Annotated in this window: 53 protein-coding genes and 1 tRNA gene (2 of these 54 running past the window's edge); 30 read left to right on the forward strand and 24 right to left on the reverse strand. The window is 72.4% G+C overall.

Going from position 1 to position 55,719, the window contains the following annotated elements; all coding sequences use genetic code 11:
- A protein-coding gene (locus tag BMX97_RS05105; RefSeq protein WP_091746182.1) for a formate/nitrite transporter family protein crosses the window boundary here: on the reverse strand, positions 1-630 show its 5' portion. 240 nt of this gene lie to the left of the window's left edge; 630 of the gene's 870 nt are visible here — the first part of the coding sequence; it begins with the start codon at positions 628-630; its stop codon lies beyond the left edge, outside the window.
- A 181-nt stretch (positions 631-811) separates the two neighbouring features.
- On the opposite strand from BMX97_RS05105, the gene BMX97_RS05110 reads away from it, so the two are divergent.
- Complete coding sequence (locus BMX97_RS05110; RefSeq protein WP_177202127.1) at positions 812-2,086, forward strand: alpha-hydroxy acid oxidase; 1,275 nt, start codon at positions 812-814, stop codon at positions 2,084-2,086.
- A gap of 345 nt (positions 2,087-2,431) precedes the next feature.
- On the opposite strand, the gene BMX97_RS05115 is transcribed toward BMX97_RS05110, so the two are convergent.
- Positions 2,432-3,328, reverse strand: coding sequence for a GGDEF domain-containing protein (locus BMX97_RS05115; RefSeq protein WP_091746186.1), 897 nt, complete (start codon positions 3,326-3,328; stop codon positions 2,432-2,434).
- A 334-nt stretch (positions 3,329-3,662) separates the two neighbouring features.
- Here BMX97_RS05115 and BMX97_RS05120 point away from each other — a divergent pair, with 334 nt between their 5' ends.
- The 3 genes from BMX97_RS05120 (at position 3,663) to BMX97_RS05130 (ending at position 5,525) form a co-directional block, all read left to right on the forward strand.
- The gene (locus BMX97_RS05120) at positions 3,663-4,310 is read left to right on the forward strand and encodes a Maf-like protein (RefSeq protein ID WP_091746188.1); all 648 of its coding nucleotides are present in this window, start codon (positions 3,663-3,665) and stop codon (positions 4,308-4,310) included.
- Positions 4,311-4,345: 35 nt separating this feature from the next.
- Positions 4,346-4,540, forward strand: a complete 195-nt coding sequence (gene yacG / locus BMX97_RS05125; RefSeq protein WP_060846749.1) for a DNA gyrase inhibitor YacG — start codon at positions 4,346-4,348, stop codon at positions 4,538-4,540.
- A 100-nt stretch (positions 4,541-4,640) separates the two neighbouring features.
- Complete coding sequence (locus BMX97_RS05130) at positions 4,641-5,525, forward strand: SDR family oxidoreductase (RefSeq protein WP_091746190.1); 885 nt, start codon at positions 4,641-4,643, stop codon at positions 5,523-5,525.
- A 27-nt stretch (positions 5,526-5,552) separates the two neighbouring features.
- Here BMX97_RS05130 and BMX97_RS05135 read toward each other — a convergent pair whose 3' ends face one another.
- Positions 5,553-6,551 (reverse strand): PDR/VanB family oxidoreductase, encoded by a 999-nt coding sequence (locus tag BMX97_RS05135; protein ID WP_091746192.1) that lies wholly within the window; start codon positions 6,549-6,551, stop codon positions 5,553-5,555.
- A gap of 6 nt (positions 6,552-6,557) precedes the next feature.
- Positions 6,558-7,658 carry an aromatic ring-hydroxylating dioxygenase subunit alpha gene (locus tag BMX97_RS05140; RefSeq protein ID WP_091746194.1) on the reverse strand — a complete coding sequence of 367 codons (1,101 nt, stop codon included), beginning with the start codon at positions 7,656-7,658 and terminating at the stop codon, positions 6,558-6,560.
- Positions 7,659-7,955: 297 nt separating this feature from the next.
- Here BMX97_RS05140 and BMX97_RS05145 point away from each other — a divergent pair, with 297 nt between their 5' ends.
- The gene (locus BMX97_RS05145) at positions 7,956-8,861 is read left to right on the forward strand and encodes a helix-turn-helix domain-containing protein (RefSeq protein WP_091746196.1); all 906 of its coding nucleotides are present in this window, start codon (positions 7,956-7,958) and stop codon (positions 8,859-8,861) included.
- Positions 8,862-8,921: 60 nt separating this feature from the next.
- Here BMX97_RS05145 and BMX97_RS05150 read toward each other — a convergent pair.
- Positions 8,922-8,997: transfer RNA gene (locus BMX97_RS05150), tRNA-Asn, on the reverse strand.
- A gap of 81 nt (positions 8,998-9,078) precedes the next feature.
- On the reverse strand, positions 9,079-9,513 hold the full coding sequence (locus BMX97_RS05155) for a hypothetical protein (protein ID WP_091746199.1): 435 nt from the start codon (positions 9,511-9,513) through the stop codon (positions 9,079-9,081).
- A 347-nt stretch (positions 9,514-9,860) separates the two neighbouring features.
- Here BMX97_RS05155 and BMX97_RS05160 point away from each other — a divergent pair, with 347 nt between their 5' ends.
- Together BMX97_RS05160 and BMX97_RS05165 are read left to right on the forward strand one after the other, a co-directional pair.
- A complete protein-coding gene (locus tag BMX97_RS05160; RefSeq protein WP_091746202.1) occupies positions 9,861-10,214 on the forward strand; it encodes a hypothetical protein in 354 nt (117 codons plus the stop codon).
- 3 nt (positions 10,215-10,217) lie between these two features.
- Positions 10,218-12,779, forward strand: a complete 2,562-nt coding sequence (locus tag BMX97_RS05165) for a PBP1A family penicillin-binding protein (RefSeq protein ID WP_244538292.1) — start codon at positions 10,218-10,220, stop codon at positions 12,777-12,779.
- A gap of 341 nt (positions 12,780-13,120) precedes the next feature.
- Here BMX97_RS05165 and BMX97_RS05170 read toward each other — a convergent pair whose 3' ends face one another.
- The 4 genes from BMX97_RS05170 to BMX97_RS05185 form a co-directional block, all read right to left on the reverse strand.
- Positions 13,121-13,402, reverse strand: a complete 282-nt coding sequence (locus BMX97_RS05170; protein WP_091746205.1) for a hypothetical protein — start codon at positions 13,400-13,402, stop codon at positions 13,121-13,123.
- A 9-nt stretch (positions 13,403-13,411) separates the two neighbouring features.
- Positions 13,412-15,331: an OmpA family protein gene (locus BMX97_RS05175; RefSeq protein ID WP_091746209.1), complete on the reverse strand. Its 1,920-nt coding sequence runs from the start codon at positions 15,329-15,331 to the stop codon at positions 13,412-13,414.
- A 175-nt stretch (positions 15,332-15,506) separates the two neighbouring features.
- Complete coding sequence (locus tag BMX97_RS05180) at positions 15,507-17,141, reverse strand: porin (RefSeq protein ID WP_091746212.1); 1,635 nt, start codon at positions 17,139-17,141, stop codon at positions 15,507-15,509.
- A gap of 364 nt (positions 17,142-17,505) precedes the next feature.
- Positions 17,506-19,338 (reverse strand): ABC-F family ATP-binding cassette domain-containing protein, encoded by a 1,833-nt coding sequence (locus tag BMX97_RS05185; RefSeq protein WP_091746215.1) that lies wholly within the window; start codon positions 19,336-19,338, stop codon positions 17,506-17,508.
- A gap of 155 nt (positions 19,339-19,493) precedes the next feature.
- On the opposite strand from BMX97_RS05185, the gene BMX97_RS05190 reads away from it, so the two are divergent.
- Positions 19,494-21,326 (forward strand): gamma-glutamyltransferase family protein, encoded by a 1,833-nt coding sequence (locus tag BMX97_RS05190; RefSeq protein WP_091746217.1) that lies wholly within the window; start codon positions 19,494-19,496, stop codon positions 21,324-21,326.
- A gap of 6 nt (positions 21,327-21,332) precedes the next feature.
- Here the strand turns inward: BMX97_RS05190 and BMX97_RS05195 are convergent, their stop codons facing one another.
- The 5 genes from BMX97_RS05195 to BMX97_RS05210 all read right to left on the reverse strand — a co-directional run bounded on the left by BMX97_RS05195 (position 21,333) and on the right by BMX97_RS05210 (position 23,957).
- Positions 21,333-21,539, reverse strand: a complete 207-nt coding sequence (locus BMX97_RS05195) for a hypothetical protein (RefSeq protein ID WP_091746220.1) — start codon at positions 21,537-21,539, stop codon at positions 21,333-21,335.
- Positions 21,540-21,628: 89 nt separating this feature from the next.
- A complete protein-coding gene (locus BMX97_RS34140; RefSeq protein WP_280142786.1) occupies positions 21,629-21,754 on the reverse strand; it encodes a hypothetical protein in 126 nt (41 codons plus the stop codon).
- Positions 21,755-21,790: 36 nt separating this feature from the next.
- Positions 21,791-22,696 carry a methyl-accepting chemotaxis protein gene (locus BMX97_RS34145; RefSeq protein ID WP_177202128.1) on the reverse strand — a complete coding sequence of 302 codons (906 nt, stop codon included), beginning with the start codon at positions 22,694-22,696 and terminating at the stop codon, positions 21,791-21,793.
- 520 nt (positions 22,697-23,216) lie between these two features.
- The gene (locus BMX97_RS05205; protein ID WP_091746223.1) at positions 23,217-23,531 is read right to left on the reverse strand and encodes a polyhydroxyalkanoic acid system family protein; all 315 of its coding nucleotides are present in this window, start codon (positions 23,529-23,531) and stop codon (positions 23,217-23,219) included.
- An 87-nt stretch (positions 23,532-23,618) separates the two neighbouring features.
- The gene (locus BMX97_RS05210) at positions 23,619-23,957 is read right to left on the reverse strand and encodes a septal ring lytic transglycosylase RlpA family protein (RefSeq protein ID WP_348273113.1); all 339 of its coding nucleotides are present in this window, start codon (positions 23,955-23,957) and stop codon (positions 23,619-23,621) included.
- A 610-nt stretch (positions 23,958-24,567) separates the two neighbouring features.
- On the opposite strand from BMX97_RS05210, the gene BMX97_RS05215 reads away from it, so the two are divergent.
- Both BMX97_RS05215 and BMX97_RS05220 read left to right on the forward strand, forming a co-directional pair.
- Positions 24,568-25,758 (forward strand): site-specific DNA-methyltransferase, encoded by a 1,191-nt coding sequence (locus tag BMX97_RS05215; RefSeq protein ID WP_091746229.1) that lies wholly within the window; start codon positions 24,568-24,570, stop codon positions 25,756-25,758.
- A gap of 190 nt (positions 25,759-25,948) precedes the next feature.
- On the forward strand, positions 25,949-26,536 hold the full coding sequence (locus BMX97_RS05220) for a hypothetical protein (RefSeq protein ID WP_091746232.1): 588 nt from the start codon (positions 25,949-25,951) through the stop codon (positions 26,534-26,536).
- A 126-nt stretch (positions 26,537-26,662) separates the two neighbouring features.
- Here BMX97_RS05220 and mutY read toward each other — a convergent pair whose 3' ends face one another.
- Entirely contained in the window at positions 26,663-27,904 is a 1,242-nt protein-coding gene (gene mutY, locus BMX97_RS05225) for an A/G-specific adenine glycosylase (protein ID WP_091746235.1), read from the reverse strand.
- Positions 27,905-28,074: 170 nt separating this feature from the next.
- Here mutY and BMX97_RS05230 point away from each other — a divergent pair, with 170 nt between their 5' ends.
- The 10 genes from BMX97_RS05230 (at position 28,075) to BMX97_RS05275 (ending at position 38,059) form a co-directional block, all read left to right on the forward strand.
- Positions 28,075-28,563 (forward strand): DUF721 domain-containing protein, encoded by a 489-nt coding sequence (locus BMX97_RS05230; protein ID WP_091746238.1) that lies wholly within the window; start codon positions 28,075-28,077, stop codon positions 28,561-28,563.
- A 193-nt stretch (positions 28,564-28,756) separates the two neighbouring features.
- Positions 28,757-29,401, forward strand: coding sequence for a DsbA family protein (locus tag BMX97_RS05235; RefSeq protein WP_091746240.1), 645 nt, complete (start codon positions 28,757-28,759; stop codon positions 29,399-29,401).
- 310 nt (positions 29,402-29,711) lie between these two features.
- The gene (locus tag BMX97_RS05240) at positions 29,712-33,161 is read left to right on the forward strand and encodes a chromosome segregation SMC family protein (protein ID WP_091746243.1); all 3,450 of its coding nucleotides are present in this window, start codon (positions 29,712-29,714) and stop codon (positions 33,159-33,161) included.
- Positions 33,162-33,319: 158 nt separating this feature from the next.
- Positions 33,320-33,697 (forward strand): AtpZ/AtpI family protein, encoded by a 378-nt coding sequence (locus BMX97_RS05245; protein ID WP_048430692.1) that lies wholly within the window; start codon positions 33,320-33,322, stop codon positions 33,695-33,697.
- Between the two features lie 91 nt (positions 33,698-33,788).
- Entirely contained in the window at positions 33,789-34,544 is a 756-nt protein-coding gene (locus BMX97_RS05250) for a F0F1 ATP synthase subunit A (RefSeq protein ID WP_048430691.1), read from the forward strand.
- A 126-nt stretch (positions 34,545-34,670) separates the two neighbouring features.
- A complete protein-coding gene (locus BMX97_RS05255) occupies positions 34,671-34,898 on the forward strand; it encodes a F0F1 ATP synthase subunit C (protein WP_048430690.1) in 228 nt (75 codons plus the stop codon).
- Between the two features lie 201 nt (positions 34,899-35,099).
- A complete protein-coding gene (locus tag BMX97_RS05260) occupies positions 35,100-35,669 on the forward strand; it encodes a F0F1 ATP synthase subunit B family protein (protein ID WP_091746245.1) in 570 nt (189 codons plus the stop codon).
- Positions 35,670-35,691: 22 nt separating this feature from the next.
- Positions 35,692-36,177 (forward strand): F0F1 ATP synthase subunit B family protein, encoded by a 486-nt coding sequence (locus tag BMX97_RS05265; RefSeq protein WP_091746998.1) that lies wholly within the window; start codon positions 35,692-35,694, stop codon positions 36,175-36,177.
- Positions 36,178-36,445: 268 nt separating this feature from the next.
- Positions 36,446-36,703, forward strand: coding sequence for a DUF6894 family protein (locus BMX97_RS05270; protein WP_091746248.1), 258 nt, complete (start codon positions 36,446-36,448; stop codon positions 36,701-36,703).
- 729 nt (positions 36,704-37,432) lie between these two features.
- Positions 37,433-38,059: a LysE family translocator gene (locus tag BMX97_RS05275; RefSeq protein ID WP_091746251.1), complete on the forward strand. Its 627-nt coding sequence runs from the start codon at positions 37,433-37,435 to the stop codon at positions 38,057-38,059.
- A gap of 52 nt (positions 38,060-38,111) precedes the next feature.
- Here the strand turns inward: BMX97_RS05275 and BMX97_RS05280 are convergent, their stop codons facing one another.
- The 5 genes from BMX97_RS05280 to BMX97_RS05300 form a co-directional block, all read right to left on the reverse strand.
- Complete coding sequence (locus BMX97_RS05280; RefSeq protein ID WP_091746252.1) at positions 38,112-39,071, reverse strand: GDP-L-fucose synthase; 960 nt, start codon at positions 39,069-39,071, stop codon at positions 38,112-38,114.
- 34 nt (positions 39,072-39,105) lie between these two features.
- The gene (gene gmd / locus BMX97_RS05285; protein ID WP_091746255.1) at positions 39,106-40,182 is read right to left on the reverse strand and encodes a GDP-mannose 4,6-dehydratase; all 1,077 of its coding nucleotides are present in this window, start codon (positions 40,180-40,182) and stop codon (positions 39,106-39,108) included.
- Positions 40,183-40,464: 282 nt separating this feature from the next.
- A complete protein-coding gene (locus tag BMX97_RS05290) occupies positions 40,465-40,980 on the reverse strand; it encodes a transcriptional regulator LdtR (protein ID WP_060849751.1) in 516 nt (171 codons plus the stop codon).
- Positions 40,981-41,153: 173 nt separating this feature from the next.
- Complete coding sequence (locus BMX97_RS05295; RefSeq protein ID WP_091746258.1) at positions 41,154-41,615, reverse strand: DUF6163 family protein; 462 nt, start codon at positions 41,613-41,615, stop codon at positions 41,154-41,156.
- Between the two features lie 3 nt (positions 41,616-41,618).
- Positions 41,619-42,671 (reverse strand): enoyl-CoA hydratase/isomerase family protein, encoded by a 1,053-nt coding sequence (locus BMX97_RS05300; RefSeq protein WP_091746261.1) that lies wholly within the window; start codon positions 42,669-42,671, stop codon positions 41,619-41,621.
- 215 nt (positions 42,672-42,886) lie between these two features.
- On the opposite strand from BMX97_RS05300, the gene hemB reads away from it, so the two are divergent.
- Genes hemB through BMX97_RS05315 form a run of 3 tightly spaced genes read left to right on the forward strand, consistent with a single transcriptional unit; the run spans position 42,887 to position 45,642 of the window.
- Complete coding sequence (gene hemB, locus BMX97_RS05305; protein ID WP_060849748.1) at positions 42,887-43,936, forward strand: porphobilinogen synthase; 1,050 nt, start codon at positions 42,887-42,889, stop codon at positions 43,934-43,936.
- Positions 43,937-43,977: 41 nt separating this feature from the next.
- Positions 43,978-44,349 carry a hypothetical protein gene (locus BMX97_RS05310; protein WP_244538294.1) on the forward strand — a complete coding sequence of 124 codons (372 nt, stop codon included), beginning with the start codon at positions 43,978-43,980 and terminating at the stop codon, positions 44,347-44,349.
- Between the two features lie 51 nt (positions 44,350-44,400).
- Positions 44,401-45,642 (forward strand): threonine ammonia-lyase, encoded by a 1,242-nt coding sequence (locus tag BMX97_RS05315; protein ID WP_091746266.1) that lies wholly within the window; start codon positions 44,401-44,403, stop codon positions 45,640-45,642.
- A gap of 19 nt (positions 45,643-45,661) precedes the next feature.
- Here the strand turns inward: BMX97_RS05315 and BMX97_RS05320 are convergent, their stop codons facing one another.
- The gene (locus tag BMX97_RS05320) at positions 45,662-46,576 is read right to left on the reverse strand and encodes a transporter (protein ID WP_348273112.1); all 915 of its coding nucleotides are present in this window, start codon (positions 46,574-46,576) and stop codon (positions 45,662-45,664) included.
- Between the two features lie 126 nt (positions 46,577-46,702).
- Entirely contained in the window at positions 46,703-46,990 is a 288-nt protein-coding gene (locus tag BMX97_RS05325; protein ID WP_091746269.1) for a hypothetical protein, read from the reverse strand.
- 375 nt (positions 46,991-47,365) lie between these two features.
- On the opposite strand from BMX97_RS05325, the gene BMX97_RS05330 reads away from it, so the two are divergent.
- The 4 genes from BMX97_RS05330 (at position 47,366) to purB (ending at position 52,404) form a co-directional block, all read left to right on the forward strand.
- Positions 47,366-47,887 carry an RDD family protein gene (locus tag BMX97_RS05330; protein WP_091746272.1) on the forward strand — a complete coding sequence of 174 codons (522 nt, stop codon included), beginning with the start codon at positions 47,366-47,368 and terminating at the stop codon, positions 47,885-47,887.
- 163 nt (positions 47,888-48,050) lie between these two features.
- On the forward strand, positions 48,051-48,803 hold the full coding sequence (locus BMX97_RS05335) for an arginyltransferase (protein WP_091746275.1): 753 nt from the start codon (positions 48,051-48,053) through the stop codon (positions 48,801-48,803).
- A gap of 157 nt (positions 48,804-48,960) precedes the next feature.
- Positions 48,961-50,853 carry an autotransporter domain-containing protein gene (locus BMX97_RS05340; protein ID WP_091746277.1) on the forward strand — a complete coding sequence of 631 codons (1,893 nt, stop codon included), beginning with the start codon at positions 48,961-48,963 and terminating at the stop codon, positions 50,851-50,853.
- Positions 50,854-51,096: 243 nt separating this feature from the next.
- Positions 51,097-52,404, forward strand: coding sequence for an adenylosuccinate lyase (gene purB, locus BMX97_RS05345; RefSeq protein WP_091746280.1), 1,308 nt, complete (start codon positions 51,097-51,099; stop codon positions 52,402-52,404).
- Positions 52,405-52,458: 54 nt separating this feature from the next.
- On the opposite strand, the gene BMX97_RS05350 is transcribed toward purB, so the two are convergent.
- Positions 52,459-53,385: a dihydrodipicolinate synthase family protein gene (locus BMX97_RS05350; protein ID WP_058619644.1), complete on the reverse strand. Its 927-nt coding sequence runs from the start codon at positions 53,383-53,385 to the stop codon at positions 52,459-52,461.
- Between the two features lie 197 nt (positions 53,386-53,582).
- Here BMX97_RS05350 and BMX97_RS05355 point away from each other — a divergent pair, with 197 nt between their 5' ends.
- The 3 genes from BMX97_RS05355 to BMX97_RS05365 form a co-directional block, all read left to right on the forward strand.
- Positions 53,583-54,434 (forward strand): D-amino-acid transaminase, encoded by an 852-nt coding sequence (locus BMX97_RS05355; protein ID WP_091746282.1) that lies wholly within the window; start codon positions 53,583-53,585, stop codon positions 54,432-54,434.
- Between the two features lie 89 nt (positions 54,435-54,523).
- On the forward strand, positions 54,524-54,886 hold the full coding sequence (locus BMX97_RS05360; RefSeq protein ID WP_060849735.1) for a hypothetical protein: 363 nt from the start codon (positions 54,524-54,526) through the stop codon (positions 54,884-54,886).
- 162 nt (positions 54,887-55,048) lie between these two features.
- Positions 55,049-55,719, forward strand: partial view of an adenylosuccinate synthase gene (locus BMX97_RS05365; RefSeq protein ID WP_060849734.1) — the 5' portion only. The gene runs 622 nt beyond the window's last position; 671 of the gene's 1,293 nt are visible here — the first part of the coding sequence; it begins with the start codon at positions 55,049-55,051; its stop codon lies beyond the right edge, outside the window.

A 55,719-nucleotide genomic window follows, 5' to 3' on the forward strand; every position in this document is an offset into this window, starting at 1 on the left:
CCGCAGCCAGGCGACGGCCGCGATCAGGAATCCGGCCGGGATGCCCCGGAGCAGGAGATCCGACGGCGCCTTGTGCAGCAGGCTCTCGCGCGACACCGCCTGCATGGCGGCGAGCAGGTCCGGGCTCACCACGCCGCCCCAGGTCTCGATCGCCGCCGCCGCGCCGGCGCCGACGAGGTTGCCGAGGAGCACGATTCCCCAGAGCCGCGCCGTGCCGGCGAGCGCCCGGCCGCTCGGCCGGGTGACGAGGGGCAGCACCGTCACGATGGTCTGCTCGGTGAAGAGCTGCATCCGGCCGAGGATCACGATCAGGAAGCCGAGGGGATAGCCGAGCTGCGCCACGAGGGTGCGGCCCCCCATCCCAGTCGGCAGCTTATGGTGCAGCGCTCCTTCCGCGATCACCGAGGCCGTGATGGCGATGCCCGCCGCGACGCTCGACCAGAACAGCGAGCCGGCGGGACGCGCCAGCTCCTCCTGCCCCTGCTTGCGCACCACCTCGTGGACGATCGTGGCGCGGGGCGCCGACCGATCCTCGATCTCGTCGCGCTCGGCCGCGGCAAGATCCGGAGAATTCCGCTCCGGCGAGTCTCGCTCCGGCGAGTCTCGCTCCGCACTGTCCCGCCCGGTCATGCCGTCGCCCCTCGCCCGCCAAGGGCTGCCTTGCCCGCGAAGGGCCGCCTTGCCCGCGAAGGGCTGGAGCCGGATCGACGCACAACCTCGTCCCGCGTTCCGCGACCGTCCGACCCGTCGGTTGCGAGCCGCGCGGCGCGGGTGCTACCGATCGTCGAAACGGGATCAGCGGGAGGCCGGCATGGAGGCAGACGAGCGCCGGACGGGGCGGGCCGTCGCGCACCGGCCCTCCACCGAGCCGACCGTGCCGCCATCCCGGCCGGTACCCGCGGCGCCCCCCGCCCCGACCCGGCTGGCCGCCCGCCTGCAGCGGGCCCACGCGATCGCGGATCTGCGCCGGCAGGCCGCCCGGCGGCTGCCGAAGGCGGTGTTCGACTTCATCGACGGCGGCGCCGAAGACGAGCGGACCCTGCGCGACAACGTTGAGGCCTTCGACGCCTGGATGCTGATGCCGCGGGTCGGGATCGACGTCGCCACCCGCGACCTGTCGCGCTCGATCCTCGGATACCGCGCGTCCCTGCCGATCATGATGGCGCCGACCGGGCTCGCCGGCTTCTTCTGGCCCGACGGCGAGGTCGCGGGCGCGCGGGCCGCCGCGCGGGCCGGCATCCCCTACTGCCTCTCGACCAACTCCGTCGGCTCGATCGAGCACGTCGCGGAGGGCGCCCCGGAGGGCGAGCGCTGGTTCCAGCTCTACTTCCTGCGCGACCGGGAGTGGATGCAGGCGCTCCTGCGCCGCGCGGCGGCCGCGCGCTACCGGGTGCTGTGCCTCACCGTCGACCTCGCGGTGCAGGGCCGGCGCGAGCGCGACCTGCGCAACGCCTTCACCATGCCGCTGAAACCGCGCCTCTCCACCGCCCTCGACCTCGCCCGGAGACCGGGCTGGCTCGCCGGGGCCGCCCGCTCGCGGCTCGGCTTCGGCAATTTCCAGATCGGCGGTGCAGCGGGCCAAGGCTTCACCAGCGTCGCCCAGCACGTCGCCTCGCTGTTCGACCCCTCCGCCAGCTGGGACGACATCGCGCGCATCCGCGACGCGTGGCGCGGCCCGATGGCGCTCAAGGGCCTGCTGCATCCGGCCGACGCCGCGCGGGCGGTGGCGCTCGGGATCGAGGCGGTGATCGTCTCCAACCACGGCGGCCGCCAGCTCGACGACGTGCCGGCGGCGATCCACGCCCTGCCGGACATCGCCGAGGCGGTGGCGGGCCGGGCCGAGATCGTCCTCGACGGCGGCGTGCGCCGGGGCACCGACGTGATCAAGGCGCTGGCGCTCGGCGCCACCGCATGCAGCCTGGGCCGCCCGTTCCTCTGGGGCCTTTCGGCCGGCGGCACCGAGGGCGTCTCCCGGGCGATCGAGATCTTTCGGGGCGAACTCGACAACGCGATGACCCTGCTCGGGACGCCGACGCTCGAGGCGATCACGCGGGACCACCTGCGGCCGCGGCGGGGCGGGTGGTGAGGCCGGCAAGACGGGCCCCGGAAAGACGCCCCCGGCAAGTCGGCCCCAGGCGACCGGGCTGCCGCTCGTTCGATTTCCGGGTTGGCGCCAAGAACGGGCCCTGCCGCCTCGGCATCGCGCAGCCTGGCGCGGGCGACGCGGCGTCGCAGGGATGGCGACGACGGGCAGCCGGCATCCCCGAGGGTCTGCCGGGCTCGACCCGGGAAGGATCCCTCGCCCCCGCAGCGGCGAGGCGCGGCCTCGTCCGGAATCCGGCCGGCTGCGCCGCAATGGGGATTCCGGTTTCGCTCGAGCGCCCCGCCGGCCGATGAGACGAGGTCCGGACGCAATCTGCCGGATCTCGTCTCAGCTCACCCGGTCGAGCCCCTCCCCGGTCGCGGACACGACCTGGTTGCGACCGCCCGCCTTGGCCGCGTAGAGCGCCCCGTCGGCGCGGGCGAGCAGGCTCTCGAGGGTGTCGCCCTCGTTCCAGGCGGCGAGGCCGAGGCTGCAGGTGACCGGGATCGGGCCGCGCCGCCCCGGCACCCGCAGGCGGGCGCAGGCCGCCCGGATCCGCTCGGCCACCACCCCGGCGCCGCCGAGACCGTGGCCGGGCATCAGGACGGCGAATTCCTCGCCGCCGATCCGGCCGGCGAGCGCCCCGGTCTCCTTGAGCACGTCGGCGACGGCGCGGATCACCCGGTCGCCGCCGTCGTGCCCGTGCCGGTCGTTGATCGCCTTGAAGCGGTCGATGTCGATCATCAGGGCGGTGAGGGGCTCGGGCGGCCCGCCCACCGCGAGGCAGGCCTTGGCCCGGCGCATGAAGCCGCCGCGACCGAGGAGCTGGGTCAGGGAATCGATGTCGGCGTCGCGGATCAGCCGGCGCTGCAGGGTCAGGCTGCGCTCGACCACCCGCAGGCGCGCATGCAGTTCCGCCGCCTCCGGCGGCTTGGCGATGAAGTCGTCGGCGCCGCTGTCGAGAACCTCGCCGAGGCGCCGTCCGGCCCGGTCCGCCGACATCGCGATCACCGCGAGCGGACGCGTGGTGCCGGCCAGGGCGCGCAGCGACCAGCACAGTTCGAGCCCGCAGAGGGGCGCGACCTCGAGGCTGGTGATCACGCAGGCCACGTCCTCCTGGGCCGCGACGTGGGCGAGCGCCTGGGCGGAATCGGAGAACGGATCGACCGCGTGCCCGGCATCCGCGACGAGGCGGGCGACGATCTTGCGGAGGGTCAGGCCGGGTTCGACGAGGACGATACGCATCGGGCCCCGCAGGGTGGATCCGGCCGCGCTGGCGCCCGGCCGCTGGACGGCAATCTCCGCCCGGCATGCATCAAAGGCGATAAAGACGAGTTAATTGCCGATCTGCCCGGTGGGTAGACAATGGCGTCATACCATGCCGAACGCGCTACATCGGGTTAGGCCGGTTTCCGGCCCCGGCTAAACCTGCCTCCACCATACAGCATATCCGGCGGCCGCGGCCGGGCGGCATCCGGCGGGGGAGAGGCCCGACGGCGCGCGGGCCCGCGACGCTGGATTTCGCCGGCCAGATAGGGCATCGGGCGCAGCAACCCCCCCTTTCGTGACACGGCGCCCCATGACCGAGACCACCCCGCTCCCGCAGGCCGCGCGCGCCAAGCTCGTCCTCGCCTCGGCCTCGCCCCGGCGCCTCGCGCTCCTGCAGCAGGCGGGGCTCGAGCCCGACGCCCTGCTCCCGGCCGATCTCGACGAGGCGCCGCTCAAGGGCGAGAAGCCCCGCGACCTGGTGCGGCGGCTCGCCCGGGCCAAGCTCGACGTGGCGGCCGCCGCGGCGCGCGCCACCGGGGAGCTCGGCGAGAGCTACGTGGTGGCGGCCGATACGGTGGTGGCGGTGGGCCGGCGCATCCTGCCGAAGGCCGAGGTGACCGACGAGGCGGCGGCCTGCCTGCGGATGCTGTCGGGCCGCGCCCACCGGGTCTATACCGCGGTCTGCGTCGTCGGCCCGAAGGACCGGCCGCGCGAGCGCCTGGTCGAGACCCGGGTGCGGTTCAAGCGCCTGTCCTCCCGCGAGGTCGACGCCTATCTCGCCAGCGGCGAGTGGCGCGGCAAGGCCGGCGGCTACGCGATCCAGGGGCTGGCCGGCTCCTTCGTGGTCAAGCTCGTCGGCTCCTACAGCGCCGTGGTCGGCCTCCCGCTCTACGAGACGGTCGGCCTGCTCGAGGGCGAGGGGTACCCGGTCCGCGGCGCCTGGCGGGACGTGAGCTGAGACCCGGCACGAGCGGCAGGACAGGAGGCGCAACGATGACGACACCCGACGACGACGCGCCGAAGCCGGCCTGCCCGATCTGCGGCAAGCCGGTCGTGCCGGCCCATAAACCGTTCTGCTCGAAGCGCTGCGCTGACGTCGACCTGCAGCGCTGGCTCGGCGGCCACTACGCGATCCCGGGCCGCGAGGACGACGCCCTCGGCCGGGACGACGGCTCGCACGAGGAGTGAGGGATATCGCGGAGGGGATACTGCGGGAGAGCAGGGAACGGCCGGGGGCCTCCCCGGTTGACGGCGGCCTGTCACCCCCGCCCGCGAGGCCCTCCCGCCCATGTCGTCCGATTTCCCGAACCCGCTCACCAAGTATCCCCGCCCGCCCTTCGAGGCCCAGCCGCAGGGCTTTCCCGGCCTGACCGGGCGGATGAAGCCGGAGCCCGACCACGGCGAGGCGAGCTACCGGGGCGCCGGCAAGCTCACCGACAAGGCGGCGCTGATCACCGGGGGCGATTCCGGCATCGGCCGGGCGGTCGCCATCGCGTATGCCCGCGAGGGCGCCGACGTGGCGATCTCCTACCTGCCCTCCGAGCAGGGCGATGCCGAGGCCGTGGCGCAGTGGGTCGAGAAGGCGGGGCGCCGCGCCCTGCTGCTGCCGGGCGACCTCAAGGACCGCGCCTATGCCCGCGAGATCGTGGCCCGCACCGCCGAGACCTTCGGCCGCCTCGACGTGGTGGTGAACAACGGCGCCTTCCAGCAGCCGAACCAGGACCTCGCCTCGATCGACGAGGACGTGTTCGAGGAGCATTTCCGCACCAACGTCTTCGGGGCCTTCTCGGTCACCAAGGCGGCGATGGCGCACCTGAAGCCCGGCGCCTCGGTGATCTTCACCTCGTCGGTGAACTCCAAGCACCCGATGCCCTCGCTGCTGGCCTACAGCGCCACCAAGGGCGCGCTCAGCAACCTGGTGCTGAGCCTGTCCCAGCTCCTGGCCGAGAAGGGCGTGCGGGTGAACGGCGTGCTCCCGGGCCCGATCTGGACCCCGTTCATCCCGTCCGGGATGGAGCAGGATTCCGTCAAGTCGTTCGGCAGCCAGGTCCCGTTCGGGCGCCCGGGCCAGCCGGCGGAGCTCGCCTCGGCCTACGTCATGCTGGCCTCGGACGAGAGCAGCTACACCTCGGGGGCGCTGGTGACGGTGGCGGGGGCGATGCCGGTGCTGTGAGCCGGTGATCGGGGCGGATCGGCCGGGTCACCCCGCCCGGTCCGCCGTGTCGATGGTGATCCCGCCCCCGACCACGCGGGACACGCAGGTGCAGAGCTGGGCGTCGGTCGCCTTCTGGGCATCGCTGAAGAAGACGTCGCGGTGGTCCACCGTGCCGTCGGCCTCCAGGATCTTCACCGTGCACAGGCCGCACTCGCCGCGCCGGCAATCGGAGATCATGCCGACGCCGGCCGCCTCCAGCGCCTCGAGCATCGTCTGGCTGCGGCCGACCACGATCTCCTTCGACAGGCGCGGGATGCGCACCGTGAACGGCTCGGCGGCGTGGCGCCCGCCGGTGCCGAAGGTCTCGAAGCGCAGGGATTGCGCCGGCCGTCCCGACACCGTCCAGGCCGCGCGCGCCGCCTCCATCATCCCGAGCGGGCCGCAGAGATAGGCCTCGCCGCCCGGCGCCAGGGCGGCGATGGCGGCGGGGAGGTCGATCCGCCCGCCCTCGGCGTCGACGACGGTCTCCAGCCGGTCGCCGATCCGGGCGCGCAAGTCGTCGGCGAGCGCCAGGTCCTGCCGGGTCCGGGCAGCGTAGAGCAGGCGGAAGGGCGCGCCGGCCCGGTGCAGCGCCAGCGCCATGGCATGGAGCGGGGTGATGCCGATGCCGCCGGCGACGAGCAGATAGCCGGGCCGGCCGTGGGTGAGGGCGAAGTGGTTGCGGGGCCCCGAGATGCCGAGCCGGGCGCCGGGTGCGAGCCCATGCATGTAGGCCGACCCGCCGCGGCTGTCGGGCAGCCGCTTCACGGCGATGCGGTAGACCCCGTCCGCCCCGGAATCGAGCAGCGAGTAGGAGCGGGTGTCCGGCCGCTCGCCGATCATCACCGCCACCCCGAGATGGCTGCCGGGCGCGGCCGGCGCGGCGGCGCCCGCGGGCTCGATCTCGAGGAGCCGGATGTCGGGCGTCAGCGCCCGGGTGCCGCGCAGGCGCGCGGGGCGCCAGTCGGTCGAAGCGGCCTCGGTCGGGGCAGCCTGCGTCGGCATGGCGGCCTACTCCGCCGCCATGCCGACGAAGGCCGGGTCCCCGCCAGGATCCCTCGCCGGCCCCCTGCCCTCGGCGGCCATCATCCCGTCGATCAGGCGGTGCGCCCACAGGGAGCCGGCATCGATGTTGAGGTTGTAGAACGGCTGGCGCGGCTGGCGGTCGATCGCCCGCTGCTGGGCCTCCAGCACGTTGTGGTCCTGGTCGTAGACGCCCTTGCCGTCGTTGACGTGAGCCAGGTTGAGGCGCTTCGTCAGCTCCTCGTCGTCGGTCCGGAAGCTGCGCACGAAGTTCCAGAAATAGTGGCAGCTCGTCGCGGTCTCCGGGGTGATCGCCGCCAGGAAGAAGCCGTTGACGCCCTGGGACCGGTCGCCCCGGCGCGCCCCGGTGCCGGCGAGCGCCACCCCGACATCGCCCGCCACCACGCTCGGCGCCTCGAAGCGGATGATCTGCCAGCGGTCGACACGACCGGGCCGCCCGAGGTTACGCGCCCAGAACGGCGGCGGCTCGATGCCCTCCATCCAGCGTTCCACGGTGACGCAGGTCTCGGTATGCGTCACCTCGAACGGGCTGCGGGTGATCGCGTCGTCGCCGATGCTGCCGGCATGGACGTAGGTCTCGTGGGTCAGGTCCATCAGGTTGTCGATGACCAGCCGGTAATTGCACTTCAGCCCGTAGAAGGTGCCGCCCTCCCCGACCCAGGGCGCGTCGCTGTTCCAGTGGAAATCGGGCACGAGGTCGGGATCGGCGAGCGCTGGATCGCCCATCCAGAGCCAGACCAGGCGGTAGCGCTCCACCGCCGGGAAGGCGCGCACGCAGGCGGACGGGTTGATGGTCTCCTGCGCCGGCATGTGGGTGCAGCGGCCGGCGGCGTCGAACACGAGGCCGTGATAGCCGCACATCACCTGGTCGCCCTTGAGGTGGCCGAGCGACAGCGGCATCAGCCGGTGCCAGCACGCATCCTCGAGCGCCGCCACGCCGCCGTCGGTGCGGCGGTAGAGCACCACGTCCTTGTCGCAGATCCGACGCGGCGTGAGCGCCCGGCCGATCTCGTGGTCCCAGGCCGCGGCGTACCACGCGTTCAGGGGAAAGCCCTTGGGATCCGTCATCGTTCTCTCCCTCGTCGTGCCGGCCTCGCGGGTCTGTCGCCGCGCTGAAGGTCCGGTCGTGCGGCGGCCGGCTTGGCCGTATCAGGTCGCCGGGCGGAGTCGTTTCCGTCTCGCGCCGGCGAGCCGGCCGATGCTGCGCCGCACACAGGTTTCGCGTGCCGGATCAGCAGCTTGGAACTGGTCCGGTTCGATGCTCGGACGCTAGCCGCCCGGGCGGGGCTCGGCCATGGACGGGCGCCGGATTTTCTTGGACGGATCCGGCGCCGTCCCGTAGCCTCGGGCCGGGAGGACACGGCGATGCAGAGGCGGCTGGAACGGCCGATCCCGGTCTTTCGCCTCTACGGCGAGGCCGCCGGGGCCACGGTGCCGGGCTTCGTCCATGCCGAGCGGATCGGGACCAGTGCGGCCCTGCACGACTGGGAGATCGCGCCCCACCGCCACGGCGCCCTGGCGCAGGGACTGGTGATCACGAAGGGCCACGGCGCCGTGTCGCTGGATGCGAGCCGCGAGGACTTCTGCGCGCCCTGGCTGGTCTGGGTGCCGTCCGGCGTCGTCCACGCCTTCTCGTTCCGGCCCGGCACCGACGGGGTGGTGCTGTCGCTCGCCGACGACTTCCTCGCCGCCGTGCTCGATCCCGATCCGGACGCGGCCCGCCTGCGCGCCACGGCCGAGGCGACGTTCAGCGGCCGGCCCGGCTCGCCGGAAGAGATCGACCTCGACCTCGCGGGCCTCGTGCAGACGCTCGCCCGCGAGGCCGCCGGCGCCCTGCCGGGAGCGGCGAGCGCGGTGGCGGCCCTGGTCAAGCTCCTCGTCGTCGGGGTCCTGCGCACCCGCGCCACCCGGGCGATCACCGAGCCGGCGGCGCTGGCGCGGGCCGACCTGCACCGCCGCTTCCGGCGCCTCGTCGAGGCGCACCTGCGCGAGAACTGGCCGATCGCCCGCTTTGCCGCCGCGCTCGGGGTGAGCCCCGACCGGCTCCACGCCGCCTGCACCGAGGCGGTGCGCCGCGCGCCGCAGGGCATCCTGCACGACCGGCTGATGCTCGAGGCCAAGCGCAGCCTGATCTACACGACGCTGCCGGTCTCGAAGATCGCCTTCGACCTCGGCTTCAACGATCCGGCGTATTTCTCGCGGTTCTTCGCGGCGCGGGCGGGCGTGAGCCCGGCGGCGTTCCGGCGGGAGAGCCGGGGCGCGGATGCGTGACGGCATCGAGGCCGCAGAAGCGGCACCGCGCAAAACCGCCGATTTTTTCGGAAGAAGAGGTGGCTCCCCGAGTAGGACTCGAACCTACGACAAGGCGATTAACAGTCGCCTGCTCTACCAACTGAGCTATCGGGGAATGCCGGCCGGCGCTCGCGTTCGGCGCCGACGGGGGCTTCTTAGCCAGTTCACTCGGGCCGCGCAACCCCGATCTCGCGGGTCAGCGCGGCGGGCAGGCCGAGGCGAACGGGCCGACCGTCAGGTCGCCCTGCTGGGGGGTATTGAGCACGAACGGCTCGGTGCCGCCCTGGCCGAAGCCCATCAGGCCGAGATCGTAGTAGCAGCGGTCGAGGACGGCCGTGAACGTGTAGCTGTCCTGCGCCACCGGGGGGCCGACCGGGACGAGGCGCCCGCGCGGGCCCCGCGCGGCGCAATGGGCCGCGATGTCGACCCGGCCCGGGGCGAGCATGCGGATCGCCCGCGAGGAGTGCGGCGGGATGCCGACGCTCGGGCCGCCGTTGCGGCTCGCCACCGCGAAATAGGGCGAACGGTTGACGACGCGCCGGAGGCAGCCGGCCTCCGCCGTGCTGATGCCGCCGGCGAGCAACGCCGCCGCCGCCGACCACAGATAGAGCCGCTTCACGCCCGGCCGCATGGCTGACCTCTCCTCGAACCCGTCCCGCGCACCGCCCGCGCGACGGGACACCACCTGAACAACACCTAACGCGCCGCCCGGCTCCGGCCAGGCTTGCCGCGCAGGAGCCCGCCGGCCGCCGGGAACCGGGCGGGCCTTGCCCCGGGGACGGACCGTGACCCGGGGACGGACCGTGCCCTAGGAACGGACCTTGCCCTAGGAACGGACCTTGCCCCCGGAATGGACCTTGCCGCGGAACGGAACGGCAGAGCTTGGCGTTGAGTTCCGGTCGCGACGCGGCAGCGGCCCGCGCTGCCGTCCCGCCTGTCGAACCGCCCGCCCCCTGGACCTCCCGCCCCGGAGCCCCGATGCGCCTACGTTCCCTGCTGCTGGCCCTCTTCCTGCTCGCCGGCTTCGGCGGTCTCGCCGGCGCCTCGCCGCTGATGCCGAGCGCCGCCGTGACCACCGCCCTGGACCAGCCCTCCACGGTCGAGACCGTGCGCTGGCGCCGCCACCGGCACTGGCACCGCCGGCACTGGCATCGCCGCCATTGGCACCACCGCCGCCACTACCGCCGTCACTGGCATCACCGCCGCCATTACGCCCGGGCCCATTACCGCCGCCATCGGCACGTCTCGCGCCGGCATGTCGGCCGGCTGCATTTCAGCCGCCCGGCCGCCCGCCCGGTGCGCTGGATCGAACCCCGCCGCGACGGACGCTGAGCCTTGAGCGAGCGGCCGCCCGAACCCGGTCCCGAGGGACGCCCCCGCGACTGGCTCGACCTCGGCGGCCCGGCCCGGCCGGCGGCCGACCCGCCGGGCGCCCCCGAGGGCGCGTCCCGGGAATCCACCGGGGGAGCGCCCGAGGGAGCCACCACCCGGGGAGCTCCCGCCGCGGGGCGGTTCGCGGGGTTCTCCCGCGCCGCCGCCGGAATCGGGGCCCGGATCGGGCCGGCCGCGCGCACGGGGTTCGTCCGGGCGCGGGCGGGCGCCACCCGCCTCGCCGGGCATCCCGCCACCCGCCGCGCGGCCGCCGCCACCGCCGCGGCCTGGCGGCCGGCCGCCGCCTTCGCCCGGCGCGTGCCCTGGCTGCGGGTGGCCGCCGCCACCGCCGCCCTCGGGCTCGGCCTCGCCCTCGCCTACACGCTCTACGCGCTCACGACCCTGCCGGTGAATGGCGGGCTCACCGTCGAGCCGACGGCCTCGGCCCTGGTGGTGCGCGCCGCCGACGGGCAGGCCTTCGCCACCCGCGGCGTCATCAAGGGAGCCAAGCTCGCGCCCAAGGAGGTGCCGCCGGTCCTCGCCAAGGCGATCGTGGCGATCGAGGACCGCCGCTTCTACGCGCATCACGGCATCGACCTGCGCGGGCTCGTGCGCGCCGCCTTCCGCAACGCCGCCGCCGGCGGCACCCGCGAGGGCGGCTCGACCCTGACCCAGCAGCTCGTGCGCATGAGCTACCTGTCGCAGGACCGCACCCTGAAGCGGAAGGTGCAGGAGGCGGTGCTGTCGCTGTGGCTCGAATCGCAGCTGCCGAAGGACGAGATCCTCACCCGCTACCTCAACGCCGCCTATTTCGGCGCCGGCGTCTACGGCGCGGACGCGGCGGCGCAGCGCTATTTCGGCAAGCCGGCCAAGGAGCTGACCCTGAGCGAGGCCGCCATGCTGGCGGGCCTCGTGCGCGCGCCCTCGCAACTCGCCCCCCACCGCAACCTCGACGGGGCACGGGGCCGCGCCGCCCAGGTGCTCGACGCGATGGTGGAGACCGGCGCGATCACCGCCGCGGAGGCCGAGGCGGCCAAGCGCGCCCCCGCCACCGTGCGGGTGCCGACGGAGACGCCGGTCGGCACCAACTACTTCGTCGACAACGTCGCCGATTCGGTGCGCGGCCTGATCGGCACCGGGCCGGCGGACGCCACGGTGCGCACCACTCTCGACCTGACGCTCCAGAACATCGCCGAGAGCGTGATCGCGCGCCGCCTCGACCAGGACGGCGAGCGCCGCAAGGTCTCGCAGGGGGCCCTCGTCGCCATGGCGCCCGACGGGGCGATCCTCGCCATGGTCGGCGGGCGCGACTACGCCGACAGCCAGTTCAACCGCGTCACCCAGGCCAAGCGCCAGCCGGGCTCGCTGTTCAAGCTCTTCGTCTACCTCACCGCCCTGCAGCAGGGCTATCGGCCGGACTCGACGATGGTCGACCGCCCGACCCAGGTCGGCGAGTGGGAGCCGGAGAATTACGGCGGGCGCTACCGCGGCGCCGTCTCGCTGCGCAGCGCCTTCGCCCACTCGATCAACACCGTGGCGGTGCAGCTCGCCGAGGCGGTCGGGATCCCGGCGGTGATCGAGACGGCACGCAGCCTCGGCATCACCTCAGACTTGCCGAACCTGCCGAGCCTCGCCCTCGGCTCGGCCGAGACGACCCTCCTCGAGATCACCCGGGCCTACGCGGCGGTGGCGGCGGGCGCCGAGACCGTCGAGCCCTACAGCGTGCGCCAGATCCTCGCCCGCGAGCAGACGCTCTACACGCGACCGCAAACCGCCCCGACCCCGGCCCGCGACCAGGCGGCCCGCACCGGGATGCTCGACCTGCTGAGCGCCGTGATCCGCGAGGGTACCGGCAAGAACGCCCGGGTCTCGGTGCCCGCCGGCGGCAAGAGCGGCACCACCCAGGACAGCCGCGACGCCTGGTTCGTCGGCTTTGCCGGCGACCTCGTCGTCGGGGTCTGGCTCGGCAACGACGACAACACGCCGATGGCCGGCGTCACCGGCGGCGACATGCCGGCGCTCATCTGGCACGACTTCGTCACCCAGGCCCTGGCCGCGCGGGCCAAGGCCGGCAAGGGCGAGGCCGGCAAGGCCCAGCTGGGCAAACCCGAGGCCGCCCGCTCCGCCCCGGCGCCGCAGACGGCGAGCATCGCCGAGCCGGACGTCGATCCGCGCAGCGGCCAGGACGTGACGAGCCGGGATCTCGCGGGCCGCGCGGTGCTGCGGGGCTCGCCCGCGGTGGTCGATACCGGCACCCTCGATTTCGACGGGCGCACCGTGCGGCTCACCGGGGTCGAGGGCCTGTCGGGCCGCAACGCCCGCGAGCTCGGCCGCTACCTGCGCCGCCGCGACGTCGCCTGCGCGCCGGCCGAGGGCGGCGCCTATCGCTGCTCCCTCGACGGCCAGGACCTGTCCGAGCTGATCCTGTTCAACGGCGGCGGCCGCGCCAGCGCCGACGCCACCCCGGACCTGCTCGCCGCCGAGGAGCAGGCCCGCTCGAACCGCATCGGCATCTGGCGGCGGTGATCCGGATCGAGGCCGGTCCGGGCATCGTTGGGGGGATCGTGGGCCTCTCGCCCTCGATCTCCCGTGTCCGTGCAGGGTTGTTCGAAATAATTTCGAGATGAGAGGAGCGCGGGTCTCCTCCTCTTCCGTCCTCGCTCCAAGCCGCGGTCCGCACGCTGCCGCTGAAGATCGCCCCGTTGTAAACCCGGCGCTTTCCTTTCCCCCTTGCGGAGAGGAGAAACGCGTTGCTTTCGCGCGAAGAAACGCTCGAACCCAGGTGCGCGATCACGTCGGGCCTGCGGATAGAGGGGAAACCCGTGCCCGCTGCGTCGTCGTCCCGGACGAGAGCGCCGCCGCGTCGATCAGGGGCTCGTCCTGCCCGCCCGGCGGCCCAAGCCGCCGAGACCGCAGCCGGCGAGGTAGGCCGCCAGCATCGCGGCGGCGCTCTCGACCCAGAACCCCTCGCGCCCGGGCACCAGGCCGGCGAGCGCCGTGGCCAGGCAGGCGAGCGCGAGGAGCGCCACGAGGAGGGCCGAGAGGCGCGGCAGGCGGCCGGCGGGCGGGCCGGCCCAGAAGCCGGTGCCGAGGCCGATAAGGAGGGCGGCGAGAAGACCCGGCCAGGCGATGGATGCGAGGAGCAGCACGAAAAGGCCTCAGGAGCGGAGCGCGAAGGCGACCGCCCGGCGGTCGGAGGCCTCGGCAGGCGCCGCGGCGATCCTGTCGGCGGGGATGCCGGCCTTGAGCAGGTAATCGACGATCGCGGCCGCACGCCGCTGCGGCAGGCCGGGATCGGGCATGGCGGAGGCCTCGACGGGCTTCGGTGCCGGCTTCTCGGCAGCCTTGGCGGCCTTCGGCGCCGGCTTCGACCTGGCGGCCGCGTCCTTGCCGGTCGCGTCCTTGCCGGTCGCGTCCTTGCCCGGGGGCTCCTTGACGGCCGCATCCTTGGCGGTCGCGTCTTTGGCGACCGGGACCGGCGGGACGCTGCCGGGCGGGTCGTCGTGGCCGGCGACCTCGATCCGGGCCTGGGGGCAGGTGCGGGCGAGGCCCGCCACCTCGTCGAGGACGGGGTAGAAGGCCGGCTTCAGGTCGGCGCTGCCGGGATCGAAGCGCAGGGCCTGCCCGCTCGCGAGGCCCGCGAAGGTCTCGCGGCAGGCCGCCGGGTCCCGGCTCGGCGTCGCGCCGCGGGCGCCGATCGCGACGTCGAGCCGCCACCCCGCCGGGGCGAGGCGCCCGGCCTCGGCGGCGATGCGGCGGGCGCTCTCGGGATAGAGGCCCTCGCCGGCGATGCGCAGATTCTGGTCGCGCACGCTCACCTCGCCCTCGGCGAGCTGGGCGAGGGCGCCGATCCCGGCGGTCAGGCCCTCGACGAGGCTGGGCGGCGCGCCCTCGGCGATCCGGGTACGGTCGATCACCCGCTCGCCGTAGAGGTGCGGCCGCAGGGCGGCGCGCAATGCCGCGCGGGCCTCGGCATCCGGCAGGTGGCCGGTGAGGGTGAAGGCGTCCGGCCCGCGCCGGATCGTGACGAGGTAGGGAGAGACCGGGCTCGCCGTCAGCGCGACGGTGCCGCGGGACACGCCCGCCGGCAGGCTGGCGGCGGCCGCCTCGGCCTCGCGCACGGCCTGGACGTCGATGGCGCTGCCGCGCACCGACAGCGTCGATCCGTCGAGGGCGACGCTGCCGTCCCGCACCAGGGCCAGGATCGCGAAGACGCGGTCGACCAGCGCCCGGGCGTCGACGCCCGCAGGCAGGCCGCGGGCGATGCCCATCGCGTCGGTCACCGGGGCTCCCTCGGCGAGGAGCCGGGCGGCGGCCAGGATCGCGGACCGGTCGGCCTCCGATGTCGCGTAGCCGTCGAGGCGGATGCCTCCGGGCCCGCGGCTCGCCGACCAGACGAAGGGCGAGACCAGGGCCGGCTCGACCGCGACCTCGCCGACCGCGAAGCCGGCGGGCGGGTGGGCGAGGTCGGCCCGCAGGGCCGCGTAGGCCGCGACGCTCGCCGCCTCGCCGTGGACCGACAGAACGCGGTCGCTGAGGGCCGCGGTGGCGCCGGGCTTCAGGTGCCGCACCTGCGCGACGAGGAAGCGGGCGGCCTCGGAAAAGTTGTCCGGCGCGCCGCGGGCGGCCCGGGCGGCGTCGCGCAGGACGAGCCCGGGGGGCAGGCCGGCGCCCAGGGATTCCGCGAGGGCGGCGCGGCCCGTCTCGGCCGGGCGGTGCCCGAGCAGGTCGATGCGGTCGGGCGCCCGGAAGGCGGCCGCCCAGGTGAAGGGCGAGACCTCGGCGACGAGGCCGGTCCGGTCGAGGATGCGGCGCCGGCCCGGCAGGGCGGCGAGCGCCGCGCGGGCCTGCTCGCGGGCGGCCTCGCCCGGGGCCTCGCCGCTCGCCACGAGGTCGCGGCCCCGCGCCTCGACCCGCAGCCACGGCTCCGCCCCGTCGCGCCCGGTCGCCGCCGCGACCGCCTCGGCGGGCGCCTCGAGGGCGGCCTCGATCCGCGGCTCGGCGAACGCCGTAGCGGCGATCCAGGCGCCGGCCAGGAGGGGAAGACCGGCAAGCCAGCCGATCGAGCGAATGGCCACGGGGGAACCTCGTCGCGGGGAGACCACGCGCGGCGGGGGCTTCGCGCGTGGGGGCCACCCTGGCGCCGGTTTCCGGCATCAGCAAGGCGCACGCGAAAAGGGCCCCGGCGCGTGCCGGGGCCCTTCGAGGCGCAAGTCGGGACGCGGCTCCCCGGAGGGAGCCGCGGATCGCGACTTAGAAGTCGCGCTGGACGCGCATGCGGACCTGGAACGTGTCCGCGGAGTTGGCGGTGGGCAGCACCGCGCCGTTGGCGGCCACCGGCAGGCCGGCGGCGTTCAGGCCGGCCGCGACGGCGCCCGGAGCCTTGTTCTGGTCGATCACCCGGCCGCCCTTGAGGTCGACGCGGTTGTAGAGACCCTCGACGCCGATATCGAGATCCTTGACCGGCGACCAGATGATGCTCGCGCCGGCGACGATCTGGCTCGTGTCGCGCAGGGCGGCGCTGTACAGGAACGCGCCGGGGCTGTTGACCGGGTTGCCGAGGCCGTTGAAGTTCAGCCCGCCCAGCAGGTTGCGGCTGGTCTTGCCGAAGTTCATCTCGCCGTAGCTGCCGATGATCGCCGAACGCCACTCGGGCGCCCAGTAGTGCAGGTACGAACCGACCACCGTCCAGCTGGTCGACAGCTCCATCTTGCCGGTCAGCGGGTTGACGGCGGCGTCGGTGAAGTAGCTGGCGAAGGGCGAGCCCTGGGTGTTGCCGGCGCTGGCGGTGTAGGTGCCGATGTACTGGGAGTAGCCGGTGTAGATCTGGGCACCCTCGCCGTACGAGCCCTGCAGGTACAGGGAGTCGCCGGCGGCGATGAACGGCAGGTTGAACTTCAGGCCGCCCTGCACCGCCCAGCCGTACTCGGTCTGGACGCGCGGGGTGATGACCGAACCGGCCGCCAGGGTCGCGCCGTTGAAGCCGATCACCGTGGTGGCGTTCTGGGCGTTCAGCTCATGCACCGCACCCGAGATCTGGGCCGAGCCCCAGGCCGCGTCGTAGCGGATCGCGCCGACGAAGTCGGGCATGCGGTTGGTCTGGCGCAGGTCGTAGAACGCCTCGCCGATCGGCACGCCGGCCGCGTTGGTGGCGACGACCGGGCTCAGGTTCGAGGCGGCCGCGGTGAAGACCGCGAACTGGCTCGCCGCGTTGCCGGCGGTGGCGGTGCCGAACAGCGGGTTCTTGCGGAAGGTCGGGTCTTCGATCGAGACCGTGGCCGAGAAGCCGTTGCCGAAGGTGGCGGTGTAGGCGAGCAGGTTGGTCGAGGCGACGTCGGAACCCAGCGAGGTGCCGATGATCTCGAAGTCGTGGGCGTAGAAGTCGTAGAACGAGGCCGCGCGACCGGCGGTCAGGCCGGCGAACTGGATGAAGGCCTTGTCGACGTTCACGTATTGCTGGGCGCGGCCGAACGTGTCGACGCCGACCGCCGGGAAGGCGTTGGCGATGCGCTGCTGCGTGCCCGAGTTCAGGTAGGCGCCGGTCCGCGAGGCGAGCTCGAAGCGCACGAAGGCGCGGAGCGTGCCGTAGGCGGTCTGGGTGCGGGCGTCCAGGTTGAGGCGGCCGAGGCCGCGGTAGCCCATCAGGTCACCGTTGTTGCCGCCGCGCTGATAGCCCTGCGAGTAGCCGGCTTCGAAGCGGGCGCGGCCGGAGACGCGCAGGCAGGTGTCGGTACCGGGAACGAAGAAGAAGCCGGCGCCATAGGCCGAGCAGACGCGAACGTACTCTACGGGCGCAGCCTTCTTGATCGGCAGATCGGCAGCGTGCGCACCGGCAACGACGGTCAGGCCAGCAGCCGAACCGAGCAGAAGGCTCTTCACGAGCTTCATCGAGACCTCCAAAGTTTCGAGACCCTGGGGGTGAACGACTGTGTCCCGACGATCCTACTGGAGCCGAACCACGCCACTCTTTTCCCCTTGCGAACCGGCGCTCCCTGCATGGGATGTCTACCGGCCCCACCGGGTTGCTCCCGGTGCAGGGGCACCATGTTCCAAGCGCTAACGGCGATCAACCGAGATCCGCGCCCGCCATGGTCAAGTCGCCGGCTTTCCGCCCCAATGTTGCAAGTTCGCCACGAAACCTTACGCGGGTCAGCTAATCCGCGATCTCGTACGCGGAAAAACTGAAGTTCCGCATGTCGCTCTGTCGTCTCTTGGCCCATGGCCCGGCCCCGTCCGGGGGCCGGGCGGCGGGTCAGCCCTCGAGTTCCTCGCGCATCATCTCGAGTTCGAGCCAGCGCTCCTCCGCCTTGGCGAGGTCGGCCTCGGTGGTCGCGAGCGTGCGCGAGATCGCCTCGAAGCGGGCGGGATCGCGGGCATAGAGCGTCGGGTCGTCGAGGGCGGTCCTGAGCTTGGCCCGGTTGCCTTCGAGCGCCTTCATCCGGGCCGGCAGGGTCTTCAGCTCGTGCTGCTCGTTGAAGCCGAGGCGCTTCTTGGCCTCGGCGCGGGCGGCCGGCTTCTGGGCATCCTTGGCCGCGTCCTTGGCAACGTCCTTGGCCGCCCCTTTCGGCGCCACGACCCCGCGGGCCTGCACGCCGACGCCGCGCTGGGCGACCATGTCGGAATAGCCGCCGGCATAGGCGACCCAGCGCCCCTCCCCTTCCGAGACCAGGACGGTATCGACGACCCGGTCGAGGAAGTCGCGGTCGTGGCTGACCAGGATCAGGGTGCCGGCATAGTCGCCGAGCATCTCCTGGAGGAGGTCCAGGGTCTCGAGGTCGAGGTCGTTGGTGGGCTCGTCGAGCACCAGGAGGTTGCCGGCCTCGGCGAGCGCACGCGCGAGCAGCAGCCGGTTGCGCTCGCCGCCCGAGAGCACGCTCACGGGCGTGCGCGCCTGCTCGGGCGAGAACAGGAAGTCCTTCATGTAGCCGATGACGTGCCGGCTCTGGTTGCCGACCTGCACGGTGTCGCTGCCGCCCCCGGTCAGCACGTCGGCGACGGTGCGATCGAGATCGAGGGCGCTGCGGCGCTGGTCGAGGAGGTTGAGGGTGACGTTGGCGCCGACCTTCACGATGCCCGCATCCGGCGGGAGGCGGCCGGTCAGGAGGTTGACCAGCGTGGTCTTGCCGGTGCCGTTGGCGCCGACGATGCCGAGCCGGTCGCCCTTGGCGATGCGCAAGGAGAGGTCGCGGACGATCGGGCGCTCGCCATAGGACTTCACGACGTCGCGCGCCTCGACCACCAGGGTGCCGGAGGCCTCGGTCTCGCTCACGGTGAGCGTCGCGGCGCCGACGGGGCCGCGATGCTCGCGGGCCTGGCGGCGCAGGTCGTGGAGGCCCGCGAGCCGCTTGACGTTGCGCTTGCGCCGCGCCGTCACGCCGTAGCGCAGCCAGTCCTCCTCCGCGGCGATCTTGCGGTCGAGCTTGTGGCGGTCGCGCTCCTCCTCCTCGAACACCTGGTCGCGCCAGCCCTCGAAGGCCGAAAAGCCCTGGTCGAGGCGTCGCGTCGTGCCGCGGTCGAGCCAGACGATCGAGCGCGACAGGGCTTCGAGGAAGCGCCGGTCGTGGCTGATGAGGACCAGCGCCGAACGGCTGCCCTTCAGCTCGGCCTCCAGCCACTCGATCGCCGGCAGGTCGAGGTGGTTGGTCGGCTCGTCGAGGAGCAGGATGTCGGGCTCGGGCGCCAGGGCCTGGGCGAGCGCCGCGCGGCGCGATTCGCCGCCCGAGAGCCGGCTCGGATCCTCCTCGCCGGTCAACCCCAAGCTCTCCAGCAGGTAGCGGGCCCGGTAGAGCTCGTCGCCCGGCCCCATCCCGGCCTCGACGAAGGACAGGGTGGTGTCGTGGCCGGAAAAGTCCGGCTCCTGCGCCAGGTAGCGCACCGTCGTGCCGGGCTGCAGGAAGCGCACGCCCTTGTCGGGCTCGACCAGCCCGGCGGCGACCTTGAGCAGGGTCGACTTGCCCGAGCCGTTGCGGCCGACGAGGCAGGTGCGGTCGCCGGGCGCGAGCGCGAGGTCGGCGCCGGACAGGAGCGGCGTGCCGCCGAAGGTGAGCGCGATGCCCTGGAGGGTGAGGAGCGGAGGAGCGGCCATGGGCAGGGGGATTACGGCAGGCTCTTTCGAAAGGCGAGCCCTGCGCCGGGGGGTGCGAGGGTTGCTACCGATAGGGCTCCCCAAGCGAGACCTGGCTCTTACAGTACTGGCCGACAGGGCGATCCCAGCCGCCAACGCCCCGGAGGTCAATTCCGATGAGCTTCGTCACGCCCGATCCCTTCACCACCCGCCCCGAGATCGACGGCACCTTCGGGGTCGTGGCCTCGACGCACTGGATCGCCACCGCGGTCGGGATGGGCGTGCTGGAGCGGGGCGGCAACGCGTTCGATGCCGGGGTCGCCACCGCCTTCGTGCTCCAGGTGGTCGAGCCGCACCTCAACGGGCCGGGCGGCGACGTGCCGGTGATCCTGCACGACGTGCGGGTCGGCCGGCCCCAGGTGGTGTGCGGGCAGGGCCCGGCGCCGCAGGCCGCCACCATCGCGCGCCTGCGCGACGATCTCGGCCTCGACCTCGTGCCGGGCACCGGGCTCTTGGCGCCCTGCGTGCCGGGCAGCTTCGACGCCTACATGCTGATCCTGCGCGACCACGGCACCTGGCGCCTCGCCGATGTGCTGGAGGCGGCGATCGGCTACGCCCGCGACGGCTACCCGCTGGTCGAGCGGGTCTCGGCCACCATCGCCACCGTCGAGGGGCTGTTTCGCGAGCATTGGCCGAGCTCGGCGGCGACCTACCTGAAGGAGGGCGGCGTGCCGGCCCCCGGCAGCCTGTTCACCAATCCGGCGCTGGCCGAGACCTACGCGCGGATCGTGCGCGAGAGCGCCGGCGGCACCCGCGAGGAGGAGATCGAGCGGGCCCGCCGGATCTGGTCGCAGGGCTTCGTCGCCGAGGCGATCGACGCCTTCTGCCGGACGCAAGCCGTGATGGACGTGACCGGCCGGGCCCACAAGGGCCTCCTCACCGGGGCCGACATGGCGGCCTGGCAGGCGAGCGTCGAGGAGCCGATCTCCTACGAGTACGGCCGCTACACCGTGCTGAAGGCCGGGCCGTGGACACAGGGGCTGGCGACGCTGCAGCAGCTCGCCCTGCTCAAGGGCTTCTCCCTCGACGGCCTCGATCCGGCGGGGCCCGACTTCATCCACCTCCAGGTCGAGTGCGCCAAGCTGGCTTTTGCCGACCGCGACACGTTCTACGGCGATCCCGCCTTCGTCGGGGTGCCGGTCGAGACGCTCTTGTCGGATTCCTACAACGCCGAGCGCCGCCGGCTCGTCGGCGAGACCGCCTCGCTGGAGCAGCGGCCGGGCACGATCCCCGGTTACGGCAAGGCCCTCGACGCCCGGGTGAGCGAGGGCGCGCGGACAGCCGTGGGCTCGTCCGGCGCGGGAGAACCCACGGTCGGCAGGATCGGGGCGACGGTGCCGCCGGACGACGCCCGCGCGGGCGTGGTGCGCGGCGACACGGTGCATTTCGACATCATCGACCGGTACGGCAACATGATCGCCGCGACGCCCTCCGGCGGCTGGCTGCAATCCTCGCCGGTAATCCCGGCCCTCGGCTTCTGCCTCGGCACCCGGGCGCAGATGTTCGTGCTCGACGAGGGCCACCCGGCGGCGCTCGCGCCCGGCAAGCGGCCGCGCTCGACGCTCTCGCCGACGATGGCGCTTCGCGACGGACAACCCTACCTCGCCTGGGGCTCGCCGGGGGGCGACCAGCAGGACCAGTGGATCCCGCAATTCTTCCTGCGCCACGTCCATGCCGGCATGAACCTGCAGGAATCGATCGACGCGCCGGCCTGGCACACCGAGCACTTCCCGTCGTCGTTCTGGCCCCGCACGGCGCGGCCGGGGGTCGTGGTGGTCGAGGACAGGATCGCCCCGGAGACGATCGCCGAGCTGCGCCGGCGCGGCCACGTCGTCGAGGTCGGGTCGAACTGGTCGGAGGGGCGGCTCACCGCGGCGAGCCGCGACGGGCGGCGCCTGCGCGCCGCCGCCAATCCCCGCGGCATGCAGGCCTACGCCGCGGGGCGGTAGCGCTCGCTACATCGTCGGGTTGGCCGGACCGGTCGGGGACGGGTCGGGGGTGATCGCCGGGGAATTGCCGGGATCGTTCACCGGGATCTCGACCGGCCGCTCGCCCGGGGCCTCGCTCGGCACGTCGGGCCCGCCGGGGTTCGGCGTATCGGGGCCGGGGGTCGGCGGCACGGGATCGTAGGGCTGGTCCGGAATCGGGCCGGGATTCGACATCGGGCGCTCCTCTCTCGCGTCGAACCCAAACCGGGCCGGGAGGCCCCGGTTCCACGCCCCGATCCCGTTCGGGCCGGACGGGGCGGGGGTCAGCCGACCATGCGCCGCGAGCATTCCCGCACCTGGCGGGCGGAGTGGTCCACCTCCCGGGTATGGCTCGCGATCAGCGTGATGTTGCGGCTGATCTCGGAGACCGCCTGGGTCATCGCCTGCATGTTGACCGACATCTCCTGGGCGACGACGCTCTGCTCCTAGATCGCCGAGGAGATCTCGTTCACCTGCCCCACCGTGGCGCCGATGCCCGCGATGGCCGCGGCGGCCTGGCTCGCGGCCGATTGGGTCTCGGCGATCTGGCGGCCGATGCTCTCGATCGCCTTGGCGGTCTGCGTCGCCAGGTCCTTCACCTCGGCGGCGACGACCGCGAAGCCCCGGCCGGCCTGGCCGGCGCGGGCCGCCTCGATGGTGGCGTTGAGGGCAAGCAGGTTGGTCTGGGAGGCGATCTTGTCGATCGTCTCGACGACCGCGCCGATCCGCTGGGCGGCCGAGGCCAGCCCTGCCACCACCGTCGAGGTCACGTTCGCCTGCTCGACGGCGCGCATGGTCACCTCGAGGGCCCGGCCGACCTGCTGGCTGATCTCGCCGACCGAGGTCGCCAGTTCCTCCGAGCCGGCCGCGACGTTCTGGGTGTTGCACGAGGCCTGCTCGGCGGCGCTCGCCGCGCCGACGGCCTGCTCGGAGGCCTGCGAGATCGAGGAGGCCATGCCGTCGAGGTCGACGTCGATGGCGCGCTGGAGCTCGGCCCGCCGCAGCCGCTCCGCCACCGCCCGGGTGATGTCGGTGGCGAACTTGACCGCCTTGGCCACCCGGCCGGAGGCGTCGCGCACCGGGTTGCAGGTCGCCTGGATCCAGATCTCGCGGCCGCCCTTGCCGAGGCGCCGGAACTCGCCCTGCTGGGGCTCGCCGCGGCGCAGCGCCTCCCAGAACCGGGTGTAGGCGGGATTCTCGCGGTCGGCGTGGTCGACGAGGAGGGAGTGATGCCGCCCGAGAAGCTCCTCCAGTCCGTACCCCATGACGGACAGGAAACGCGCATTGGCTGCGGCGATCTTCCCATCGAGATCGAGCTCGAGGATCGCCTGCGCCGCCTCGGCGGCGTCCATGCGCGATTTTACCTTGTGTAGAACACCGGTATGATCGCCCCGATCTTATCGATCTATCATCGCTGACGAGCGGAATGCCCGTTCCGACGGCGTGATGTCATTGGCATAGACCGCGCGCCAAAACTCATGTCATAGGACTATCGATAAAACTAGCGGATACCCTCAGGGCATCCGGACAGGGTGATACCGCCGGGAGCCGATGCCGTGCGGGGCCGGGACGGCGTTCCGTCCGCGGCACGGGCGCGCCGCGGGGAAAGCGATGGATTCGGGCCGCGGCGGCGGCTTAGCCTCCACCTTTTGGCGAGGCGGCGTCGTGGAACCGTCCACAGCGGCCTTGGGAGACATTCGCCGGAACGGTCCGGGATTTGGGCCGCATCCCGGCCGGCGGTTCCACCCTGGGAACGGCACGTCTTCCGGGCGGATCGAGAAGCGACGGCCTCCCCGATCCGGGAAAGGCCGGGATCGGGGAGGCCGGTTCGCCGCGACCGTCCGGGTCGCGGCCGGGCCGGATCGGATCCGCCTACTGCTTGGTCAGCAGCTTGGCGCCGTTCTGGCTGACGATCTGCTGGATCTTGTGGGCGAAGATCGAGAGCAGGAGCGGCATCCGCACCTCGACCCGCACCGCATCGTCCTCGACGTCGATGTCGCCGTCGACGCGCTGGTTCATGGCGGCGACGAGGAACGAGAGCCGGTCGCCGCTCCAGGTCGCGTCGGCCATGCTGAGGCCCGCCTTCTGCAGCATCTCCTTGGCCTGGCCGATCCCGTTCTCGAGCCGGCGGCGGGCCTCGGCCCGGCCGAGCTGGTGGGGAATCACGACAACCAGGGGCTTTGCCATCACGTCACGCTCCGCTCGCACGATGGAGCCTGATGTGGGGAGGCTTGGCCCGACGGCAACGCCGGAACCCCGGATCGGGGGACCGGATCAGTCCACCACCGCGACGGCGACGCGGGCGACGCCGCTCATGCCGATGGCCCGGCCGGCGCCGCGGGCGAGATCGATGATTCGGCCATGCGCGAAGGGCCCGCGGTCGTTGATGCGCACCACCACCGAGCGGCCGTTGGACTGGTTGGTGACCCGCACCCGGGTGCCGAAGGGCAGGCTGCGATGCGCCGCCGTGAGGCCGTTGGGGTTGAACCGCTCGCCGCTCGCGGTGCGGTGGCCGGACGCGTACCAGGAGGCCTTGCCGCTCTGGGCCTGCGCCGTCGACACCCCCGCGAGGCTCCCGAATCCGGCGAGGGCTAAGCCCCCCGCGAAAGCCACGATGCGGGCCGCGTTCGACCGACGCGCAGGCTGGGCGCTGTTCATTCCACTGTCCTAGGTGGTTACTGATGACAGCGTCAATCGAGACCAAACAGGACGAAAATATGACCGCCCGATTTGCGGCAGATCATGCCGCATTCCCGGCCGATGTCTTGCATTTCGTTAAGTTTTGGATTTTCAAGTCATGCATGAGAGCGAAATCTTACTGGTGACTGACAGGCGCGGCCGGCTTCACTCGGGTTTTCAGCATTCGGAAGAAGCGGGGCCGGCGCGGCGCGGGCGGCTGCGGCGGTGCCGAGGCACCCCTCCGGGCGGTGCTGTCCGGAAAAATGGCGCCGGCCTCCCGCTCTGCCCGCGGGCGGGGAGAAGAGAAGGCGGAGCCTCGCCCTTCTCCGATGGTGTCACATGAATGGCCGACATCGGCGCACAACGACGAGGCCGCAACCATCCTCGCTGCCGGTAGCGCTTCATTAACGGATGAGTGGGTCCGTCCGACGACTAGGCAAGAAATGCAGCCCCATTTCGAGACGCAATTCATGTCTGCGGGAAACGTGACCTTTACCGTAGCGGCGGCAATGTCTGGTGGTCAGTCGCGTAACCGGTGTTTGCCATGGCTTCCCCGCGTACCGCGGTCGCCGGCGCCGCCGCCCGGAATCAAGTCTCGCGTACCGGGCGAGTGGTGTCGGCGCCGCGGATGGGTCTCGTTACCCCCGCACAGCGCCTTCCCCTGGACGAAGTCATCCTCGGGGATTGCCTCACCGCCCTCGACCGGCTGCCGCCGGCGAGCGTCGACCTGGTCTTCGCCGACCCGCCCTACAACCTCCAGCTCGGAACCGGCGCCCTTTTGCGCCCGGACCAGAGCACCGTCGACGCCGTCGACGACGACTGGGACCAGTTCTCGAGCTTCGAGGCCTACGACACTTTCACCCGCGCCTGGCTCTCGGCCTGCCGCCGGGTGATGAAGCCGACCGCGACCCTCTGGGTGATCGGGTCCTACCACAACATCTTCCGCGTCGGCAGCGCCTTGCAGGATCTTGGTTTCTGGATCCTCAACGACATCGTATGGCGCAAGGCCAACCCGATGCCGAATTTCCGCGGCAAGCGCTTCACCAACGCCCACGAGACCCTGATCTGGGCCTCGCGCAGCGACCAGAAGGGCTACACCTTCCACTACGAGGCGCTGAAGGGCGGCAACGACGACGTCCAGATGCGCTCGGACTGGTTCATCCCGCTCTGCACCGGCGACGAGCGCCTGAAGGGCGACGACGGGCGCAAATTGCACCCGACCCAGAAGCCCGAGGCGCTGCTCGCCCGCACCATCCTGTCGTCGTCGAACCCCGGCGACGTGGTGCTCGACCCGTTCTTCGGTACCGGCACCACCGGTGCGGTGGCCAAGCGGCTCGGCCGCCACTTCATCGGCATCGAGCAGGAGCCGGCCTACGCGGCGGCGGCGCGCGAGCGCATCGCCGGCATCGAGCCCCTGTCGCGCGCCGCCCTCCTCACCGCGCCGACGAAGCGCGCCGAGCCGCGGGTGCCCTTCCTGAGCCTGCTGGAAGCCGGCCACGTCCGGGCCGGCGAGACGCTCACCGACGAGCGCCGCCGCCACAAGGCGCTGGTGCGCCCCGACGGCACGCTCGGCGTCGGCCCGGCCTCGGGCTCGATCCACAAGATCGGCGCCCTGGTCCAGGGCCTGCCGGCCTGCAACGGCTGGACCTTCTGGCACGCCGAGCGCGGCGGGCGCCTCGTCTGCATCGACGACTTCCGCGGCACCATGCGGGCCGGGATGGGCTCGGCCGCCTGACCGACCAGCCTGTGGCCCCGCGGCCACGGGCCTCCACGCCAGTCACGGAACCGAAACACTTCCCTTGCCGGTTGACCCATCGTCAGACACTTCCCGTTCTCCGCGACCGCACGGGCGGCGCAGGGAGGGGAAGGGTCCGACGATGGGTCGATGGTCTTGGGGTCGGTGGTCTTGGGGTCGATGGTCGTGGATGCTCGCCGTGCTGGCGAGCCTGTGCGTGGCGGCGTGCAACACCGTCGCCCCCAACCGCCTGTCGCTGGCCGACACGGCGAACCTGCGCTTCGCCGCGATCGAGGTGCGGAGCACCGGCGCGGCGATCGACTGGACGTCGGCGGAGGACGAGTACCTGCGCGGCCGCAACCTCTCGCTCACCGACCCGGCGCTGGTACGGACGCCGGAGGCACAGGGCTTCATCCGCGACCTGGCGGCGCGACGCCTGAAGGCAGCCCTGGAGCGGGCTCTGGCCGCCCGGCCCGAGGGCGCCCGCCCGGTCCGGCTCGTCGTCACCCTGGTCCGGGTCGACATCCCGTCCGCGGCGCGACGCATCCTCGCCGGTGGCGCCCCGACCATCCGCGCCAACATCGAGATCGTCGATGCCCGGACCGGCGCGGTCCTGACCACCTATAGCGGCGACCAGGGCATCCAACCGGCGGGCCAGGGCGTGCTCGGCGTGGTGGTCGACGGCGCCCTGACCGCCGGCGGCATGGACGACCTGTACGACCGCGCCGCCAACGACTTCGCGCGCCGCTTCAGGAACTGGCTGACGGCCGGGGCGTGAACCGCACGGCTTTCGGAGGGCCGCGCGCTGCCCGTCGCGACCGGCAATCCGTGACGATGGACAGGGCGGTGCCGGCGGCCCGGAAACAAGCGGCGTCCGCCGCGCGCGGTCGCGGGCCGGTCCCGCTCAGCGCAGCTTCGGCCGTCCCCGCCCGGGGGTCGTCTTCACCACCGGCGCCGCCGCGGCCGGGCGGCGCGACAGCGTCTTCGGCAGGGGCGCGCGACGCGGCGGCGGCTCGGGCTCGGGGAGCGTCGCGAGGTCGGGCTCCGGCGCGGGCACCGGGGCGGGCGGGGGGGCGGCGAGCTTCTGCTCCAGGGCGTGGGCCAGCACCTTCTTCATCGCGCCGGGCAGCGGCTCGGCCTCGAGGCCGGCCCGCGGCGTGAAGCGCATGCCGTCGGGCGCCGGCGTGCCGGGGGCGACCCGGGCGAGGAAGACCGTCAGTTCGAGCGGAAAATGCGTGAAGACGTGGCGCACGATGCCGGGCAGCCGCTTCCAGCGCGCATCGAGGGGCGCGTCGAGCAGCGCCTGGGCCGGGTCGTAATCGGCCCGCCACTCGCTCGTCGGCGGCTCGGCCATCGACCCGAGCAGGCCCTCCGGCGGGCGGGTGCGCAGCAGCACCGCCTCGTCGCCGGCCCGCAGCACCACGAAGGCGGCGCCGCGCCGCAGCGCGCCCGCCACCTTCTTCACCTTGCGCGGAAAGGTCTCCTGCAGGCCCTCGGCCCGGGCGCGGCAGGGCCGCATCCAGGGGCAGAGCGCGCAGGCCGGGCGCTTCGGGGTGCAGAGCGTGGCGCCGAGATCCATCACGGCTTGGGCGAAATCGCCGGGGCGCCGCTGCGGCACCAGGCTTTCCGCGAGGCGGCGGATCTCCGCCCGCGCCGCCGGGATCGGCGTCTCGATCGCGTAGAGGCGCGACACCACCCGCTCGACGTTGCCGTCCACCGCCGCGGCCGGCCGGTCGAAGGCGATCGCCGCGATGGCGCCGGCCGTGTAGGCGCCGATGCCGGGCAGCTTCCTCAGGCCGTCGACCGTGTCGGGAAAGCCGCCGGCCTCCGCCACCGCCTTCGCGCAGGCATGCAGGTTGCGGGCGCGGGAATAGTAGCCGAGGCCCGCCCAGGCCCCCATCACCGCCTCCTCCGGCGCCGCCGCCAGGGCCGCGACGGTGGGGAAGCGCTCCAGGAAGCGGGCGAAATAGGGCTTCACCGCAGCGACGGTGGTCTGCTGCAGCATGATCTCGGACAGCCAGACCCGGTACGGATCGGGCGCGACGCCGGGCAGCGCGCGCCAGGGCAGCACGCGGCGATGGCGGTCGTACCAGACCAGGAGGTCGGCGGCTTCCGGCCTTGAGTGCGACGCGGCGGGCGCTACCATGCGGCCCGCCTTAGCGGGTTTTCGGCCGCGGCGGGAGCGGGTTTTCGGGAGCGATCGCCGAACGACCGCCCTGGCGGCCGAGGGCCCGAGGGTTAAGAGTTCCCTCACACGAAAACCCTATCGGTCGGGGCTTCATGCCGGATACGGCGACCTTGCAGGACGGACGGGCGATGGCGCGGCCCAAACCCTTGAGCGAGCTGATCGAGCGGTCCCTCGGCCCCGTCTTCGCGGCCCAGGGCTTTGCCTCGACCGACATCCTGGCCTCCTGGGGCGAGATCGTCGGCGAGCGGCTGGCCCGGGCCTGCCAGCCGGAAAAGCTCGAATGGTCGCGCCGGCGCGGGGCCTCGCGCGAGCAGCGGCCGGAGCCCGGCACCCTGACGGTGCGGGTCGAGGGCGCCTTCGCCCTCGAACTGCAGCACCTCGGGCCGCTGGTGATCGAGCGCATCAACCGCCATTACGGCTGGGCCTGCGTCGGCAAGATCCGCATGCGCCAGGACCGGGTCGCCCAGGCCCAGCGCCGCAAGGCCGCGCCCCCGCCCCTCGACCCGGTGCGCCGCGGCGAGGTGGCGCTCGCGGTGTCGAGCGTGGGCGAGGCGGCGCTCCGCGACGCCCTCGACCGCCTCGGCCTCGCGGTGCTGGGCGCGCAGCGCCCGCGCTGACGCGCGCCTCCGTCGGGACCGCGGGCCCCGGGGCGAGCCCGACCGGGCGCCGGCACCCGTTTGCCGGACGCCGGCGCGGCACGCGATGGCACAAAGGAAGTTGATGCGCCGGCCGCTTGCCACGAGGCGGCCGGGATTCTACCGCACTGACGACCGCGGACCCTTCCGCACCCGCCTTACGAGGACGCCTGCCATGCTCACCCGTCGCGAGGCCCTGACACTCACCGGCTCGGCCCTCGGCGCGGCGCTGCTCGCCCCCGCCCTGCCGCTCTCCGCCCTGGCCCAGGGCCCGGCGGTCGACGGCCTGATGCAGCCCGGCCCCCTCGGCGACGTCTGGCTCGGGCCGGACAATGCCCGCTGCACGATCATCGAGTACGCCTCGATGACCTGCTCGCACTGCGCCGCGTTCCACAAGTCCACCTGGCCGGCGCTCAAGGAGCGCTGGGTCGATACCGGCAAGGTCCGCTTCACCCTGCGCGAGTTCCCCCTCGATCCGCTCGCCACCGCGGCCTTCATGCTGGCCCGGGCCGACAACGCGGCGCGCTACTACCCGATCACCGACATGCTGTTCGACCAGCAGGCGAACTGGGCCTTCGTGCCCAAGCCCCTCGACGCCCTCGAGCAGATGATGCGCCAGGCCGGCTTCTCGAAGGAGAAGTTCGAGGCGACCCTGAAGGACCAGACGCTCTACGACGCGGTCAACGCCGTGAAGGAGAAGGCGATGACCACCTTCAAGGTCAACGCCACGCCGACCTTCTTCATCAACGGCCAGAAGTACCAGGGCGAGATGACGATCGACGGCATGGAGAAGGTGATCAAGCCGATCGTGGGGGCGTAACGGCAAGAGGCGGGCTGTCCGGAGAAAGGAATGGCGCGGGCCTCCCCCTCCCCCCTCTGCGGGGGAGGGTGCCCGGCTGCGAGTGCGGAGCACTCGTGCGCCGGGCGGGAGAGGGGCAGCGCGACGCTGATTCAGGGGGCGCCCGTCACGAAGCGCGCGACTTCTCCGGAAGCGGCGTCCCCTCTCCCAGCTCGCTCCACTCGCCACCCTCCCCCGCAGAGGGGGGAGGGAAAATCCCGCGCCCGTTTTTCCCCGGACAGCCCTGCCCCTTGTGGGGAGGCAAACGCAGACCCCGCGCACCGCGCCACCCATGAAATTCACGCGCCTGCGCATCGTCGGCTTCAAGACCTTCGTCGAGCCGAGCGAGTTCCTGATCGAGCCCGGGCTGACCGGGGTGATCGGCCCGAACGGCTGCGGCAAGTCGAACCTCGTCGAGGCCCTGCGCTGGGTGATGGGCGAGAGCTCGCACAAGAGCATGCGGGCCTCCGGCATGGACGACGTGATCTTCTCCGGCTCCGGGGGGCGCGCCGGCCGCTCGCACGCCGAAGTGACGCTGGCGCTCGACAACAGCGCCCGCACGGCGCCCGCCGCCTTCAACGCCGCCGACGCCCTGGAGGTGTCGCGCCGGATCGACCGGGGCGCCGGCTCGACTTATCGCGTCAACGGCCGCGAGGTCCGGGCCCGCGACGTGCAGCTGATGTTCGCCGACGCAGCGACCGGCGCGCGCTCCCCCGCCATGGTGCGCCAGGGCCAGGTGGCCGAGCTGATCGCCGCCAAGCCCCAGGCGCGCCGCCGCATCCTGGAGGATGCCGCCGGCATCGGCGGCCTGCATGCCCGCCGGCACGAGGCCGAGCTGCGCCTGCGCGGGGCGGAGGAGAACCTGTCGCGCGTCGAGGACGTGCTGACGGCGATCACCGCCGGGGTCGATTCGCTGCGCCGCCAGGCCCGCTCGGCCCAGCGCTACCGGGCGATCGCCGGCGAGATCCGCCGGCACGAGGCCCTGCTGCTCCTCATCGCCCATGCGGGCGCCCGCCGGGAATCCCTGGCCGCCGAAGCCGCCCTGGCCGCGGCCCTGGCGCAGCTGGCGCGAGCCGAGACCGAGCAGGTCGAATCGGCCACCGCGCAGGGGCTCGCGGCCGCCGCGCTGCCGCGGCTGCGCGAGGCGGAAGCCGAGGCGGCGGCCGCGCTGCAGCGTCTGGTGCTGGCCGCGGCCGAGCTGGAGGCGCAGGAGCGCCGCGGCGCCGAGCGCCTGCGCGACCTCGCCCGCCGGATCGCCGACCTGCGCCGCGACCTCGCCCGCGAAGCCGCCTCCCGGGACGACGCACGGGCGACGCTGGAACGCCTCGATCGCGAGGCCGCCGCCCTGGCTGCGGCCGACGACGGCGAGGCGGCACGGGCGGAGGCCGACGCGCTCGCCGCCGAGGCCGACGCGCGCCTCGCGGGCGCCGAGGCGGCGCTGTCGGCCGCGCAAGGCGCGCAAGCCGAGCACACGGCGCGGCGCGGCGCCCTGATGCGGGCGGCGACCGAGGAGCGCGCCCGGGCCGGACGCCTGGCGACGGAGCGCGCGCGGCTCGCCCGAGAGGCCGCGGCGGCCGGCGATGCCGAGACCGAACGGCTCGCCGCCCTGCGGGCGCTGTTCGACGAGGCGAGGGAGGTGGCCGAGGGCGCCGAGGAAGCGGCGACCTCCGCCCGCGACGCCGTGGCCGGGGCTCGGGACGCCGAGAGCCGGGGCCGGCCGGTCCTGGCGGCGGCGGAGCGCGAGGCGGCACGGCTCGACACCGAGGCCCGCACCCTCGCCCGGCTGGTGGCGCCGGCCGCGGAGGCGCGCTTCCCGCCGGTCCTCGACGCCCTGGCGGTGGAGCCGGGCTACGAGGCCGCCCTGGCGGCGGCGCTCGGCGACGACCTCGACGCCGCCACCGACCCCGAGGCACCGACCCACTGGGCCGAGCCGCCCGATCCCGGGACCGACGCCCCCCTGCCGGGGGGAGCGCGGCCGCTGCTGGCGTTCGTCGCCGGACCGCCGGCGCTGACGCGCCGCCTGCGCCAGGTCGGCGTGGTGACGCGGGAGGAGGCCGCCTCCCTGCGCGACGCGCTCGGCCCCGGCCAGCGCCTCGTCACCCGTCAGGGCGACCTCTGGCGCTGGGACGGGCTGAAAGCCGCCGCGGAGGCCCCGCGGCCGGCGGCGCGACGCCTGTCCGAGCGCAACCGCCTGGAGGCGCTGACCGAGGCCGCGGCCCTCGCCCGCGAGGCGGCGGAGACTGCGCGCGAGACGCACGACGCGCTCCAGGCGCGGGTGCAGGAGGCGAGCGCCGCCGAGGCCCGGGCGGCCGACGGAGCGCGGCTCGCCCGGCGCACCCTCGACGGCGCCCGCGAGACCCTGGCTCAGGCCGAGCGCCGGGAGGCCGAAGCCGGCGCCCGTCGCAGGGCGCTGGCCGAGGCGGAGGGCCGCATCGCCCTCGACGCCGAGGAGGCGGCGGCCCGGGTCGAGGCCGCCGAGGAAGCGCTCGCCGCCCTCGACGAGCCGGACGATCTTGCCGCCCGACTGGAAGAAGCCCGCTGCGAGGCGGAGGAGCGCCGCCGCGCCGCCGCCGAGGCGCGCGCCGCCCGCCTGTCGCTCGCCCGCGCCGCCGAGGAGGCGGCCGCCCGCCGCGCGGCGCTGGCGGCCGACCGGGTGCGCTGGCAGGAGCGGGCCGAGCGGGCCGAGGCGATCCTCGACGAGCTGGACGAACGGCTGAGCGCCGCCGAGGAGGAGCAGGAGGAGCTGGCGGAAGCGCCGGAAACCTTCGCCGAGGAGCGCCGCCGGCTCACCCGGGCCACCGAGGCCGCGCAGGTGGCCCGTGGGCAAGCGGGCGAGCGCCTGGCCGCCGGGGAGACGACCCTCGCCGAGGCCGAGGCGCGGGCGCGCCGGGCCCTCGACGCCTTCGCGGGGGCCCGCGAGGCGCGGGGCGCGGCGGCGGCCGCCCACGAGGCCCTGACGCGCCGCCTCGCCGAGGTGGTGCGGGCCATCGCCGACGGGCTCGAGACCACCCCCGAGGGCCTGTACGGCCTCGCCGGCGCGACCCCGGGCGATCCCCTGCCGGAACCCGCGACGGTCGAGGGCAGGCTCTCCGCCTTCAAGGCCGACCGCGACCGGCTCGGCGCCGTGAACCTGCGGGCCGAGGAGGAGCTGCGCGAGACGGAAGGACGGCGCGACGAGCTGGGGCGCGAGCGCGACGAGCTGATCGAGGCGATCCGGCGGCTGCGCGGCGCGATCCAGAGCCTCAACCGCGAGGGGCGCGAGCGCCTGCTCGCCGCCTTCACGGCGGTGAACGGGCATTTCGAGCGCCTGTTCACGACGCTGTTCAACGGCGGCACCGCCGAGCTGACGCTGGTCGATTCCGACGATCCCCTGGAGGCGGGCCTCGACATCCTGGCCCGGCCGCCGGGCAAGAAGCCCCAGACGATGACGCTGCTCTCGGGCGGCGAGCAGGCCCTGACGGCGACCGCCCTGATCTTCGCGGTGTTCCTCACCAACCCGTCGCCGGTCTGCGTCCTCGACGAGGTCGACGCGCCCCTCGACGACGCCAACGTCGAGCGCTACTGCGACCTTCTGGCCGCGATGGCGCGCGACACCGACACCCGCTTCATCGTCATCACCCACAACCCGATCACCATGGCGCGGATGGACCGGCTGTTCGGCGTGACCATGGTCGAACGGGGCGTGTCGCAGCTCGTCTCGGTCGATCTCGCGACCGCCGAGCGGCTGGCCGAGGCGGTTTGACGGGGGCCATGCGCGCGGTGCAAAATACACCGAAAGTCCAATGACTTAACGTCGGTCCCGGGCGCCTTGACTCCCAAGGTGGGCGAAACTATGGTGCGCCCGCTCGACGGGGGTAGCCGGACCGGATCTCCTCATCTCTTCACGCGCGAGGTTTCGCCATGAACGGCAACGACCCGCGGGGGAAGGATGGTACCGGTGAGGGCTCCTCCCCCGACGACGACCTCTCCGCGAGGCTCAAGCGTCTCGAGATGCAGATCGACCGGAAGCGCCCCGCGGCGGCTCCCGATCCTTCGTCGCGTCACGACCGCGGCCAGCCCTCGTCCCTCGGCGTCGCCATGCGGCTGTCCACGGAATTCGTGGCCGGCGTCCTGGCGGGCGGCCTCCTCGGCTGGGGCTGCGATCGTCTCCTGGGCACCAAGCCCTGGGGCCTGATCGTCCTGCTCGTCCTGGGCTTCGGAGCCGGAATCTACAACGTGATGCGCGTTTCCGGATTTTTTCCGGTCGCGGACACGAAGAAAGGCCCGCCAGGGTCTTGATCATCCGGTGGATGCCGTGCATCCGCCTGCACGGATTGGCAGCGCGGCGGGACAAGCCCGCGGCAGCGATACACGAGGGGGCGGGACCGGCATGGCCGTCAAGATGGATCCGATCCACCAGTTCGAGCTGAAGCCGCTGGTTTCGTTCGGGCATATCGGCCACCAGAACATCGCCTTCACCCAGTCGGCGCTGTACATGTTCCTGGCGGTGGGGCTCATCGCCCTGCTGACGATCTGGGCGACGAAGAGCCGCGCGGTGGTGCCGGGCCGGGCGCAGTCCCTGGCCGAGGTGTTCTACGAGTTCATCGGCCAGACCGTGCACCAGTCGGCCGGCCACGGCAGCGAGCGCTTCGTGCCGCTGGTCTTCTCCCTGTTCATGTTCGTGCTGCTGCTGAACCTGTTCGGGATGATCCCCTACGCCTTCGCGGTGACCAGCCACATCATCGTCACCTTCATGCTGGCGCTGGTGGTGATCCTCACCGTGGTGATCTACGGCTTCATGGCCCACGGCACCCACTTCCTCGGCCTGTTCGTGCCCCCCGGCGTGCCCGGCTGGCTCAAGCCCTTGATCGTGGTGATCGAGGTCGTGTCGTTCATCTCCCGCCCGATCAGCCTCTCGGTGCGTCTGTTCGCCAACATGCTGGCGGGCCACATCGCGCTGAAGATCTTCGCGGGCTTCGTCCCGGCCCTGCTCGCCGCCGGCGTCTGGGGCATCCTCTCGCCCCTGCCCCTCGCCCTCTCGGTCGCGGTCACCGCGCTGGAGATGCTGGTCGCGGTGCTGCAGGCCTACGTCTTCGCGACGCTGACCTCGATCTACCTCAGCGACGCCCTGCATCCGGGCCACTAATGGCACGAGGCCTCCGCGCGAGGCCTCGCCCCCCGGACCTGCAACCCCCGAGCTTCCCACCCCGGTTCGCCGTGTCGCGGCCGGATACCACCCGCCAGACGACTAGACGACCTTAGGAGCATCACGATGGATCCCGTTGCTGCGAAGTACATCGGCGCCGGCCTCGCCTGCCTCGGCATGGCGGGCGCCGCCATGGGCCTCGGCAACCTGTTCGGCCAGTTCTTCGCCGGCGCCCTGCGCAACCCCTCCGCGGCCGACGGCCAGCGCGCCAACCTGCTCCTCGGCTTCGCGCTGACCGAGGCGCTGGGCATCTTCTCGCTGCTCGTTGCGCTGCTGCTGCTGTTCGCCGTCTAATCCGGCGAGGATTACCCTCCAAGAGGTGGTCCACCCGCGCACCGGGCTTCACACGAGGCTCCGGTGCGCGCGCGTGATGGAAGGACTGCCTCGGACAATTTCGTGCAGCCGCCGCCCCTGCTCAAGGTGTGGCGGCGCGACGGCCGGCCCGGCCGAGCGCTCGGCGGGAGCGCTTCGTCTCCCCCACACCCGGACGACACCATGGCGCAGCCACATGCACCCGCTCCCAACACCGAGGGGATGATTCAAGTGCCGGCCTCCGAGCATGGCGGCGGCTTCCCGCCGTTCGAGAGCAGCACGTTCGTCGCGCAGACCCTCTGGCTCGCGCTCTCGTTCGGCCTGCTCTACTACCTGATGTCGAAGATCGCCCTGCCGCAGATCGCCGGCATCCTGCACGACCGGCAGGCCCGCCTCTCCGGCGACCTCGACCAGGCCGCCCGCGCCAAGTCCGAGGCCGACGGCGCCCGCGACACCTACGAGCGCGCCCTCAAGGACGCCCAGGACAAGGCCAAGGGCATCGCCCAGGCGACCCGCGAGCAGCTCGCCTCCGAGGCCGAAACGCGCCGCAAGTCCCTCGAGGCCGACCTCGCGACCAAGCTCGCCGAGGCCGAAGGCCAGATCCGCAGCCGCACCGCCACCGCCATGGGCAGCGTGCGCGAGGTGGCCGCCGACGCCGCGACCGCGATCGTCGAGCGCCTGACCGGCCACGCGCCGGACCGCAGCGCCGTCGAGGCGGCCTACGACCGCACCCGGCCCCAGACCGCGCACTGAGCCGCAGGAGATCACCGACATGCTGTTCGATGCGGAGTTCTGGGTCGCGGTCGCCTTCGTGGTGTTCTGCGGCATCGCCTGGAAGATGGGTCTGTTCGACCAGATCATCGGCGGGCTCGACAAGCGCGGCGCCCGCGTGCGCAAGGAGCTCGACGAGGCCCGTCGCCTGCGCGAGGAGGCCGAGGCCGTCCTGGCGGACTACAAGCGCCGCCGCTCGGATGCCGAGCGCGAGGCCGCCGAGATCGTCGCCAACGCCCGCGCCGAGGCCGAGGCCGCCGCGGCCGAGGGCCATGCCCGGCTGAACGAGTTCGTCGCACGCCGCACCAAGGCGGCCGAGACCAAGATCGCCCAGGCCGAGGCCCAGGCCACCGCCGAGGTGCGGGCCGCCGCGGCGGAAGCCGCCGTGCGGGTCTCCGAGACCATCCTGCGGGAGAAGGTCAGCGGCGAGGCCGCCCAGGACCTGGTGCGCCGCAGCCTCGGCGAGGTCCGCACCCGCCTGCAGGCCTGAGGTTCCGGCCCGCCCCGCGGCCCCGGACGACCGAAACGAACGACGAGAGCCGCCTTCGGGCGGCTTTCTTTTTGGGCGCAAGCGAAAGCCGCACCCGAACTTTTCGCGAAGGTCTCGCTGTCGACAATCGATAATTTTACAAGTCGACGGGACAATTCGGAAAGCCGACGACTTCAAACACGCACAAAAAATACAAGTTTGACGCAGGTACAATCCCCTCTCGCCGTGCCGTATGGCATACGGGAGGAGAATCGTCGCCGAGCCTGCCATGACCGTCTACTATTTCCACTTCCAGGCCGGGCGTCGCCTGATCCTGGACCCCGAAGGGGTCGAGCTGGCGAGCCCGGCCGATGCCCTGGAGGTGGCGGCGAAGCTCGCGGCCGGCCTGCTCGACGACAGCGAGGTGGCGTGCGACTGGACCCACAGCTCCGTCCGGGTCGAGGATCAGGATCAGCGCCGGGTCTTCCGGCTGCCGCTGACGAGCGTGCGGGCGCGCGACAGCCGCAGCCGGGCCTTCGTGAACTAAGCCGATTTCGCCGAAGTGGTGACCGGTTCGGCGCCGGAAATCCGCGACGAAACAAGAACCTGAGCGGGCGAAGCGTGGCCTGCCCACGGGACACGACACTGGCCCTGGCCGGGCTCCCCGGCTCATCGTCGGCCAACCCCTTTCCGGGCCCGGTACGGGCCTGCACGACTGCAGCGAAGCGCAAGGAGATCCGGGATCCAGCGCGACAAGCCGCGAAGCGTCCGTGCGTCCGCGACGGTGCAGCATGCCGAGCCGCTTCGCGGCACACCTGTGCCGGGTCCCGGATCTCCCTGCGCCGAGGCTCCAGTCGTCCGGGAAAGGGGGCGAGCCTCCTCGGAACGCCCTCGGACGGCCTCCACAATCTCAGACCTTGTTTGACTTACGACGACACGATCGCGAGGGGATTTTCTATCCTACCCTCCACCTCATCCTGAGGTGCGAACGCAGTGAGCCTCGAAGGAGGGATCCAGTGATCTCGGAGACTTCTGAAGCCCTCCTTCGAGGTCAGCCGATCACAGATCGACTAACACCTCAGGATGAGGTTGCTTATTGGATAGAGTATATCTATCGGTCAAACAGGATCTCAGTGTCGTGTACCGTGGGCAAGCCAACGCAGGTCCGCTTGGACCGCTGCACGGCGGGACCCGGCCCGGGCGGTTGCACGGGGCGGATCATCCGGGCTTGATTACCCCGGCCGGCGCGCCGTCGCAGCCGGGGAGGACGAGACCGATGCCCGATCCCGATACGCTCCTGACCTACGCCGCCGTGGTCCTCGGCCTGTTCCTGATCCCCGGCCCGGCGGTGCTCCTCGTCCTCGCCCGCGCCTCCGTCGGCGGTCGCCGCGTCGGCATCGCGACCGGCCTGGGAATCGCGGCGGGCGACCTCCTGCACACGGCGATGGCCGTGGTCGGCCTGTCCGCGGTGCTGATGACCTCGGCGCTCGCCTTCAGCCTCGTGAAGTATGCCGGCGCCGCCTACCTGATCGTTCTCGGCCTGCGCGCACTGGCCGAACGCGGCGGCGAGCTGTCCCTCGGCCCCGCCCGACTGGTCGATACCCGCCTCGCCTTCCGGCAGGCGGTGCTGGCCGAGGTGCTGAACCCCAAGACGGCGTTGTTCTTCCTCGCGTTCCTGCCGCAATTCGTCCGTCCCGGGCAGGGCTCCGTCCCGGCGCAGCTCGTCGTCCTCGGGCTCGTCTTCGTCGGCATGAGCGTGGTCTACACGGCGCTGGTCGCGCTCGCGGCCGGGCAGGTCGCCGGCTGGCTCGCGCGCCACCGTCGCATCGGCCGCTGGCAGGGCCGGGTCGTCGGCGCGATCTATCTCGGGCTCGGCATCCGGCTGGCCCTGCAGGAGCGGTGACCCCGGCCAACGCGGCCGGCCCGACGCAGGGTCGGGCCGGCCGCGCGGGCGCTCAGGCGCGCGTCTGCGTCCAGTTCTGCAGGAACCAGTCGTAGACGGCGCGGATCCCCTCGGGGAGCGGGATGCGCGGGCTCCAACCCATCGCCCGGAGCCGCTCGGCGCTCATCAGCTTGCGGGGCGTGCCGTCCGGCTTGCTCGTGTCCCGGGCGATCCGCCCGCGAAAGCCCACGACCTCCGCCACCATCTCGGCGAGGTCGTAGATCGCGATGTCGGTGCCCGACCCGACATTGACGTGCGCCTCGCCCGTGTAGCGCTGGAGCAGAAACACCAGGGCATCGGCGCAGTCGTCGACGTGCAGGAATTCGCGCCGGGGCGTGCCGGTGCCCCAGATCACCAGTTCCTCGTCGCCGCGCCGCTTGGCCTCGTGCGCCTTGCGGATCAGGGCCGGCAGGACGTGGCTGCCGGCGAGGTCGAAATTGTCCTCAGGGCCGTAGAGGTTGGTCGGCATCGCCGAGATGAAGTCGCAGCCGTGCTGGCGGCGATAGGCCTCGGCGAGCTTGATCCCGGCGATCTTGGCGATCGCGTACCACTCGTTCGTGGGCTCGAGCGGCCCGGTCAGCAGGGCATCCTCGGCGATCGGCTGGGGCGCGAATTTCGGGTAGATGCAGCTCGAGCCGAGAAAGAGCAGCTTCTCGACGCCGGTGCGGCGGGCCGCCTCGACGACGTTCGCCTCGATCATCAGGTTGTCGTACAGGAAATCGGCCGGATAGGTGGCGTTGGCCAGGATGCCGCCGACGCGGGCGGCCGCCAGCACCACGGCGTCGGGGCGGGCCGCCGCCATCCAGGCCTCGGTCTCGGCCTGGCGCGTGAGGTCGACCGTGCGGCGGTCGGCGGTCAGGACCTCGCAGCCCTCGCCCGCCAGGCGCCGCACCACCGCGCTCCCGACCATGCCCCGGTGCCCGGCGACCCAGACGCGCTTGCCGGCGAGCGGGTAGAGGAGCTCGCTCGGCATCGTCTCACTCGGTATCGTCTCACTCGGCATGGTTTCAGTCGGCATGGCGCGGCTGCTCCCGGGCGACGGTCGCGAGGTCGTGGCGCACCATCTCGGCGCAGAGGTCCTGCCACTTGGTCTCGTGGACCCAGCCGAGCTTCTCGCGCGCCTTGGTCGGGTCGCCGATCAGCAGGTCGACCTCGGTCGGCCGGAAGTAGCGCGGGTCGACCTCGACGAGGACCCGGCCGGTGCGGGTGCAGCGCGCGGTCTCCTCGACCCCCCTGCCCGCCCATTCGAGCCCGATCCCGGCCTCCGCGAAGGCGGCGGTCACGAAGTCGCGCACCAGGGTCGTCTCGCCGGTCGCCAGCACGTAGTCGTCGGGCTGGTCCTGCTGCAGCATCAGCCACATGCCGCGGGCGTATTCGCGGGCATGGCCCCAGTCGCGGCGGGCGTCGAGGTTGCCGAGATAGAGCGTGTCCTGCTGCCCGTGCCGGATCGCCGCGACCGCCCGGGTGATCTTGCGGGTGACGAAGGTCTCGCCGCGCAACGGGCTCTCATGGTTGAACAGGATGCCGTTCGAGGCGTGCATCCCGTAGGCCTCGCGGTAGTTCACCGTGATCCAGTAGGCGTAGAGCTTGGCCGCCGCGTAGGGGCTGCGCGGGTAGAACGGCGTCGTCTCGCTCTGCGGCACCTGCTGGACGAGCCCGTAGAGCTCGGAGGTCGAGGCCTGGTAGAAGCGGGTATGCTGGGTCAGGCCGAGGATGCGGATCGCCTCCAGGATCCGCAACGTCCCGATGCCGTCGGCATTGGCGGTGTATTCCGGCGTCTCGAAGCTGACCTGGACGTGGCTCTGCGCCGCGAGATTGTAGATCTCGTGCGGCTGGACCTGCTGGATGACCCGGATCAGGTTCGTGGAATCGGTCATGTCGCCGTAATGCAGCACGAACCGCTGATCGACGACGTGGGGGTCCTGGTACAGGTGCTCGATGCGCCCCGTATTGAACGACGACGACCGGCGCTTGATGCCGTGGACGACGTAGCCCTTGCGCAGCAGCAGCTCCGACAGGTAGGCGCCGTCCTGCCCCGTCACGCCGGTGATGAGCGCGACCTTCCGTGAATTCTCTGCCGTCATCGTTTTTCCGTACAATTACTTAGGTATTTAGCAAATTATATTTTGAAAATATTTTTTAATCAAGATGGAACCCGCCTCGCCGGCTTGCGCAATGCCCCGGTCCACCGCCAGGGTCAACGATCGGCAAAGATCGTGCGCGAAAAACGCGGGGTCCCGTGGCGCGGGCCGGCTGCGCGGCCACCGTCGATCTCCTCCCGGCGGCGGGATCCGCGAGACCGCCCGGAACCTCGTTCCATCCCGGGGCCTTGCGCGGCCCCCGGGATCGATCGTCGCTCGGTCCGATCAGAGGCGGTAGCGGATCTGGTCGGTCCAGAAGCGCTCCAGCCGGGCGAGCGCCACGTTGAGGCGGCCGAAATCGTCCTCGGAGATGCCGCCGATCGGCTGGATCGTCTTGGCGTGTTTGTCGTAGAGGCCGCGGACGATCTCGTGGACCTCGCGGCCCTTGTCGGTCAGGCTGATGCGGACCGAGCGCCGGTCGGTCTTCGAGCGGGCGTGGTGCAGGTAGCCGGTCTCGACCAGCTTCTTGACGTTGTACGAGACGTTGGAGCCCAGGTAGTAGCCGCGGGTGCGCAGCTCGCTCGCGGTCAGCTCCTTGTCGCCGATGTTGTAGAGCAGCAGCGCCTGGACGCTGTTGACGTCCTCGCGGCCGCGGCGCTCGAACTCGTCCTTGATCACGTCGAGAAGGCGGCGGTGCAGGCGCTCCACCAGGTGGAGGGCCTCGAGGTAGTGGGGACGCACCGCGGTCTCGGTCTCGGGAGCGGAGATCGTCTGCGCCACCTTCGTCGCCTGGGTCTTCATGGGAACGCCTCACTCTGTACGGGGGTGCTCGGCGGTGTGTCCCGCTCCGCTTATGGGTTCAAATTAGGCGCACCCCGTGAATGTGAGTTTAAACGACAGGATAAATTCTCGATTTACCTCTGTCGGTAAACCGAAGATGAACCCGATCATTCACTTTCGAGAAAGGTTGAGGATCAGCGTAGTTCGCGCGACGCCAGCCAGGATACGACGAAGTAGACCAGGATGATCATGCCGTCGAAGGCGAGGCTGGGGAGCGACATCGGCAGGAGCTGCGGCGCCAGCAGGGCGAGCACCATCGCCGAGGTGGCGGCGAGCAGCCAGACCACCCCGCCCCAGGCGGTGGCGAGCCACAGGCCCACCGCCGCCAGCAGGTTGATGACGCCGAAATAGACGATCACCGCCTGCCGGCCGATCGGCGCGGCCTCGAACGGCGCGGCGTTGGGGCGGGCGCCGAGGATCTCGGCCCAGGCGCTCAGGCCCTTGACCATCCAGACCACCGCCACGACCCGCATCAGCCAGACCAGGACCACGTCCCAGCGTGTCTCGGGCCGCGGCGCCCGGCGCTCGATGCGGTCGGCCGTGTCCTCGGGGCCCGCCCGCCGGGGACCGCCCCGGACCTTGCTGAGGGAGCGCATGGCCTAGGTGAAGCTCGGCTCGCCGGGCATCGGCGCGAGATGGGCTTCGATGTCCTCGGCCGTGACGGCCTCCAGGGTGGCGGGGCGCCAATCCGGCTTGCCGTCGCGGTCGATCAGGACCGAGCGGACGCCCTCGTAGAAGTCGTGCCCGCGCAGGATCCGGCACAGGATGCGGTATTCGAGCCGCATCGCCTCCGGGAAGGACAGGGCGGCGCCGCGCCGCATCTGCGCCAGCGCCAGGCGCAGGCTGGTAGGCGAGCGGGTGCGGATCGTCGCGGCGGCCTTCTTCGCGAACTCGGACCCGGCGGCGTCGAGGCGGGAGAGCACCTCGGCCACGGTATCGGCCGAGAAGCAGGCCTCGACGAGCGCCCGCTCGGCGTGGAGCGGGCCGGGAGGCGGCACCGCGTGGGTGCCGATCGCCGCCTCGACCGGCCGGCCCTCGGCGAGCGCGTCGCGGATCGCCGGAAACGCCGCGGCCGGAGCGGCGTGGGTCGCGAGGCCGAAGGCGACGACGTCGCCCTGGGCGATCCGCTCGCCGGTGAGCGCCAGATAGGTGCCGACGAAGCCCGGCAGGCGCGGCAGCGCGTAGGTGGCGCCGACATCGGGGAAGAAGCCGATTCCGGTCTCCGGCATCGCGAAGGCGGTGCGCTCCGCCGCGACCCGGTGCGAGCCGTGCAGCGACACGCCGACGCCGCCGCCCATCACGATGCCGTCGATCAAGGCGACGTAGGGCTTGGGGTAGCGCTGGATCAGCGCGTTGAGCTCGTATTCCTCGCGAAAGAAGGTCTCGGCCTCGGCATGGCGCCCGGCGCTCCCCTCCTCGTGGATGCGGCGGATGTCGCCGCCGGCGCAGAAGGCGCGCTCGCCGGCGCCCTGGATCACCACCCGGGTCACCGCCGGGTCCGCCGCCCAGGCGTCGAGGGCGGCGCGCAAGGCGCGCACCATCTCGAGGGTGAGCGCGTTCAGCGCCTTCGGCCGGTTGAGGGTGAGGAAGCCCGCCGCCCCCCGCCGCTCGACCAGCACCGTGTCGTCCGCCGTCCCGCCCGCGTCGCCCATGGTGCCTCGCTCCCCCGGTTAAGGGCGGTTAACCGCCCGGGGCCCGTCGCGTCAACGCCACCACCCGTCTCCGTGCCCCCGCCGGGCGCCTGCGGCCCTGCCATGCGGCCACCCCCGGGTTCTGGCGCCGCCCGGAACGTGCTACCTGCGGATTGGACGAATTCGACGAAGATCAGGCCCGACCTGGAGCGGGCCGCGAGGAGGCCCGACCCCGGATGTCGCAGATCCAGCCGATGCCCCGGCCGCTCGCCCGGGAAGCTGCCCGGACCGAGCCGGCCTCCCTGGGATTGACCCAGCGCCCGCGGCGCAACCGCAAGGCCGAATGGTCGCGCCGCCTGGTGCGCGAGACGACGCTGACCGTCGACGACCTGATCTGGCCGATCTTCCTGATCGAGGGCGAGGGCCGGCGCGATCCCGTCGCCTCGATGCCGGGCGTCGAGCGCCTGACCGTCGACGAGGCGGTGCGGGCGGCCGAGAAGGCCGCCTCCCTGCGCATCCCCGCGATCTCGTTCTTCCCCTTCGTCGAGCCGCACCTGCGCGACGCGACCGGGTCCGAGGCGCTCAACCGCAACAACCTCGTCTGCCGCGCCGTGCGGGCGGTGAAGCGGGCGGTGCCGGAGATTGGCGTCATCACCGACGTCGCCCTCGACCCCTATACCAGCCACGGCCATGACGGCCTCCTGGAGGACGGGGTGATCGTCAACGACGAGACGGTGGCGCTCCTCGTCGAGCAGAGCCTGATCCAGGCCGAGGCTGGCACCGACGTGATCGCCCCCTCCGACATGATGGACGGCCGCGTCGGCGCGATCCGGACCGGGCTCGATCGGGCGGGTTTTCGCGACGTGCAGATCATGACCTACGCGGCGAAGTACGCCAGCGCCTTCTACGGCCCGTTCCGCGACGCGATCGGCACCAGCGCCACGCTGGTCGGCGACAAGCGCACCTACCAGATGGATGCCGGCAACACCGACGAGGCCCTGCGCGAGGTCGCCCTCGACCTCGACGAGGGCGCCGACTCGGTGATGGTCAAGCCCGGGATGCCCTATCTCGACGTGATCCGCCGGGTGAAGGAGACCTTCTCGGTCCCGACCTTCGCCTACCAGGTCTCGGGCGAGTACGCGATGATCGCCGCCGCCGCCCAGAACGGCTGGCTCGACGGCGAGCGCGCCATGATGGAGAGCCTGGCCGCCTTCAAGCGCGCCGGCGCCGACGGCATCTTCACCTACTTCGCCCCGCGGGTCGCCGAGCGGCTGCGGCAGGGGTGACAGCGGCGAGGGTGACAGCGGCAAGGGTGATCGCGTCGGGGGTGAGGCCGAGGCTCGCGGCGCTCGCGGCGCTCATGGGCCTCGCCGCCTGCGCCGGCAGCCCGGATGCCGAGCAGGCCCGGACCTGCCGGCGGGCCCTGCCGACCCTGGTACCGGCCGGCGCCCGCATCACCGTCCTGCGTACCGCGCCGGGCCCGCAGGAGCGCAGCATCCGGGTCGACTTCTCGCAGGAGCGCGAGGGCCGCAGCCCGCTGCCGCGCTACGCGGTCTGCGAGTTCTCGGGATTAAGCCGTACCGACCTCTCGGGCCTGACGAGCGACCGCGGCCCGGTCGGCGGCGCGGCGCTCTACCTGCTCAAGCACTATTATCTCGACACACCGGACGCCGCGCTCGCCGATCCGGGGCCGGGCTGACGCGGGGCGCCGCCGGCCCTACAGTGCCGCTTCCCCGGAGAGAGCCCCCGCGTGAGCCAGCCCTACGCCATCACCCCGGACGACGTCGTCCGGGCGGCCCACACCATCCGCGGCCACGTGCTGCGCACGCCGCTTGTGCCGGCGCCGCGCCTGTCGGAGCTCACCGGGGCACGGGTGCTGGTCAAGCACGAGAACATGCAGGCGACCGGGGCCTTCAAGGAGCGCGGCGCGGTCAACCGCCTGAGCGCGCTGACCGCGTCCGAGCGCCGCCGCGGCGTGGTGGCGATGTCGGCCGGCAACCACGCCCAGGCCGTGGCCTACCACGCCCGGCGCCTCGGCATCCCGGCCACCATCGTGATGCCGGCGACGACGCCGCTGGTGAAGGTGGAGAATACCCGGGCCCACGGCGCCACCGTGGTGCTGGAGGGCGAGACCCTGGTCGAATCGGCGGCGGCGGTCGACCGCCTCGTCGAGGCGCACGGCTTCGTGCTGGTCCACCCTTACGACGATCCCCTGGTGATGGCCGGCCAGGGCACCATCGCGCTGGAGATGCTGGAGGATGCGCCCGACCTCGACTGTCTCGTCGTGCCGATCGGCGGCGGCGGGCTGATGAGCGGCATTGCGGTTGGTGCGAGCCTGCGGCCGCGGGTGGCGCTCACCGGCGTCGAGGCGGCGCTCTACCCCTCCTTCCTGAACGCCATCGACGGGCAGGACCGCCCGATCGGCGGGCCGACGCTCGCCGAGGGCATCGCCGTCAAGACCGTCGGCCGCCTGACCCTGCCGATCATCCGCGACTTCGTGCGCGAGATCGTCCTCGTCGACGAGCCGCAGATCGAGCGGGCGGTGCACGACTACGCCACGCTCCAGCGCAGCCTCGCCGAGGGAGCGGGCGCCGCCGGCCTCGCGGCCCTGCTCGCCCGGCCCGACCTGTTCGCCGGCCGCACCGTCGGGCTGGTGCTGTGCGGCGGCAACATCGACGCGCGGCTGCTGGCCTCCGTGATGGTGCGCGAACTGGAGCGCGCGGACCGGATCATCTCGTTCCGCATGACCGCGAGCGACCGGCCCGGCGTGCTCGGCCAGGTGGCGGGGCGGCTCGGCGAGCTCGGCGCCAACATCCTGGAGGTCTCGCACGGCCGCCTGCACCTCGACGTGCCGGCCAAGAGCGTCTCGATCGACGTGACGATCGAGACCCGCGGCCCCGGCCACACCGCCGAGATCCTCCACACCCTGCGCGAGGAGGGGCTGGAGCCGCGGCGGATCGGCCCGCTCGGGACCGCGGCGACGGGCGGCTGACCCGACGCCGCGGGGGGCTTCAGCGCGACTGCTCGCGCGTCACCAGGGTGCGACCGGGCGCGGCCTCCTGCTTGTCCTGGTAGAGCGGCACCACCGCCCGCAGCCACGCCCGGGTGTCCCGGCCGCCGTAGTTGCGGTCGATCAGGTCGCGGGTGACGTAGGCCTGGAGGTTCACCGGGCCGAAATTGTAGCCGATCAGCCCGCCGACCGCGATCTGACCCTGCGGCCGGGCGCCGGCCACGCCGGTCGGCAGGTCGGTGGACGCGAAGGCGACGCCTCCGACCTGCCACTTGCCGAACTTCTTCGTCGCGGTCAGGTCGAGGTTCATGTAATCGGGATAGACGACGCCCGACTTCGATGTGGTGTCGAGGAACTGGCCGTAGAACAGGTGGCCGGTCAGGTTCCAGTCGTTGCCGACGTAGCTCAGCGCGAAGCGGTGCGTCAGGGACGAGGTCTGGGTCGCAAAGCCCGTCTGGCTCGGCAGGTAGCCGCCGAGCAGGTAGCTGAAACCGAAATCGTTGCCGAGGTCCCAGGCGAGCTGGGCGGCGAGCAGCGGCTGGCCGAGGCCGCTCTGCCAGTCGCTGTCCTGCGGCCTGACCGCCGAGTACGAGCCGGCAGCGAAGAGCTGCAGCCGGCCGCCGAGGATGTCCCAGGGCGTCGCCCAGGCTAGGGTCGTGGCGTTCACGTTGAGCGGCGTCACCCCGGGGCCGGTGTCGCGGACGCCGAAATTCGTCGTGGTGATCCAGTACACGCCGTGCGGGATCTGCGCGCCGACCGGCAGCCCGAGCGACTGGCCGGGCTGCGCCGCGGAGCCGGCCCGGGCGGGCCCGGGCGCCGCGACGAGGCAGGATGCCGCAAGGATCGCGCCGTACGTCGCGGCGCGGACCCGTTCCTTGCCGCCCGGACGCGTCCTTCCGATGGGGTCTGCTGCCACGGATCGTCCTCCCGTTGTTTTATCGATGAACGAGCGACGGAGGGTTTTTCATTCTTGCATGCGTTGGGACCCGTCGCTTTTCCGCGTTTCCCCTGCGGTCGGGGTCGGTTGCCGAGGTTCGCCGCCTCAGCGGCGCGGCGGCTGCACCGCCCAGCGGCGCGTGCCGGAATCCCGCAGGGCCGGGCCGGTCGCCGGCCGCTCCGCCACCATCGGGGCGCCGAGGAGCTGCCCGGTGCCGCGCACCTGCGAATGGGAGGAGCGCGGATCGTGGTAGGGATGGTGGACGTAGCTGCTCATGTGGGCGCCGCCCGCCGGCATGCGTCCGTCGCCGCCGCCATCGGCCCGGGCCGTGCCGACGAGGAGGGGCGCCGCCATCGTGACGGCGGCGAGCTTGGAGAGCGCGAGCGTCTTCATGGGGTCGATCCTCGATGTCGAGGCGGCCTCCGCATGGGAAGACTGTCTTCCCGGGAAGAATACCTTCCGCTGCCGGAGGCGGCCATCTGCGATATCGAGATCTTGTAAGACGACGAACATCGCGGATGTGTGCCCGCACACACCTGTAATCACTATAGATTAATCCCGCATCATCTACGGCAATGTGCGCGGCGGCACGTCGGGCGCCGAGATCCGGGAATTTCCGGGATGACGCAGCTGCGAGATCGCTCCGTGGGGTTGAACCGGGGACCGGCAGGGGCCGGCACGGAGGGACCGGCTCTTGAGACCGGCTCGGGCCGCGCCCACCTTATCGCCGAGGACAATGCGACCGGGCGAAGCGCGGAGACGGATGCGATGGCGAATTCCTGGCAGACCGGGCCCCAGGCGGGCTCCTATGGCGGGCCCTATCCGGGCGGATACCCGCCGGCCGGGGCGGGCTGGGGCGGGCCGCCGGTGATGGTGGCGCACGGCTCGCTGTCGCGGCGCTTCATGGCCTACCTGCTCGACATCGTGTTCATCTTCGGCTTCAGCTGCCTGCTGTGGCTGGCGATCTCGTTCCTCGGCGTCATCACCTTCGGGGTCGCCTGGGTGCTCTACGCGATCCTGCCGGCGAGCGGCATCCTCTACAGCGCCATTACGGTCGGCGGGCCGCGCCAGAGCACGCTCGGCATGCGGATGCTCGGCCTGCGGGCGGTGCGGGCGACGACCGGCGGGCCGGTGGACTGGATCACCGCGGCGGTCCACGCGCTGCTGTTCTACGTCGCGCTCTCGACCTTCCTGCTCTGGCTCCTCGACATCGGCATCGGCGTGCTACGGGCCGACCGGCGGATGGGCCACGACCTCGTCATCGACCTCGCGGTGGTGCGCGACGTCTGAGGCCGCACCCGCGCCCCGCGGGCTGCAACCTTCCGGGCCCTGCCGCGCTTAAATCCCGGGAATCGGCGCCGGCGCGCCACCCGCCTGTTGAGGCGGGCCGCGCCGGTGCTATCCTGGCCCTCCCGGCGCCGGCGCCGGTCCTTGCCTGCGAGCACGACGAAGCGTGACCAGCCATCCGCGGGACGCACCGCAGTTCTATCTCACGGCGCCCTCGCCCTGCCCGTACCTGCCGGGGCAGCAGGAGCGGAAGGTCTTCACGCATCTCGTCGGACGGCGCGCCCGCGACCTCAACGAGATCCTGACGCAGGGGGGCTTCCGGCGGTCGCAGACCATCGCCTACCGGCCGGCCTGCGAGACCTGCCGCGCCTGCATCTCGGTGCGGGTGCTGGTGGACGATTTCCGCCCGAGCGACAGCCAGCGCCGGGTGGTGCGGCGCAGCCGCGACCTCGTCGGGCAGATCCAGCCCAACCGCCCGGCCTCGGAGCAGTACGCGCTCTTCCGCCGCTACCTCGACGCCCGCCACGGCGACGGCGGCATGGTCGACATGACCGTGCTCGACTACGCCATGATGATCGAGGACAGCCACGTCGACACCCACCTGGTGGTCTACCGCAGGCGCGGCCCCGACACCGCCATCAACGGCCGCGGCGTCGGCGGGCCGGTCGCGGTCTGCCTCACCGACGTGCTCTCCGACGGGCTGTCGATGGTCTACTCGTTCTACGACCCCGTGGAGGCCGACCGCTCCCTCGGCACCTTCATGATCCTCGACCACATCGAGCGCGCCCGCAGCCTCGGCCTGCCGTACCTGTATCTCGGCTACTGGGTCGAGGGCTCGCGCAAGATGCAGTACAAGGCCAAGTTCACACCCCAGGAACGGCTGATGCCGAACGGCTGGGCCCGGGTCGAGGAGACCTGAGCGGCCCATCCCTGTCGCCGCCCGGCCACAGGACCGGGCCTTTTCTTTTTCGCCTTCGTAACCCGCCCGGACGAAGCTTGACCGAATTCGTCCGGCCCTGCCCCATCCTCGTGCCGAAGCGGTGCCACGACGCCGCAGGCCCCGGGGGAGACGACGGATGGGTAAGGATTTCGGGCGGCTGCGCCGGACAGGTCTGATCGCCGCGTGGCTCGCCGGCACGGCGCTCGCGGGCGCCGAGGGTGCGAGCGCGCAGGGCGTGACCGGGCTCACCGTGTTCGGCGACAGCTACGCCGATACCGGCAACGTCGTGCGCCTCACCGGCCGCCCCCTCGGCTTTCCCTATGTCAACGGCCGCTACTCCAACGGCGCCAACTTCGTCGACGGGCTGCAGGCGATCTACGGCCTGCCGGATGCCGCGGTGACGAACTACGCCGTCGGCGGCGCCCAGACCGGCACCGGCAATGTCGGCTCGGCCCTGCTGCCCGGCCTGACCCAGGAGGTGGCGGCGTTCCTGGCCCGCGGCCAGCGCCTCGGCGCCGGCGATCTCGTCGCCATCAACATCGGCGGCAACGACGGCATCGGCGCGGCGCTCTCCGGGCTCACCGCCGCCCAGGCGCCGCTGCTCGGCCGGATCTCAGCGACGAACGCCGTCGGCAGCGTCGGGCAGCTCGTCGGCGCCGGCGCGCAGACGATCGTGTTCAACGGCTTCACCACCCTGAACGGCCTGCCGCGGGTGGCCGCCTCGGGCAACGCCCCGGCGGCCGACCTCTTCGCCCGCACCTATTTCGACGGGCTGCAGACCGGCCTCGCGCCGTATTCCGCCGCCGGCACCCGGATCTTCCTCCTCGACAACGGCCAGATCTTCCAGCGCATCATCGCCGATCCGGGCCGCTACGGCTTTACCAACACCACCACGCCCTGCGCCCTCGTCGCCGCCTGCATCGGCGCCCCGAAAGCGGTGCAGAACACCTTCCTCTCCCTCGACGGCGTGCACCTGACCGAGGGCGGCTACCTCGTCCTGTCGCGCTACATGGCGAACGCGCTCGCCGCGCCGAACGGCATCGCCGCCCAGGCCGAGCTCGGCCAGATCGGCACCACCAGCTTCGCGGGTGCCCTGCTCCAGCGCCTCGACGCCTACCGGCTCTTCGCCCCCGCTCCCGGCGCGACGACCGGCGCCCTCGGCACCACCGGCGTCGCGCCGCTCGGTGCCCCGGCGAGCCCGCTCATCGTGTGGGGCCAGGGGGGCTATGCCGGCGGCAGCCGCGCCAGCCGGGGATTCGCCACCGGCTACGACTACGACAGCCCGAGCGGCACGATCGGCCTCGAGGCCACGCCGATGCCGGGCGTGCGCTTCGGCTTCGCCTTCAACTACGCCAACCCGCACGCCAACCTGCGCGGCGGCGCAGGCGCGATCGACGTCGACAGCTACGGCTTTGCCGCCTACGGCTCGTTCACCGGCACGAACCTCTTCGCCGACGCGGTGCTGGCCTACGGCCGCCACGACTATGCGGTGACCCGCCCCGGAGTGGTCGATCCGCTCAACGGCGCCACCGGCGGCGACAGCGTCGCGGTGGCGGCGAAGGCCGGCTACCTGTTCGACACGTTCGGTCCCGTGCGCCTCGGCCCGATCGTCGGCCTGACCTACGCCACCACCCGGGTCGGCGCCTATACCGAGCGGGGCGACCCGGTGCTGACGCAATCGGTCGGCGCCACCGGCCTCGAGTCGCTCGTCGGCCGGGCCGGAGTGCAGGTCCGCGCCGCGCCCTTCCACCTCGTCGGCCTGCCGGTCCGCGCCTTCGTCAACGTCACCGCCGAGCACGAATTTTTGGACGGCGGCCGCACGCTGGTGACCTCCTTCACCTCGACGCCGCTCCTGCCGATCCTCACCCCGCTCGGCCGCGGGGCGCGGGGCACCTACGGCCTCGTCGAGGCGGGCCTTGCCGCCGACGTGACGCCGGGCGTGAGCCTGACGCTCACCGGCGGCACCACCTTCGCTCGGACGGGCGGGGACGGGTACGCGGTGAATGGCGGGCTGACGATGCGGTTCTGAGCGCGCGCCTCACGACCGCGGCATACGACGCGACCGCTCGGGTGCAGGACCAGCCTTTCCCACCCACGACCTCATCCCGAGGGCGTGGGTGGGAAAGCTTGACCCGAAAGCGCGGGGTGGCCCGGTGGCCCGGGCCGCAGGCGAAGGGTGCTGTGACCACCGCCCTCCCCTTCCTTGCCTTCTCGCACCGCTTCCCCTAGCCGTCGCGGCATCACCCCCCGCCCCGAGCTAGGAGCCCCGACGATGATCCCCCGCTACAGCCGGCCCGAGATGACGGCGATCTGGTCGCCGGAAGCGCGTTTCCGGATCTGGTTCGAGATCGAGGCCCATGCCACGACCGCGCTGGCCGACCTCGGCGTGGTGCCGAAGGAGGCCGCCGCCAAGGTGTGGGAGAAGGGGCGCGACGCGGTGTTCGACGTCGCGCGCATCGACGAGATCGAGCGGGTCACCAAGCACGACGTGATCGCGTTCCTGACCCACCTCGCCGAGATCGTCGGGCCCGAGGCGCGGTTCGTCCACCAGGGCATGACCTCGTCGGACGTGCTCGACACCTGCCTCAACGTGCAGCTCGCCCGCGCCGCCGACCTGCTCATCGCCGACATCGACGGGCTCTTGGCCGCCCTCAAGCGCCGGGCCTTCGAGCACAAGCTCACCCCGACCATCGGCCGCTCGCACGGCATCCACGCCGAGCCGGTGACCTTCGGGCTCAAGCTCGCTCAAGCCTATGCCGAGTTCGAGCGGGCGCGTGCCCGCCTCGTCGCGGCCCGCGCCGAGATCGCCACCTGCGCCATCTCGGGCGCCGTCGGCACCTTCGCCAACATCGATCCGCGGGTCGAGGAATACGTCGCCGCCCAGATGGGCCTCACGGTCGAGCCGGTCTCGACCCAGGTCATCCCGCGCGACCGCCACGCGATGTTCTTCGCGGTGCTCGGCGTCGTCGCCTCGTCGATCGAGCGGCTGTCGATCGAGGTGCGTCACCTGCAGCGCACCGAGGTGCTGGAGGCGGAAGAGTACTTCTCCGAGGGCCAGAAGGGCTCCTCGGCGATGCCGCACAAGCGCAACCCGGTGCTGACCGAGAACCTGACGGGCCTTGCCCGCATGGTGCGGTCCTACGCGCTCCCGGCGATGGAGAACGTGGCGCTCTGGCACGAGCGCGACATCTCGCATTCCTCGGTCGAGCGGATGATCGGCCCGGACGCCACCGTCACCCTCGACTTCGCGCTCGCCCGCCTCACCGGCGTGGTCGACAAGCTGCTGGTCTACCCCGAGCAGATGCAGCGCAACCTCGACCGGCTCGGCGGCCTCGTCCACTCGCAGCGGGTGCTGCTGGCGCTCACGCAAGCCGGCGTGTCGCGCGAGGACGCCTATCGGCTGGTCCAGCGCAACGCGATGCCGGTCTGGCGCGGCGAGGGCGACTTCCTCACCCTGCTCCAGGCCGACCAGGAGGTAACCGCGGCGCTGAAGCCCGAGGCCATCGCCGAGTGCTTCGACCTCGGCTACCACCTCAAGCACGTCGACACGATCTTCCGGCGGGTGTTTGGCGAGTCCTGATCGCCGAACACGTCCCGGGGCTCTTTTTGCGGAGGCCCCGGGACGAGCGGGCGGTCAGACCCGCGCCCGCGGGTCGTGCCGCCCCAGGCGCTCCAGCAGAAAGTCCACCTCGGCGCGGGCCGCCGCCGACAGGCCGCCGGCCGGCTTGCGCTGGGCGTCCGAGGCGAGGATGCCCCGGCGCATCAGCACGTACTTGCGCACCGCGAGGCCGACGCCGGGCTGCTGCTCGTAGCGCAGGAGCGGCAGGTGGGCGTCGAAGATGTCGTGCGCCTGCGCGCGCTCGCCGGCCGCCGAGAGGCGCACGACGTCCACCAGCATCTCCGGGAAGGCGTAGCCGGTATTGGCGCCGTCGGCGCCGCGCTCGCACTCGAAGTCGAGGAAGAGGCCGCCGTTGCCGCACAGAATCGAGATCGGCCGCATCGACCCGTCGCGCTGGAAGGCGCGCAGCGCGGAGATCTTCTCGAGGCCCGGCCAGTCCTCGTGCTTGAGCATCACGCAATTGGCGTTGTCGGCGACGATGCGGCGGATCACGCCGGGCGTCATCACCACGCTCAGGGTCAGCGGGTAGTCCTGGATCACGAACGGCACGTCGGGGCCGATCACCTCGGCGGCCTGGGCGTAGTAGCCGACGATCTGGTCGTCGGTGCGCAAGGACGGCGGCGGCGCGATCATCACGCCGGCGGCGCCCGCCTCCATCACCGCGCGGGTGAGCGAGCCCATGGCGGCGAAGCCCGGGGCCGAGACGCCGATGATGACGGGAAGCTTGGTGCGCCGGATCACCCGGGAGGCGACCGCGATCGCCTCGGCGCCGTCGAGCTTGGGCGCCTCGCCCATCATGCCGAGCACGGTGAGGCCGGTCGCGCCGATCTCGCCGTAGAAATCGGTCATCCGGTCGATCGAGGCCTCGTCGATGCGGCCGTCCGGGTGGAACGGGGTCGGGGCGATGGGGAAAACGCCCTTCGCGTCGGGGGTGAGCCGCATGTCGTGTCCTCTCCGTGTCGACGGACGATAGGTCGCGCGCGCAACCGAGCGCAACCGCCGCGCGGGCCGGGAGCCCGCCCGAATCGTGCAGGGCGGGCCGGCCGGAATCGCGCTTGCCGCCGAGCGCCGGCTGATGCTTCAAGGACCTCTTGTTCGTGCACGGCCGCGCCGTCGGCCCCGCGAGAGGAAGGCCCGCCATGTCCCGCATCGTCTACGTCAACGGCCGCTTCGTGCCCTTCGAGGAGGCGACGATCCCGATCATGGACCGCGGGTTCCTGTTCGCCGACGGGATCTACGAGGTGAGCGCGGTGCTCGACGGGCGCCTCGTCGACAACGAGGCCCACCTCGCCCGCCTCGACCGATCGCTCTCCGAGATCGGCATCCGCAACCCCTACGGCATCGCCGAGTGGACGAGGCTCGAGGAGGAGCTGGTCACCCGCAACGGCCTCGAGGAAGGCCTCGTCTACATGGAGGTGACCCGCGGCGTCGCCGAGCGCGACTTCGCCTTCCCGCCCGAGGGCACGCCGCCGACCGTGGTGATGTTCACGCAAGCCAAGACCGTCTCGGCGAACCCGCTGGCCGAGCGCGGCGCCAAGGTCATCACCGTCGAGGACCTGCGCTGGAAGCGCCGGGACATCAAGTCGGTGGCCCTGCTCGCCCAGGTGCTGGCCAAGCAGCAGGCCGCCGCCGCCGGCGTGGCGGAAGCCTGGATGCACGAGGACGGCTTCGTGACCGAGGGCGGCTCCTCGACCGCCTTCATCATCACCGAGGACGGCCGCATCGTCACCCGGCCGCTCTCGACCGCGCTCCTGCCCGGCATCACCCGCCGGGCGGTGATGCGGCTCGCCGAGGAGAACGGGCTCACGGTCGAGGAGCGCGCGTTCACGGTGGCGGAGGCGCAAGCCGCCGCCGAGGCGTTCTTCACCTCGGCCTCGGCCTTCGTGATGCCGGTGATCGAGATCGACGGGACGCGCGTCGGCGGCGGCCAGCCCGGCCCGATGACCCGGCGCCTGCGCGACCTCTACCTCGAGATGGCCAGGGCCGGCTGACGGCTAGGACGGCCGAGACCAAGCGCGGCCGGAACCCTCGGGAGCCGGCCCGGTTTCCTTCGGGAGACTCCACTCGCAGGAGAAACCCGATGTCCAAGCTGATGCGTGGCGGGCTCGCCGCGCTGGCGATCGTCGCCGGCGCCACCGCCGCCCTCGCCCAGTCGCCCGAAGTACCCCTGAAGGGACGCGACCGCGACCCGAACCTGCCGCCGCTGAACCAGACCATCCCCGAGAAGGTCCGGCCCGGCGACGCGACCTCGAACGCCGACAAGTCCGACACCACCGGCTCGACGCTGAGCGACAAGCTCCAGCGCTCGGACGGCGTGATCAAGCCGCCGGCCACCGGCACGCCCGACATGGCGGTGAAGCCCCCGGAGCCGACCCCGAACTCGACCCCGGTGATCAAGCCCGGCGAGCTGCCGGGCCAGGGCCCGGGCACCGAGGCGAAGTAGCGCCTCGCGCCGCGCATCCGGGGCATCTCCCGGGCCCAGCTTGATTTCCAGGCCCGGATCGCCGAAGAGCGCAGACGCGTGACACCATCCGCAAGCCGATCAGCCCCGCGCCTACCACGCGCCGGGGCTTTTCGCGTGGCGGGGCAGGGACGGGTTTTTGATATGGCGAACGTCGTCGTCGTGGGCGCCCAGTGGGGCGACGAGGGCAAGGGCAAGATCGTCGACTGGCTCTCCGAGCAGGCCGACGTCGTGGTGCGCTTCCAGGGCGGGCACAATGCCGGCCATACCCTCGTCATCGACGGCGTGACCTACAAGCTGTCGCTGCTGCCGTCGGGCGTGGTGCGCGGCGGCACGCTGTCGGTCATCGGCAACGGCGTCGTGGTCGATCCCTGGCACCTCGTCGAGGAGATCGCCAAGATCGGCCAGCAGGGCGTGGCGATCACGCCCGAGAACCTGCGCATCGCCGACAACGCGACCCTGATCCTGCCGCTGCACCGTGAGCTCGACCACTTCCGCGAGACCTCGAACGCGGTGCTCAAGATCGGCACCACCAAGCGCGGCATCGGCCCGGCCTACGAGGACAAGGTCGGCCGCCGGGCGATCCGCGTCGTCGACCTCGCCGACGCCGAGATGCTCGACGCCAAGATCGGCCGGCTGCTGGCCCACCACAACGCCCTGCGCCGGGGCCTCGGCATCGACGAGATCGACGGCGCGGCGCTGAAGGCCGAGCTGCTCGCTATCGCCCCCAAGATCCTGCCCTTCGCCGACACGGTGTGGTCGCTCCTCGACGACGCCCGCCGCGCCGGCAAGCGCATCCTGTTCGAGGGCGCTCA

The organism is Methylobacterium sp. ap11 (assembly GCF_900110515.1).
Lineage (GTDB): Bacteria > Pseudomonadota > Alphaproteobacteria > Rhizobiales > Beijerinckiaceae > Methylobacterium > Methylobacterium ajmalii.

Coding starts and splice junctions, on each gene's coding strand:
- BMX97_RS05110 (WP_177202127.1), top strand. CDS start 812: ATGGAGGCAGACGAGCGCCGGACGGGGCGGGCCGTCGCGCACCGGCCC.
- BMX97_RS05115 (WP_091746186.1), bottom strand. CDS start 3,328: ATGCGTATCGTCCTCGTCGAACCCGGCCTGACCCTCCGCAAGATCGTC.
- BMX97_RS05120 (WP_091746188.1), top strand. CDS start 3,663: ATGACCGAGACCACCCCGCTCCCGCAGGCCGCGCGCGCCAAGCTCGTC.
- yacG (WP_060846749.1), top strand. CDS start 4,346: ATGACGACACCCGACGACGACGCGCCGAAGCCGGCCTGCCCGATCTGC.
- BMX97_RS05130 (WP_091746190.1), top strand. CDS start 4,641: ATGTCGTCCGATTTCCCGAACCCGCTCACCAAGTATCCCCGCCCGCCC.
- BMX97_RS05135 (WP_091746192.1), bottom strand. CDS start 6,551: ATGCCGACGCAGGCTGCCCCGACCGAGGCCGCTTCGACCGACTGGCGC.
- BMX97_RS05140 (WP_091746194.1), bottom strand. CDS start 7,658: ATGACGGATCCCAAGGGCTTTCCCCTGAACGCGTGGTACGCCGCGGCC.
- BMX97_RS05145 (WP_091746196.1), top strand. CDS start 7,956: ATGCAGAGGCGGCTGGAACGGCCGATCCCGGTCTTTCGCCTCTACGGC.
- BMX97_RS05155 (WP_091746199.1), bottom strand. CDS start 9,513: ATGCGGCCGGGCGTGAAGCGGCTCTATCTGTGGTCGGCGGCGGCGGCG.
- BMX97_RS05160 (WP_091746202.1), top strand. CDS start 9,861: ATGCGCCTACGTTCCCTGCTGCTGGCCCTCTTCCTGCTCGCCGGCTTC.
- BMX97_RS05180 (WP_091746212.1), bottom strand. CDS start 17,141: ATGAAGCTCGTGAAGAGCCTTCTGCTCGGTTCGGCTGCTGGCCTGACC.
- BMX97_RS05185 (WP_091746215.1), bottom strand. CDS start 19,338: ATGGCCGCTCCTCCGCTCCTCACCCTCCAGGGCATCGCGCTCACCTTC.
- BMX97_RS05190 (WP_091746217.1), top strand. CDS start 19,494: ATGAGCTTCGTCACGCCCGATCCCTTCACCACCCGCCCCGAGATCGAC.
- BMX97_RS05195 (WP_091746220.1), bottom strand. CDS start 21,539: ATGTCGAATCCCGGCCCGATTCCGGACCAGCCCTACGATCCCGTGCCG.
- BMX97_RS34140 (WP_280142786.1), bottom strand. CDS start 21,754: ATGCAGGCGATGACCCAGGCGGTCTCCGAGATCAGCCGCAACATCACG.
- BMX97_RS34145 (WP_177202128.1), bottom strand. CDS start 22,696: ATGGACGCCGCCGAGGCGGCGCAGGCGATCCTCGAGCTCGATCTCGAT.
- BMX97_RS05205 (WP_091746223.1), bottom strand. CDS start 23,531: ATGGCAAAGCCCCTGGTTGTCGTGATTCCCCACCAGCTCGGCCGGGCC.
- BMX97_RS05215 (WP_091746229.1), top strand. CDS start 24,568: ATGGCTTCCCCGCGTACCGCGGTCGCCGGCGCCGCCGCCCGGAATCAA.
- BMX97_RS05220 (WP_091746232.1), top strand. CDS start 25,949: ATGCTCGCCGTGCTGGCGAGCCTGTGCGTGGCGGCGTGCAACACCGTC.
- mutY (WP_091746235.1), bottom strand. CDS start 27,904: ATGGTAGCGCCCGCCGCGTCGCACTCAAGGCCGGAAGCCGCCGACCTC.
- BMX97_RS05230 (WP_091746238.1), top strand. CDS start 28,075: ATGGCGCGGCCCAAACCCTTGAGCGAGCTGATCGAGCGGTCCCTCGGC.
- BMX97_RS05235 (WP_091746240.1), top strand. CDS start 28,757: ATGCTCACCCGTCGCGAGGCCCTGACACTCACCGGCTCGGCCCTCGGC.
- BMX97_RS05240 (WP_091746243.1), top strand. CDS start 29,712: ATGAAATTCACGCGCCTGCGCATCGTCGGCTTCAAGACCTTCGTCGAG.
- BMX97_RS05245 (WP_048430692.1), top strand. CDS start 33,320: ATGAACGGCAACGACCCGCGGGGGAAGGATGGTACCGGTGAGGGCTCC.
- BMX97_RS05250 (WP_048430691.1), top strand. CDS start 33,789: ATGGCCGTCAAGATGGATCCGATCCACCAGTTCGAGCTGAAGCCGCTG.
- BMX97_RS05255 (WP_048430690.1), top strand. CDS start 34,671: ATGGATCCCGTTGCTGCGAAGTACATCGGCGCCGGCCTCGCCTGCCTC.
- BMX97_RS05260 (WP_091746245.1), top strand. CDS start 35,100: ATGGCGCAGCCACATGCACCCGCTCCCAACACCGAGGGGATGATTCAA.
- BMX97_RS05270 (WP_091746248.1), top strand. CDS start 36,446: ATGACCGTCTACTATTTCCACTTCCAGGCCGGGCGTCGCCTGATCCTG.
- BMX97_RS05275 (WP_091746251.1), top strand. CDS start 37,433: ATGCCCGATCCCGATACGCTCCTGACCTACGCCGCCGTGGTCCTCGGC.
- BMX97_RS05280 (WP_091746252.1), bottom strand. CDS start 39,071: ATGCCGAGCGAGCTCCTCTACCCGCTCGCCGGCAAGCGCGTCTGGGTC.
- gmd (WP_091746255.1), bottom strand. CDS start 40,182: ATGACGGCAGAGAATTCACGGAAGGTCGCGCTCATCACCGGCGTGACG.
- BMX97_RS05290 (WP_060849751.1), bottom strand. CDS start 40,980: ATGAAGACCCAGGCGACGAAGGTGGCGCAGACGATCTCCGCTCCCGAG.
- BMX97_RS05295 (WP_091746258.1), bottom strand. CDS start 41,615: ATGCGCTCCCTCAGCAAGGTCCGGGGCGGTCCCCGGCGGGCGGGCCCC.
- BMX97_RS05300 (WP_091746261.1), bottom strand. CDS start 42,671: ATGGGCGACGCGGGCGGGACGGCGGACGACACGGTGCTGGTCGAGCGG.
- hemB (WP_060849748.1), top strand. CDS start 42,887: ATGTCGCAGATCCAGCCGATGCCCCGGCCGCTCGCCCGGGAAGCTGCC.
- BMX97_RS05325 (WP_091746269.1), bottom strand. CDS start 46,990: ATGAAGACGCTCGCGCTCTCCAAGCTCGCCGCCGTCACGATGGCGGCG.
- BMX97_RS05330 (WP_091746272.1), top strand. CDS start 47,366: ATGGCGAATTCCTGGCAGACCGGGCCCCAGGCGGGCTCCTATGGCGGG.
- BMX97_RS05340 (WP_091746277.1), top strand. CDS start 48,961: ATGGGTAAGGATTTCGGGCGGCTGCGCCGGACAGGTCTGATCGCCGCG.
- purB (WP_091746280.1), top strand. CDS start 51,097: ATGATCCCCCGCTACAGCCGGCCCGAGATGACGGCGATCTGGTCGCCG.
- BMX97_RS05350 (WP_058619644.1), bottom strand. CDS start 53,385: ATGCGGCTCACCCCCGACGCGAAGGGCGTTTTCCCCATCGCCCCGACC.
- BMX97_RS05355 (WP_091746282.1), top strand. CDS start 53,583: ATGTCCCGCATCGTCTACGTCAACGGCCGCTTCGTGCCCTTCGAGGAG.
- BMX97_RS05360 (WP_060849735.1), top strand. CDS start 54,524: ATGTCCAAGCTGATGCGTGGCGGGCTCGCCGCGCTGGCGATCGTCGCC.